Below are 55,190 nucleotides of genomic sequence, written 5' to 3' on the forward strand. Positions count from 1 at the left end.
GACGCGATACGTAACGGAGAACTACCTTACGGCTGCCTTGGTATTTCGGTTCCCATTGGAAGTTACGTGGAGCCATGTCAGCTAACGATACGCCACTCCGATTTACGCCACTGGATGGAGATTTATTATTCAGATCAGAAGCCTGGCTTTTTGTTTGAATCAGGCGGAGAAGCTTATGAAAAAGTCAGCCTAGGGAACTTCCTTGCTCTACAAGCGGATCGGGATACTCTCTTACGGGAATTGAACACGTTACAGTATCACCTCAAAGATATTATGGCAGATCTCCAGGCCATCGGACTTGAACGAGATAAACTCAAAGCAATGGTCAAAACGCATGGACAACTCAGCGAACGTAGCGAACTCACCTATCAGAACATCATCGGTGCTTTGCTCAGCCTTTTTCTGGACCAATCGCCTGCTGGCAAACCTCTATCCGTGTTCAAGAGCCAGTCTGCGATCGTCGATGCTGTTATCGCACGCTATTGCGATATTCCGGGTCTGAGCAAACGAACACTGGATGAAAAATTCGCTGCTGCAAATCGCAGCATCAAGAAAAGCAAACAAGGTTAAGAATTGCAATGCAATCCCAACGATTGCAATGCAATGACTCCATGGCTTTTCTGCTGTTCAATTCAAGTCACTTCCCACCACGCGCCAAGCGGCGCCAGGAGTGACCAGCATGTCCAGCTCATCCGTCTCGCGCGCTGACAGCCCTCAACCACCGGCCGAACGTCACATCATGCGTCGTGAAGAGGTAGAGCGGAAAACCGGCTTCAAGCGTGCGCACATCTACAACCTGATGAAGGAAGGGAAATTCCCGCAAGCCAAACGCATTGGACTGCGCGCGGTCGGCTGGGACTCGCTGGAAATCGAGCAGTGGGTTGTTGAGCGCTTAGGCCAGCAGGACTGATGTCATGCGTGTGGTCTCGGTGGTTTCCACCAAAGGTGGGGTAGGCAAAACCACAGTAGCGGCCAATCTCGGCGGTCTGTTGGCGGATGCGGGCCTACGCGTCCTGCTGCTCGATCTGGATAGCCAACCCACCCTCTCCAGCTATTACGCGTTGAGCCAGAAAGCTGTTGCTGGTGCGTACGAGCTTATTGCGCTCAACCAGACAGATCCTGCGCAGATAATTTCCACGACGGAGGTCGTCGGTCTCGACCTGATCCTTTCCAACGATGACCAAGGCAGACTGAGCACTTTGCTACTGCACGCCCCTGATGGGCGATTACGGCTGCGCAATTTGCTCGACGATTTCCGCCCCCGTTATGACCTGCTGTTGATCGACACCCAAGGGGCACGTAGCGTGCTGCTGGAGATGGCCATCCTCGCCTGCGATATCGCCCTCTCCCCCATTACACCGGAAATGCTCGCCGCCCGCGAACTGCGCCGCGGCACTTTGAAGCTGCTGAGTGAACTCGAACCATTCCGCCACCTGAGCATTCCACCGCCCCCCTTGCGTCTGCTACTGAACCAAGTGAACGCAATTCGGGTGGACGCACGGATGATCATCCGTGGCCTGCGCGAGGCTTTCGCCGAGTCCACCAACATTTCGGTTCTAGATACCGTAGTTCCAGACCGAGTGGCTTATCTCAATGCTGCCTCACTTGGACTCCCCGTCCACCGAATCGAAACGCGCCGATCCCGTCAACAACGCTCGCCCTCAGCGCTGGAAACCATGCAGGCGTTGGCCATTGAATTGTTTCCGGAATGGCGCGAAGCGATCTCTAGGGTGAGCAGGTGCTCGGAGGCTCAATGAGACAAATCGCCGAGCCGGCATTTCTCACCCAGTCATTGGGTTTGTTCGACCTTGAGGCCAACCGTGTTTGGCAAGGAGTCTTCTGATGTTGGATCAACTGCCCATCATCGTTCCACCGTCCATTCGACCCCACCACTCACCTTGCGAGGAGTACTGCACCGTGGTCTTTCGCCTGCAGGGCGGGCGCTCGGCCATGGGGTGGTTCCTCGCAGAACTGTCTCAACATTTCGAAGGTTCGGGCACTGCCGAGATCGTCAAGTTCGAGGTCGGTGACCATTTGCGCAACCGGCGTTAACTGAGGTTGTTCCAATGAAGAAGCTCAGTCAGGAGCAGATCACCGACAAGCTGCACCAGGACCATTTCCCTCGGGGGCCGGAACTAGAGCGGCTGTCCGATCCACTCACTGATACGCCTATGTTGGTCACGCTGGAGCAGTTGCGACCCTACGAACACAACCCGCGCTTCATCCGTAATCCGCTTTATGAGGATATCAAGGCCTCGATCCGTGAACGCGGGCTGGACCAACCGCCGCCGATTACCCGCCGTCCGGGTGAAACCTATTTCATCATCCGCAACGGCGGTAATACGCGCTTGGCGATTCTCGGCGAACTGTGGCAGGAAACCCGCGACGAGCGCTTCTTTCGCATTCATTGCCTGTTCCGACCTTGGAGCAATGAAGTCACCGCCCTACTCGGCCATCTGGCCGAAAGCGATCTGCACGGCCAACTCACTTTCATCGAACGGGCTCTGGCGGTAGCCAAACTCAAAACCATGCTCGAAGCAGAGGGAGCTGTGCTCTCACAACGTGAGCTCGTTCGACGTCTTGTCGCTGGAGGCTATCCGATTTCGCAGTCGCACATCAGCCGGATGCTCGACACCCTTGAACACCTACTGCCCGCCATTCCACAAACCCTGTATGCCGGATTGGGTAAGCCCCAGATCGAACGCCTAATCGGCCTACGCAGCCAGGCAGAACGAACCTGGAACCGCTATCCAACCGCTCCCATCGCGTTCGCCGATTTTTGGCTCAATACACTGGGTTACTTCGATGCCGAACCCGAGTCCTTCGATCTTGAGCAGCTCCAGGATGAACTGCTCGAACGCATGAGCCACTTGCTCGGACAGTCCTACCGTATGTTGGCCTTGGAATTGAGCGACACTCAGCGAGTCATCTCGACGCCGGGCATCGTCGTGACCACACCCTCAGAGAACAGCCATCTGCCGAACGTTAACGAAGCCGCGGCAGAACCTCTCTCCTCCGATCCTCATCCCAAATCGACTGAGACCAAGTTCCAGACCGAAACTGCGCGAGAGGAGCTGCTCACACCGCCCCAAACGAATGCCGTATCAGCAGTCAGCCCTCCGTCTCGCGTTCAACAGATTCGTGAACAGATCGACCGCGAGACCGCCCCTGACGCAGCATCTTCGGTCGACATCTATGCGTTCGACGACATCTGGTCCATTGCACCATCACTGGATAGCCCCGAACAACTGCGATCCGCCATTGCCACACTGGCGCGGGAAATGGCTGCCTATGCTGGACATCCCAAGAGCATCATCGCTCAGCCGCTTGGCTTGGGCTTCGCTCTAGACATCGAACGGGTTGATCTTGCCACGCCTCGCGCGGCCGGCGTTCACCTGCTGCTCCTGGCCCTGTTGCGCGCCCAAGACGAAGTCAACTGGGAAGATCGTAAGCAACTGCCGTCAGCGCTGTTCGGCCAATTGTTGCTAGGGATCTATCAACTCCCGCTAACAAATCTTCCCGCCGTGGACGTGGGACTGGAGCGATTGCCCGACAGTCTGCTGATCAAACTGTATCGCCTGATCCGCCTGGCCCGCCGCCTGATCGACTTAACGCTTAACCAGGAAGGCAACTCACCGAAGGAGCTGCTATGAATCTGTCCTTCAATGTGCTCAACCAAGCCATGCTGACCCAAGTGCTACACGAGTTGCGCCAGGGAAACCTGCAGCGCTGCAAAGCACTCGGACTGGGTGAGGACGACATCTACCTGTTGCAATCCTTACCACCCACTACGCTGTCACGCCTGGCCCATGCCACTGTACCCTGGGTTGAGGTCAAGATTGACTCGCCGGTGCTGCACCGGTTGATCGAGCGAGCCGAACGTGACGAGCAGAACGAACGGTTGATCAACCGAGCGCTCAAGCTCGGTGCCAGCAGCACCATCATGTACCAGTGCTTTGGCTTGGCACATTCTGAAACCGCCCTGCGTCGACGTCTGCTCAAGATAGAAACCCGTAAGGGCCGCCCTCAGCATTTGAGTGAAGCGCAGGAACACGCGCTCTGGCAGCGTTGGTGCCAGCTACGCGCCCAAGACGGTACCGAGGATCAGCTCGACGCCATGATGATGCTGGCCGAAGAGCAACAGATCAGCTTGACCATCGTGTGGCAGCAGATTGACCAGTACAGCAACGACACATGAACACTGCCCCGTCCAGTCGCTGGCAGCGTGTCCTGCAGCAATGCACCCAGCAGCTGAGTGAACGCTGGCCCGCACGCCCCACCACTGAACATCCCTCCAACCCGGCCCTGCAAGGTGGCTTTCTGTTCAGTGGCCAATCTCACGAAGTCGTGCCACGTCGGCTGCTGTTGGATAGTCGGTTGACGCCGTTGGAGCGTAATGCCTGGCAGGTGTTTCGACTCATGCTGCACGGTCAAGGCTTGGTCACACCGCGCTATGAGGATTTGCAGCCTTACCTGTCAAGCGTGCCCTACGGTGCGTCAGCCTCCCGTGAAACCATTGCTAGGGTGTTGACGATGCTCAGGTTGACGCGCTGGCTCAGCTTGGTGAGTCGCGGCCGCGATCAACTCAGCGGACGTCATCAAGGTTCGCTGTACGTTCTGCACGATGAGCCGTTAACCCCCGCCGAAGCCATGGAACTCGATCAGGATTACTTGGCGCTAGTCGGACATGCGCTCGGCCATGCTACCAAGGCTGTGCGCATTGTCGCGCAGCACATTGTGGAAGAAATCCGCCAAGACACGAATATCGATCGGGATCGGTTACCAACGCGGCTCGACAGTTGGGGCGAACTTTGGGCGCAGCAAGGATTGGATCCGGCAACAGATGCCACTCTGCACGATTCCGAACGGGGGGAAGCTACCCTCGTTCGGAATCGTGCAGCCCCTCGTTCGGATTCCGAACCGAGTCTGAACGCCAGTGTTTCCGGCACCGTTCGGAATCCGAACGCCACTTGTACCGTATTAAAAGAAAGTATTTGTACAGTACCGCGCGCGAACCCAGCGGTGGATAACCTGCACTGGCCCGTTGCGCTGCATCTGAGCCCAAGCGAGCGTCAGGCCGTCGCCGTGGCGCTGAACAAGCTCAAACCCGCGGATCGGCAGGCGGTGCTCAACGAAGCGGGGGCACGCTGTGCGGCTGGTGGAATCCGCAAGCCAGTGGCGTATCTGATGGGTCTGATCCAGCGTGCGCTGAAAGGTGACTTTCGTCCTTGGGCAGGTCAGGCCGAACCGTCACCCATTGCAAAACCGTCTGCACCAACCCCCTCGCACCCCATTCGAAAACAGGGTGAACCCGCATCCGCCCTCGCCCAAGCGTGCCTGAATGATCTACGCCAACTGCGTGGCAAAAGCGGTGGACGTCAGTAGATTTGATGCCAGTGGCATCAAATCCATGGAGTTCCACTCTACGAACACATCGGACCAAACTATGAAACTTTTAGGGAAAAGCAGGGGCACCCGTCTACGTAGTTTGCCCTCTTAAACCAAACCGAACAGGCCGCATTCAGCTTTTTGGCTGCCCTTACCCCTCATCTGTCGCAACGTTCCCGTCCAAGCCGATGCGAGGACACCACCGTGGCCGATCACTATCAACTCAATCTGGGTTCATTGCGCAGCAGCATCACCCTGACCCTGCACACCCACCATGCCGCCCGTATCTGGCAAGGTCGAACCGCACGCGAAGGCGTCCACTCGATCATGGGCATGGCCGGCTACATCAGTGTCACCAACCTGATCAAACAAACCGCGGCCCAGGACGATCCCTATGCCGACTGGGCCATCGTGCAACTCGAAGAAAAACTGACGCAAGCCAAGACCGGAATGCTGGAACTGACCCAACAACTGGATCGGATCAGACAGGACCTGCCGACCCAGATCGACATGGGCGACAACCTCAACATCCACCCCGTCACCTTGCCGTTGTACATCGGCAGCCAGCTGGGTTTTCTTGCGGTCTACTTGCTGACCGACTACGACACCCTGGTACGTCGGACCCTATTGGCCCATCACACCGCCCTGATCGGCCGTATCGACATGGAAGCCTGGATCGACGACGGTGCCCATCTGCTGCGCAGCCTGTTCGGCCAGGCGCAGCGCTATCGGCATGCCGGCGTCACGCGTGATGACATGGCGGCGAACAACGCCCGTGCCATTGCGGCCATTGAGAAAATGGGTGTTCCCCCGATGGACATTCTTGAGGGTCATCGCCGCTCCCAGTTTGCACCGCCAATCATTCGTCGTGGTGCTGTGGCAGAGGATGACGCTGACGCGTTGGCAGAGGAAGCGGGAGAGCCATCTGCGACAGTGGATGAGCCGGAGGACGAAGCATGAATCCCCTGACCTCAGCTCAACCAATGCCCTTCGAAGCGTTGAAACAGGATGCCTATCGGCAGCTCGAACACGCAGCCTCCCTAAAAGGCCTTTTAAAACCTTTTAAGGGTAAGGGGGAGTTGGTGCAACTGGCGCAGATGGCGAGGGAAATCGAGGCGCAGTTATGTGACTTGATGGAGGCTGTTGTACAGCAAGCCGGACAGCCCCCTTACTCACTGCTGGATATCCGATTGGTGCTGCAGAACACCAGCGCTGGCAGCACCTTTTTGCGTTGGCGCACCCGTGACTTTGCCCGTATGGGAGTCTCGGTCTGGGAACGCCAGGTCTGCAACAAAGCCTTGCCGCAGGTCGTGCGCGAGGGATTGCGCCGTTTCGAATGCAATCGCATCGCACTGAACCTACAGATGAGTGTGGTGCATTCGCTCTACCGCCAGGCCACGACCTGCGCGATCAAAATGGACAGTGCCGAACGGCTGCTGCGCCAGTTCACAACCGCAGTGGAGGTATCACGATGAGTACTTTTTTCGTCGGCGAAGGCAACATCGGCAGTGCGCCAGAGTTCCAGGAATTCGCCTCAGGCAATGACGAGCCACGGCGTTTGCTACGGCTGAATGTGTACTTCGACAACCCCGTGCCACGCGAGGGCGGCTATGAAGATCGAGGCGGCTATTGGGCGCCGGTTGAGCTCTGGCACCGCGAGGCTGAACACTGGAGCACGCTGTACCAGAAAGGCATGCGTGTGCTGGTCGAAGGCCGCACCGTACGCGATGAGTGGGAGGACAGCGAAGACAATGCGCGGGTCACCTTCAAGATCGAGGCCCGTCGAGTCGGCATCCTGCCTCACCGGGTGCACAGCGTGGTCATGCGGGAACGATCCAGTGAACCCGCGGCATCTGCGACACACGTCGAGAAAAGTACAGAACAGGCCAGTTCACCTGCGTCGAAACCCAGAAAGCGCAGAGGGCAGCCACCTACGGACTGACAGACTTTCAGGCATAAAAATTGCGCCTTTGCGCGAAGTTGCTGGCGTGTTACTTCGCGCTGCTCGTGAAGATCCACACTGCCGTCGCAACGGGTTAGCAGCCTCGGCCCATTCAAGCCTGCCCTCACCGACTAATATGAGGGACCTGCCATTCAGGTTTCTCATATCTCGCCACTGCTGTTTCCAACAACGCTGCTCCGAACTCAATCAGGAGCAGTTCTATGCGCCTCTTCCTCTGCGAAAAACCTTCCCAGGGTCGGGACATCGCCACGGTACTCGGGGCCACTCGGCGTGGTGATGGTTGCCTGATCGGCACAGAGACAACCGTCACCTGGTGTATCGGCCACCTACTGGAGACAGCACCGCCTGAAGCCTATGGCATTCAGTACAAGAACTGGTCGTTGGATCATCTACCGATCATTCCCGCGCAGTGGAAGGTCGAGGTCAAACACAAAACTGCGGCACAGTTCAAAGTCATCAAGCGCCTGCTCAGTGAAGCCTCTGCTGTCGTCATCGCGACCGACGCCGATCGCGAAGGTGAGATGATTGCCCGCGAGTTACTGGAACTTTGCAACTATCGAGGTCCCGTTGAGCGCCTCTGGTTGTCCGCACTCAACGAGGTGTCGATTCTCAAAGCGCTGTCCTCGCTGAAGTCTGGTCAGGAGACCTTCCCGCTCTACCACTCAGCCCTCGCCCGCAGCCGGGCCGACTGGCTGATCGGCATGAACCTCAGTCGTTTGTTTACCCTGCTCGGTCGACGAGCGGGCTACGACGGTGTGCTGTCAGTGGGACGCGTCCAGACACCCACCTTACGTCTGGTGGTCGATCGGGATCGTGCGATTGCCAGCTTCGTCTCGGTGCCCTACTGGGACGTGGAGGTGCACCTGTCCTTCATGGGGCAATCATTCATCGCGTCGTGGTTACCACCCAGTTCAGGACGAGATGAGGCCTGTCGTTGCCTGCAGCAGGCGCTTGCCCGTCATGCTGGCCAAACAATCACTGACGGTAAGACCGCCACAGTACTCTCGTTGCAGACTGAGCATTTCCGAGAACCGCCGCCTCTGCCCTTCGACCTGAGCACACTGCAAGAAGTCTGCTCGCGCAAATTGGGGCTAGGGGTCCAGGAAACCCTGAACATCGCCCAAGCCCTGTATGAAACCCACAAAGCCACCACCTACCCGCGCAGCGATTGCCGCTATTTGCCAGCGAGTATGTTCGACGAGGTACCCACGGTATTCGATGCCCTGCTCAAAACGGATTCCGCACTACAGCCCGCATTTGAAAAACTTGATCGGTCATTACGTTCCCGCGCCTGGAACGATGCCAAAGCCACCGCGCACCACGGCATCATCCCCACCACCGAGCCGGCAAACCTGGCGCGGATGTCCGAGCAAGAACGCCAAGTCTACGAACAGATTCGTAACCACTACCTCGCGCAATTTCTGCCGCACCATGAATTTGATCGAACCCAGGTCGAACTGGAGTGTGGCAAAGAACGATTGACCGCGGTTGGCAAACAGATCCTGGTCCAAAGCTGGAAAGGCTTGCTCTACGACAACACCGAGGACGATGAGCCCAGTCAAAAATTCCAAGTCTTACCCGTCTTGCAACAGGGTACGCAGTGCGCAGTAAACGACGTCGAACTCAAGTCTATGCGCACCACAGCTCCCAAACCGCTGACCGAGGGCGATCTGATCAAGGCGATGAAAAACGTGGCCAAGCTGGTCAACGACCCGCGTCTGAAACAGAAGCTTCGGGACACCACCGGCATCGGCACCGAAGCCACGCGTGCCGGCATCATCAAGGGCTTGATCGATCGCGGTTATTTGCTGAAGAAAAAACGCGCCTTAATGGCCTCCGCCGCGGCCCATACCCTGATTGAGGCGGTACCCGCGGCCATCGCAGATCCGGGCATGACCGCGATTTGGGAGCAGGCTCTGGACGAAATCGAAGCGGGACGTCTGAGCCTGGATGCATTCGTCGCCAAGCAGGCGAGTTGGATTGCGCAATTGGTCGAACACTGCCGAGCGCTCACCTTGGCGTTACCGGTCGAAACCGGACCGGCTTGCCCCATTTGCAACGCCTCTATGCTCAGACGTACGGGAAAATCAGGGGCGTTCTGGTCGTGCTCCCACTACCCCGACTGCAAGGGCACTGTGCCGATCAGCAAAGATATACGGCGCCCATGACTCACCATTGAAGATCAACTTGAATATTGGGGCGACCTTTAAGGCAACGCACTCTGCCTTGACGTCATCCCACCCTCTCTGCTGTAGTGCCTCAGGATCATCGCCAACGGCGACCCAAGACCGATTCGCTCCGGGTAGCTCGGTCGAACTCTTAGAGTTCGGAGCCTTCTCTTCTGCGGAATTACATTCCCGTTTTGTGCTCGACCTGATCGTGGTGGCGGATGACCACTGTTGCCTCTGCCAGGCAATAGCGGTCATCCGCCTCGGCGATAGTATTCAGCCCCGGAGCCCACCGGGGAAACACTGGGCACCCTTTGTGCGCGGATGCGTGCCAGCATGTTCCGACCCAGGCCACGACAAGGGTCGGTTGGCGAATCATGATGCAGTTAAACCAAGCTTTGCGAGGAGCTTGTCGACTGCACAAGACCGTCAAAGGTGGCTTTTCTCTTCCTCGCCTGGCGACCCGTCAGGCTCACTCTTCATTTTCTTCATTCCAGTGACTGCCACTGAGTTCCGGCGATAAAAAACTGGGTTGCAGCGTCTTGACGCTCCCCTGTAACGGGCTTATACAAAGGGCGTGGTTCGCTGTCGTTGACAGCCCAGCCCAGGTAGCCAGAACCTTCAAGGCTACGCCACGTTCGTGGTGGTTTACCCAAGTGTGATCAGCGTTCGGAAGCTCGCACGGTTACCGCTTCAGCGGTGATGAATGCCCACTACCCCAGGATTGCGGACCACTACCGCAGACGTTCCTCTGCTGCATCGCTATTCCCCCAGACGCAAAGTTCTGCTCGTCATCGGCTTGCCGGTGCCAAGTCCTTCATCGCTCGCCTTCACCTTACCCACCCTGACGGGGGCTCACTTCCCCGTCAGGGCCTGTGCGTCGCCGTTCCCCTTGAAACAGGAGAACCACCATGGCCCACGCCAACCAATCCCAAGAAGCGACCACTTACTTCAACCTGCACACCGTCGGTATCGGTTACCTCAACCGTGTTCGAGAAGTCCAAGTCCGCCGCGGCCAGCCATTCATGGCCTGCGATATCGCAGCCCTGCACGGCGCCACCGATGCGGTCGAGTACACCCGCTTCGACTGCAAAGTCGCGGGGGGTGAAGCTGAACGCTTGATTCGTCTTTATATGGACGCCGTCAAGGCCGAGAAAAAAGTCTTGCTGTCGTTCCGTATTGGCGACCTGTGGATCGATCCGTTTCTCTACGAGAAAGGCGATAAACAAGGTCAACCAGGCGCCAGCCTGAAAGGTCGCTTGCTGTTCATTGACTGGATCAAGGTCAACGGCACGTTCGAGTACAAAGCGCCCGCCAGGCAGGAAGCAACAGCACCTGCTGAGCAAGCACCCACCAGTGAACCATCCCCACCATCGGCTGACGCCGAAGCTGAGGAGATCGACAACCCAACAGAGACTCAGGTCGAGCCTGACTCTCCTCCCACTCCCCGCACGGCGGCCCGCCGTGATGCCACCCGTACCGTTCAGTCCGCCTGAACAGTCCACGATGTTCCTCATCAAGGCGCTCCCCCGAGCGCCTTTTCTTCAATCCGCACAGGAGAACCGACATGGAATCCTTCTGGCTTTGCGACGACTGCCTGTTCGCTGTGGCGTACGAGGACTACAGCACGTTATCGCTCTACTACACGACGGATGAAATCGAGAAACGCATCGCCGGTATCCATCGTGGACTGGTTCGCTTAATACCCATCAGTGCCGACTTCGATCCCGAAACCGGCTGGGGAACAAAAGCCTTTTCCCCATTGCCCTGCGACGGTTGTGGCTCACCCCTACACGGTCAACGTCACCGATTCACCCGGCTGTAAACAGCGCGTCATCGGCTAATGCCCGCGACTCTATTTCCATCTAGGGGACGCCACTCCCCTCGGGCGTGTACCCCTGATTGTTCCCTTCGGAGGTACCACCATGAACACCCAATTCACACTAATTGAAACCTCGGATTTCGAGACTGATCGAATCAGCCAAGAAAACCAGGTGATCGACAAGGCACTGCATATTCTAGATCGTCGGCTGTTCGCCCGCGGCCCTAACCTGACGTCACCTGGTGCCGTGGCCTCATACCTAAAACTGCATCTTGTGCAACAAGAGCATGAAGTCTTCGGTGTGATTTTTCTCGATGCCCAGCACCGCGTGCTGGCGTTCGAAGTCCTCTTTCACGGCAGCATTGATGGTGCCAGCGTTTACCCCCGCCAAGTCGTTAAGCGCTCCCTCGCACATAACGCAGCGGCCGCCATCTTTGTGCACAACCACCCCTCTGGTTGTACGGAACCCAGCCAGGCGGATCGCGTCTTGACCGCACGGCTGAAGGAGGCCTTGGCCTTGATCGAAGTGCGCGTAATGGATCACTTCATCGTGGGTGAAGGTCGTCCTCTCTCCCTTGCCGAATATGGCTGGCTTTAACCCTCACAGGCGCCTTCGGGCGCCTTGTTCATTTTCATCCAGGAGAACTCTCATGCCCCCCACACCCCAAGCCCCAACCCTGCTGGCAGCTTCAAACCCATTTGCTCGCGGCTACGACAACCTTCATATCGAACGGCTGCTGCAGATCACCTACGAAGACGACTGCCCTCCCTGCTTTCGACCCGTACACGACTAACAAGCCCATCTGCCCGACGATGAGCTGCAGCTGTTCCCCTGTCTGTTCAATGACGATTTCGCCTTGATCAGCGAAGGCCAATCCATTCCGGTTGAGTTGGATGAACGCTGTCAGTCCTCCGGGCTGGTGCGCCAAGTGATCTACGCCGTGATGGGAGAAGTGCTCAACGAGCGGCATCACGTCGGCGACCTGTACTCCCTGGAAGAAGCCCAAGCCGTGTTCCATCGCTTGAGCTTCGAAACGGGGCACTACAGTCGAGCCTGGGAGATCAGTACCGCACACCTTCCCGAAGAAGCGATGCTTTATCTGGAAGAATGGGTCAGTCACTTCGTTCCGAGGCAAACTGGCCTCTTGTTCGAACTGTTCGCGTTGCCGGATTGCTGCGGTATCGGATGCAAACTGATCGGCACGCCATGGACGGACGACAACCTGCTGAACATTGAGAGCCAACCTTATTCAACCCTGAGACAAGAGCAGCTCGACGCCGGCACGCCGGAAACTTTGGTCAACGTACTGTATCTGGCGGCATTGGCGGATGTGCGATTGTTGATCTTCGACCCCGACGCTGCCGTCTTGGATGGGCTCGCCGTTTTTGATGAGTAACAATGCGTTCAGTTTTAACACGACCCGCCTTGAATCGACTTTCTCACTGAATCGCTCCTTCACCTCATGTCAGGTTCTGCACTGAATCTGACATGAGGTTTTTTCCATGGAGCGTTTTTTCACGCCTGTCTGCCTGCTGGGTTTGCTGAGCGCCTGCACCGCGCAAATCCCCAATACATTGCCGACCCATCCAGAAATCGACGGTGGCTCCAATCGGGCCCAGCACTCGAGGGGCACAGCCGAAGAAAGCCATCCGGCAGAACTTCGTTATGGCCGCTACACACTGGTCAGCACCGAGCCCACCGCGGAACAACGCGATCTTCTGGCCCAAATCATTGACGTGAACATCCCGTCCAGCCTGAGCCCTTTAGTGCAGGATGCATTGCAGTACGTATTGCAGCGCTCGGGCTATTCGCTCTGTCCAGTTTCCGCGTCGGTGAAGGTGCTGTTTACCCGGCCTCTGCCCGCAGCTCATTACCGGCTTGGCCCAATCCCGTTGCGCAACGCGCTACAAGTGCTGGCTGGCCCCGCCTGGCAACTCACGACCGATGAAGTCAGCCGTTCCGTCTGCTTCGAACAGCAGAAAACGGATGCCGGTGTCGCGCTGATCAGCCCGGCCTCGCCCCGTCAGCCGGAGGCACGCCCATGAAAGCCTCGACGTTTCAAACCCTCATCATTGGGCTGCTTTGCCTCGCGGTCGCCGGTCTGAGCGGTGGTTTGTATAACCAATATCAACACCTGGCCGAGCTACAGAGCACGAACACCCAATCCCAACAAACCCTGGACACCCTGCAACGTGATTCAAACGCCCTCAAGGATACACAGGAAAAACTGCAGTACGCGCTGAAAGACCTGAAGCAGATGGTCGATACCGGTGAGCAACAGGCCAATACCCTCGATCCCATGCTGGATCAATGGGCGCAAGAAATACAGGAACTGCGCGACGGTCTGACAGCCCGCGCCACCGCAGCGGACATGACCGCGCTACGCGCACGCCTTGAGCAAGTCGAGCAACAGCTCCTGGAGCTCAAGACCCAGCCATCAACTCCACCATCGACGTCTTCCACGGCCAAGCCGAAACAGACCGCTCACCCCAAACCCATCTCGCTCTCGCCGCCGTTTTCAGTGTTGAGTGTCGAGTCCCGCGGGGGTGAGCGTTTTCTGGCGGTCGCACCTCATGACAGCCGCTCGCTCAGGGATGTTCGGCTGCTGCATAGCGGCGAGCAGCAAGGGGCTTGGCGCCTGAAAATACTGGAGCCGAACTCAGCCATCTTCGCAGTGGTCGCTCAGCCAGACCAGACCGTGCACCTCCCTTGAGAAGCGATCATGAACAGAGCGCTACTCCCCGCCGTCGTCTGTCTCGTTTCGCTACTGGCCACGGGCGCTGCGATGGGCAACCCCGTCACGACACAGTCACGGACCCAGGACACGCAGTCTGCTCCGCTGGGGCGCTCTGACTCTGAACAGGCGGCGAGCTGGGGTCTGACGGAGCAGGAGTGGACGCGCTTCGAACAGATCCAAGCCGGCCCACGCGGTTTCTGGAGCCCGAACCTCGATCCGTTGACCGCACTCGGAGTCGAGGCCGAGACCGACCAAGAACGCCAGCGCTATGCCGAATTACAGGTAGCGCTGGAAGCCAAACGCGCCGAGCGCGAGTTAGCCTATCAAAACGCTTACACCACGGCCTGGGCCAAGCTGTTTCCCGGGCTGCTGCCGATCCAGGGCATGGCATCCCCGCCCCCTGCCAGCTCATCGGCCGCGCCGCGCCAGGCCCTGTTTGTCGAGGACCACTGCCCAGCATGCACCGCCGAAGCGCAACGCCTGCAAAGCAGTGATACGGCGTTCGATATCTACCTGGTCGGCAGCCAAGGCGAGGATGAACGCGTCCGTAGCTGGGCTCGGCAAGCCGACATCGATCCGGCCAAGGTTCAACGCCGGCAGATCACCCTAAACCATGACCGTGGTCGCTGGCTCAGCCTGGGTGCCTTGGGGTCATTGCCTGCCACATTTCAACAGGTGAATGGACAATGGCAACGCCTCGATTGAGTGGTATTGCGCTCCTGCTGACGATGCTTGCCGTCCAGGCGGATGAACTCCCGCCGCCTGCCTACCAATTGGCGGCGCATGACGCCGACATCCCTTCTACGGTGCTGTTTGCGATTGCCCTGCAGGAGAGTGGCATTCGCGTCCGAGGTCGGCTGCTGCCCTGGCCGTGGACGCTGAATATTGCCGGTACCCCTTACCGCTTCGCCACTCGCCAAGCCGCCTGTCACGCCTTGCTTCAGGCGCTAGCCCGACAAAACGCCAAGCGGGTCGATGCCGGACTCGGGCAAACCAACCTGGGTTATCACGGGCAACGTTTTTCCAGCCCTTGTGAAGCCCTCGACCCCTACCGAAATCTCGCGGTGACCGCCGCGCTGTTGCAGGAGCATCACGCCGCCACCGGTGATTGGGTATTGGCTGCCGGGCGCTATCACCGCCCAGCGGGAGGTATACCTGCCGCGCGTTACCGCGCCGAATTTACCCGGCAATTCGAACGGTTGCTGGTTTCCTTCAAACAGGGCACACCACCATGAAGCGAATCCCAATCGCCTGTTATTTCACCTTGCTCTTGGCACCCTTCGCCCAACCGGAATTGACCATAGCCGGGGATCAGCCTAGCGACTACACCCGACCAGCTGCCAGGCCGTCAATAAGCAACGGGGCCCAGCCTGATCGGGCTATGCATGCGGACCTGTCCGCGTTTGCCGATGAAGCCTGGATACTGCCGATCCGCAGCTCTCACTTGAGCCCCGGCCATATCACGTCTCGCACGCTGGACATGCCGGGTTTGCGGCCATTTTTCCTGGTCGGTGACGATCCCCAATCACTGGCTTGGTTGCATCAACGTGCGACGGAACTGCAGGAAATGGGCGCGGCTGGCCTCGCCGTCGAAGTGGCCGACACTGAAGCCCTGGCCCGAATTCGCGCAGCCGCTCCGGGCATCACCATCCTGCCGGTCAACGGCAACGACATTGCCATTCGCCTGCAGATTGAGCACTACCCCGTCTTGATCACTGCCACCTCACTGGAACAGTGAGTCCAGGTCATGGCCGAGCATGCGATGGAGTCCAAGCTCCGGCCGGCAGTGGAGCTGTACACGGTAGCGATCTGCGTCGCTGCCGGAGTGTTGTGCGTGTACTCGCCCTGGGCTGTGGCCCTGTCACCCGAGATCGGTGTGGTTGCAGCGCTGGCCTATGCCCTGTTCGGCCTGATCCGGCTGCAACAAGCCTGGGAGGTGCTGCGCTATCGGCGCAATATCCGCCGGCTGCCTCGCTACGAACTGACCAGCCGACAGATTCCGGTCAGTCGTAAGCGTTTGTTCATGGGCCGCGGCTTTCGCTGGACACGCCTGCACACCCAGCGCTTGGCGGAGGCCCAGGATCCGGCGGTTGCTCATTATGTCGACCAACCGACCTGCTATCGTCTGGCCCGTGAACTCGAACGGCGCCTGGAACATGCGCCATTTCCGCTCTCGACCCTGGCGCGTGTCACGGCCTGGGACAACGCCTTCAATCGGGTGCGCCCTTTGCCCCCGGTAGGCGGCTCGTCGCTGCTACATGGGGTCGAGCCCGACGAAACGGAAGTCAGTCTGCCGCTGGGTGAACGGGTCGGACACACCCTGGTGCTGGGCACTACCCGCGTCGGCAAGACGCGGCTGGCTGAGGTGTACATCACCCAGGACATACACCGAGTCGAACACGAGGTAGTGATTGTCTTCGACCCGAAAGGCGATGCCGACCTGCTCAAGCGCATGTACGTCGAAGCCAAACGCGCCGGTCGGGAGAAGGAGTTTTATGTGTTTCATCTAGGCTGGCCGGAGATCTCCGCGCGCTACAACGCCGTGGGACGTTTCGGGCGCATCTCGGAAGTGGCGTCGCGCATTGCTGGGCAGCTCAGTGGTGAAGGCAACTCCGCAGCCTTTCGTGAGTTCGCCTGGCGTTTCGTCAACATCATCGCCCGCGCACTGATCGAGCTGGGCCGACGCCCGGACTACCTGCAGATCCAGCGACATGTGGTCAACATCGACGCACTGTTCATCGAATACGCCCAGCAGTTTTTCGCCAAGACCGATCCGAAGGCCTGGGAAGTGATCGTCCAGCTTGAAGGTAAGCTCACCGAGAAGAACATTCCCCGGCATATGGTCGGCCGCGAAAAGCGCGTGGTGGCCATCGAACAATACCTGGCAGTGAAACGAGTCTTTGATCCGGTGCTGGACGGGCTGCGATCGGCAGTGCGCTATGACCGCACCTACTTCGACAAAATCGTCGCCTCGCTGCTGCCGCTGCTGGAAAAACTCACCACCGGCAAGACCGCGCAGTTGCTGGCCCCCAATTACACTGATCTGGAGGATCCACGGCCAATCTTCGACTGGATGCAGATCATCCGCAAACGCGGCATCGTCTATGTCGGTCTGGATGCGCTGACCGACGCGGAAGTGGCTGCCGCCGTAGGCAACTCCATGTTCGCCGATCTGGTCTCGGTGGCTGGGCACATCTACAAGCATGGCATCGACCATGGCTTGCCTTCCGCAGGCAGCAGCGCCGACAAGCTACCGATTAACCTGCATGCCGATGAGTTCAACGAGTTGATGGGTGATGAATTCATTCCGCTGATCAACAAGGGCGGCGGAGCGGGCATCCAGGTGACGGCGTACACCCAGACCCTCAGCGATATCGAGGCGCGCATCGGCAACCGCGCGAAAGCCGGCCAGGTCATCGGTAATTTCAACACCCTGCAGATGCTCCGAGTGCGCGAAACCGCCACTGCGGAGCTGCTCACCCAACAGTTGCCTAAGATCAACGTGCTGACCAAAACCTTGGTCTCGGGTGCCACAGACACCTCCGACCCCGAGGCCAACACGGACTTCACCTCGTCCTCCCAAGACCGGGTCAGCAGCACCAGCGTGCCCCTGATCGAGCCGGCTCACATCGTCAGTTTGCCCAAAGGGCAGATGTTCTCCTTCCAGGTGGGAGGGCAGCTCTGGAAAGTCCGCATGCCACTGCCCAAGCCTTCGCCGGACGATGCCATGCCCAAGAATCTGCAGGAGCTGACTCAGCGGATGCGCGCCAGCTACAACGAGCAGGCGGGACACTGGTGGAGTGCCAGCGGGGGCGGTCCCACGCTCGACTTCGATCCGGACCGAGTCACGCCAGCCCGCCCCTCTGTAGCGGTGGACACGAGTGGGCCTACTCAGGAGGTCCCATGACGATGTCGGCCCAGCGCGCCTCGCGGAGTCAAGGAGGATGACTTCAGCTCAGCGCCCTCCACCGCAACCCATCCAGCGCCCTGGGCTGATCGTCTCGGCGATTAGCCTGGTCTTGCGCATTATCGGTTTGCTGATCGCCTCGTTGCTGTTCTCAATCCTGGTCGAGTTCGTCGGTCTGCTGCTGTTCTGGGGCGATCAAGGCTGGCGACACAGTCAGGCGATGCTGAGCAGTGAACTGGGCTGGCTCAGTGAGCACTTCAAATCCTCACTGATCCTCCAGAGACCTGGACAGACGGTTGTCCAGTGGCTGGACTTCCTCCATCAATGGTTGTTGGTCAACACCGGTTTTGCGGATTTCGCCCAGCAGGCGCGGATGTCGAGCCAGGACAACGGTTCGTGGGGAGGGATTAATCAGCTGTATGTGAGCATTGAGGATTTTGTCCTGGCGGCGGTGTATGTCAGCTTCACCTTCGTGGTGCGTCTGAGCATTCTGGCCCTGGCGACCCCCTTGTTTCTGCTGGCCATGTTCACCGGTTTCATTGACGGTCTGATGCGCCGCGACCTGCGCAAATTCGGTGCGGGACGAGAAAGCAGCTTTGTTTATCACCGGGCCAAGCGAGCGGTCATGCCACTGCTGAGCGTACCCTGGATCCTTTATCTGTCGCTGCCCTTTTCGCTCAATCCCATGGCGGTATTTCTGCCGTGCGCCGTGATGCTCGGGGTGGCCATGGCCATCACGACGGCGACGTTCAAAAAATATCTCTGAGTGCGACACGAATACTCTCTGTTGGAATGTTCAGCACCGGAGCTAATGAGATGCCCATGCTCGCGGGCGTAAGTAGCCGTCAGTTCCGCGTTAGTGGACATCCCTTACAGCTGGCAGGGCCTTGCTCCTGATAACAGCACTTTTTTTCCGATCCACAGTTCTATTCTCGGCCCCCTGGCCCAATGCTTCCAGTTAGGGGTATGAGTAGTTACATAGTCTTGCCCACCCGTTTGCATTCGACCCGACTAGCCATTTGCATCAGATTTGACCACCTCGCTTCGTGGCGATAACCGGCAGAGAACGGCCCAGAGTGTGTAGAAACGCTATGGGTGCAGAGAGTTGGGTAATCGGTGTTTTTTTTCGCTGCGCAGGATGTCTCTAGAGGCCTCGACCAAGCCAAATCAGTGTTGCTGGTATTGATTGGCACTTGCCGAGCGGGGCCCGTTAGATGCGGTTATTGCAATGTTAAAAAGGCCGCAGGCCTTCATCGCCGCCATCAAGGCTTCACTGCCCAACAGCCGTAGCACGCATTTGAGGTTATAGGCGAGTACATGCAGGCTCATCTCGGTGCTCACCCGGGCAAGGGTTGTTGGTGAGGAAGTGCGTGGCCCCCATCCAGGACTTCAGTGTGCCGAAGGGATGTTGAACCGTTTGGCGGCGGATCCGCATCATTTCTGGTGCTTGATCAAGGCGACTCTGCATCATCTCAAGTATCGACTCAAGCTCCCAGCGACTAACTTGCCGCTCAGAGCTGGCGTGCAGCGCTACTTTTGTGCTCAACTCTGACAGTGCGAACTCCAGTAACAATGCAGCTTCAGCCCTTTCTCAATCAAGCTTTGCCCAGCAGGGCATCGATACTCGTTCGTTGATGCGTCATAGATGAAATCATCTTTGCCGAAGCGGCCAGCCGCTGTCGTTCCCGAGGTCAGCGTCTCGGGCACGAAAACAGTAATTCCAGCTTCATGGCACGCCAGGATTTCTTCGCCTTTGAAATACCCTCTGTCTGCGACTGCCGACAGTTCTTCGACACCCATGGCCGCTCGTGCATGCTTGGCCATCGAACTCAGCTGGTTTTGATCCACGCCATCATTCGTTACCTCGTGCGCCACCATCAGGTGGTGCTTCGCATCAGCTGCAGTCTGGACGTTTGTAGCCGACCATTCCTGTTCCGCGCGTCTTCATCGAGCGAGCATCAGGATCGGTTAGCGAGATCTGTTTATCCGGCGCTTCGTTTAGCTGTACCTCGATTTGCTTGAGCTCCTGCATCTTGGCTTTCAAGGCCGCGATCTTGTCATGGAGGCATTCGGCTTTGGCCTAGGCAACGGAAGGCTCCTGACGGTCTGCGATATCAAGTGCGGTCAGATAGCGATTGATACTGGACTCAACTTCCTCCATTCGCCGTCGAAGTTTGGCACTGGTGAAGTTCCGATCCCGATCATTGACCGCCTTGAACTTGCTGCCGTCGATGGCAACGAGCGCTTCCGAGAACAATCCCAGTTGCTGGCACAACACCACAAATTGACGACAGATCCCGCGGATTGCCTTGCCATTGTTTTTGTGGAAATTGGCGATGGTTTTGAAGTCCGGCATCAAGCGACCAGTCAACCACATCAACTCGATGTTGCGCTGGGCTTTTCGCTCCAGGCGCCGGCTTGATTGAATACGGTTGAGGTAGCCGTATATGTAGATCTTCAGCAGGATCGCGGGGTGGTACGGGGGCCTCCCTGTATCTGCGGGAATGATGCCTTCAAAACCCAGCTTGCCCTGGTCGAGTTCGTCGACAAAGACGTCGACTATACGCACCGGGTTGGTATCGCTGACATAGTAGTCGAGGCTTTCGGGAAGCAAGCTGCTTTGACCTCGGTGTTCGCCTTGAATAAAGCGTTTCATGGGCGATCCCTGCGATGAAATCATCAGAAATCATAGCAAGGGTTCTGGGAGGCGTTTTTACACACTCTGGGCCCTAAGCAGCCGTCGCGTCAGCGTGTATTTGCAACCTACAGACTGGCGGACGCTGAGAGTTCGAATCGCTCCTTCATCGCATAATTCTGGCAACACTTGCATGACTGTGTGGTTGAGGCGGCCTGGGAGACTTCCACCTGGAGAAGAAAGAACCGCACGGAGGGCGGTTTTGTACGAAGCGGGTAAGAGTTGGAAGCGGTAGCTGCCGCTGCTTTCCTGACTCAGCTTTGTAGGGAGTCGTGGGCCATTCAACACAATTCAGGCTGCTACCGGAGGCGTATCTCTTCCTCCTCGTGCGCTTGGCCAAACTGCTCTTTACTCCGGCTTAAGTGCATGCGCATGGCCATTCTCGCTCCTTCACTGTCACGACGGGCGACAGCGTCATAAATTGCTTCATGCTCGTGCTTCAAACGAAGCATGTAACTGGCTTGATCGTGGTGTCCCAAGCGCGCGGAATCGAGCCAGGTACGCGGAATGATGCCTGTGCCAAGGTGGTTGATGATATCAGTGAAATACCGATTGCCACTGGCCTGAGCGATGCACTGGTGGAAACGATAGTCCGCAGACGCCTTATCGGTGGAGTGAGCAGCTCCCTCGTTGAGCTCATCCAACGCGGCCCGCATGTCAGCCAGCTGCGCATCACTACGCCGCTGCGCAGCCAGCCCAGCCGACTCTATCTCCAAGGCGATACGCAGTTCCAGAATCGCTAGCACTTCGCGGATGGTGACCATAGTGGAAGGGTCTAGTCGAAATGAATCGGTACATGGCGGACTCAGGACAAAGGAACCGATGCCATGGCGGGTCTCAACCTGTCCGGCCGCCTGCAGCCGCGACATCACTTCACGTACCACAGTGCGGCTGACGCCCTGCTCGGCCATGAGCTGCGATTCGGTCGGCAACTGGTCGCCGCGCTTGAGCTGGCCACTGCGAATGCGCTCGGTCAGCACCATAACCACTTGCTGAGTCAAGCTTCGCGGTTTGCATTTTGGCTGTGCCAGTATCCGCTGCTCGGTAATGCCCACTATACCTCCTTCAGAACCAACCACCATGATACCCCAAGCGGCCAGACCTGCAGGAAGCCTAGCCACTGGGCCGGAGTGCATGAGACAGCAGCTATCAACCGAGCAAAAAACCACCATCAACGTTGAAGACCTGGCCGGTAATGTAACCGGACTTCTCCGAAGTCAGGAAGGCCAGCAGCCCGCAGAGGTCCTCTGGCACGCCCGTGCGCGTTATCAACTGCGCCTCGCGCATGAACAGGTCACCCGGCAAAGCGGCTTCAGTGCCACGATGACGGATCAGGCCAGGGGAGATGGCATTCACGGTGATGCCGCAATCACCCAGCTCCGCAGCCAGTGCCCGGGTCAGGCCGATGACTCCGCACTTGCTGGCGATGTAGGCGAAGAAGCCTTTCTGCGGTCGCCCGGTATTGCTCGACGCCATATTGACGATCCGCCCCCAGCGGCGTTCGGCCATGCCGGGGGTGAACGCCTGACCAAGGTACGTTACCAGGTGTCCACGTCGGTTTCCGCCAGGCTGCGCAAAAATGGGGTGAAGGCGGCGTTGTTGACCAGCATCGCAGCGCCCGAATCGCGCCAGTACCGCCTACGCGAAACCCGAGACAGCGGCAGATCGACCAGGTCACAGCATTGCGCCCAAGCCGTGCCGCCGTGTTCGATGATCTCGGCGACGGTGCCGTCGGCTGGCTCGGGGTCCGTCAGCGCCAGGTTGAAGCCGGCGGCAGCCAGCAGCAGCGCGAACACCTTGCCCAGGCCACTGGCAACACCGTTGACGACGGCTATTCGAGAGTTGGATGGGAACATCAAAGGGTTATTCCTGTTTATCTCAGGCCGCTCAGGCCCAGCAATTGATCAAGCTGTACATGCAACAGCACACCGAATGCGTAGCCGTCTCGCGGGTTTTCGCCGGTGCGAGGATTGAGCCAGCTGCTGGCGCCAAACGTACGGGTCACGAAGGGGCTGAGGACGATGCTGTCGTTCAGTACGAAGTTGGCGTCAAGGCTGATGGCGTATTCGTCCCGCCCTGGCCGATAGTCGCCACCGCCACTGCTCACCGCATGGGTTTCCTCGAGGAAGCCCTGCTGGCGATCGGTGAGCTGCGCCCAACTGGCCTTGACGGAGTAGCTGTCGAAAGGCCGACTACGGAAGGGTCCCGACAAGATCAGGCCAAGGTCGCCCTGGTTGCGCACGCCGGTCTCGGTGGTGTCCTCGAAGACGTGGGACAGGCTGCCGTGAACGCTCAGGGCCGTGGGGTTGCGTTCCCCTGCTCGCCCACCGTCAAGGCGCCAGAAAGTCTGCTTCGCACCCAGGTAGAAGCCCCTGACGCCATCATGGGTCGCGGCTTCTGCCTGGCTGGTGGCGCGCGACGTGCCGTCGACGGTGTAGTAAGGATCTTTCTGCCGACGGTTGTTGTAGAAGCCCATCAGCTCGAAGGATGTCGGGTAGGTCGATATCGAGAAGTCGGTGCGGTAGGCAAGATTGGCGAGGTAAGCCGTACTGAGCGTGCCGCCGCTGTCGCCTTCACGCCGCTCCCAGCCGTTGGTGAAGGGGTAGGCGTTGTTACTGCGCCAGGCGCCGAGCTGAGCGCGCCACCGCGGGCTGAAGTCATAGGCGCCACGGAGACCCCAGTTGGCATACGGCGGTGGATTGATCCCCGCAGTGTCCTGCAGGATGGCAGGGCTGACGCAGCCGAAGGGCAAGTTGCACATGGGCAATGCGAAATAGTTGCCAGCATTGCTCTTGCCTGCTTCGAGTGTCAGACGATCCTCGAGCAGGCGCTGTTCGTAGGTGAACAATGTCAGGTGACTTACTTTGGGAATGTAGGGAGCGGGTTTGCCCACAGTGACACCCCCTACTTGACCGCCATAGGCGATATTCGAGGTCCAGGGAACATACAGTTGCTGGAAATGGACCACGCCGCCGTCGATGCCGGCCAGCTTCTGCATGTCGAAATCCGCGCCAATGCCAAACAACGTCAGCGATTCATGATTGCCGGTGTCCAGGCCAGTGCTCGGGTTGCGCAGATAGATCTGGGTCATGTCCAGCTTCGGACTGATGCCGTGATCAGCCAGCCCACGGCCCTGCTCTTCAAAAGGTCGCCCGGGGGTGGCAGGCTTGCGAGGCTCGGGGCTCAGTACCCGAGGGCCCTGCCGCTCGTTGGGAAGGCTGTTGTCGATACTGGACGGCAGTTGCAGCCGCTCTCCCTGCTCTCGCGCCAACTCGATCGCCTGCCCCCCGCTTGCGGCGGTGAGCAGCAGGGATGCAGCAAGGACCTTTGCATGTACGTAGTTCATGTGGACTGACCTTATTGTTGTTTTTTTAAGACAGATGTTGCCCGTCCGCGCCGCCTGAGTACGGCGCGGGGGGAGACTGAACGACGATTCAGCCGGCTGTTGCGCCGGCGTCTATGGCAAGATCCGCCCCGGTGACCCAGGCGGCTTCATCCGAAGCCAGGTAAACCGCGGCCCAGGCGACGTCGTCTGGTTGACCGAGACGCTGGCGCAAAAATTGTCGCCCCAGCGCCGTCTGACGCAGCCCTGGATCCCGTGCCATGTGTGCCCGGGTAGCGGCGGTTTCGATGAGTCCTGGTGACAGGCTATTGACCCTGATGCGGTGTGGCCCGCCCTCCATCGCCAGTTGCCGGGTCATGGCAAGTACCCCGCCCTTACCGGCGCAGTGAGCCAGGGCCGGCGAGCCTTCAAGCGCCATGCGAGCGTTGGCCGAGGCGAAATTGATCACCGAGCCGCCGCCCCTGGTCTTGAGCACTGGCCAGGCCGCCTTGCAGGCGAGGAAGACGATGTCCAGCTCTCCGGTCAATGTGCGCCGCCACTGGCTCTCGTAGTCCATCTCCTCGATCCAGGCGAAGGCGCCGAACGCCGCCGCATTGACCAGGCAATCGAAACCGCCATCACCCTGTGCACAGGCCCATTTCACCCACTCTTCAACCGCTTGTGGCTGAGTCAGGTCGCAGCAGTGCACGGCAAAGGATTCGTGCCCCTCTGCCTGGGCAAGGGCCAAGGTTTCGGCCGCCGCCTCAGGGTCCCAATCACAGCCAAGAACCCTGGCACCCTGGCGGGCAAACAACAAAGCGCAGGCCTGGCCGATGCCATTTCCGATGCCGGTGATCAATGCAGTCTTGCCAGCCAGGCGCTGTCCATTCATGGTGCTCATGTTCAAGCTTCCTCAATGTTGCAAGCGTTCGATAGAAAGGCAGAGCGGGGACGGCTAAGCATGGCGCAGAGCAGCGCGACCACGGCCATCGACAACAGGATCCAGGCAGCCAGTCCCACGGTCGCGGCCACCCCGCCGGTGTATGGCGTGGCCGCAACGATCAGCAGCGGGCTCAGGAAAGCGCCCAGGCAGTAGCTGCCATACCAGATGCCGGTTCCTAACCCGCGCCGATGTGACGGCAATTCGCGCATGTTCCAAATCGCGAGGCTGGGTAGCATCAGGCCGCAACCCAGGCCATTAATTAACGCAATCAGCAGCATCAGTTGCACATCTTTCGCCCAGGGCACCATCAGGAAGCTGAGACCGATCAAGGCAAACGCGACGGCCAGGCAGTGCGGGATCCGCAGTTTCAGGCGCAGCAGCAGGTGCACGCTCAGGGTACCGAGCACGATCATGACGCTTCCCGCCGATGCGATCATGCCCGCGGTGCTTGGCGAACCGTGGCCGATATCACCCAGCAGGTAAGCCAGCTGGATCTGCATCACCATGAACGCGGCGCCGCCTGCAAGGGTGAGTGCGCAAATCACAGCCAGCAGAGAAGGACGCAAGCGTACAGAGCCTTCCTGGGACTGGCCGGCACCGCCCTCGGCCATGGGCTCCCTCAGCAGGAAGTAGGCGAACACGGCCATGACTATCGCTACCAGGTAAACAACGTAGGGCACCTGCCAGCCGAATTCGCCCAACGCCCCGCCGATCATGAAGAACAGAATGGCCGAACTGGCAGCGAATGTAGTCTGCAGCGCCAGGTAACGTTGGCGCAGCGCCCCGTTGTAGTAGTCACCGATCAGTGTCGTACTGATCGTCACGACACCTGCCTCCATACAGCCGAGCAGGATCCGGCTGACAATGATGGCGTGCAGCGAAGGCAGTACGAGCGGTAGCACGCCCATGACGCCATAGCCGACCATGGCGATGATCAGCAGCCGTTTGCGACCAACCCGATCAGCGAAAAAACCCACCAGCGGGCTAAGCAAGGCCACCATCAGACCAGGGATGGCCAATGACACAGGGACCAGGAACTCGACATTGGGAACGTGGGCAAAATGGGCCTGCATCTGTGGCAGGCTCGGCGCGACGATAATGGCTGCCAGAGGCGCAAGACAGTTAATGAGCAATAGCAGGTAGGTCGCAATGCGCGCTACCGGACGACCAGCAGTGACAGAGGTGTTCATGGTGTTCTCCAGTGTTCTTGTTATTGTTCTTTTTTGTCGAGCACGCGGATTACGGGTTATCCGTCGAGGGTTCGGGCGATCAGCCCGGCAAGGTCCCCGTCATGTGCAAAGCCAAGGCGCTCGGCCACAGGGGTCGCCAGCGCCGGATACTTTGCAAAAGCCTGCGCCAGGGCGGGATCGGGGCGATAGCTGACCAGTTGCTGGCGGTCCTCGCCATATCTCTGGCACAGGCCCTCCACCACCGCCTCAACGCTCAGGTGCAGCACGGGCAAGGTGATCGTGCGGTGTCCGGCCAGCGACACGGCAGGCTGACGCGCAGCATGCAGGAGGTTGTCCACGCAGCAGGCCACCGACATCCACCAGGCGGTGCCCTGCGGGCTTACCGGGCAAACGAACGGCTGGCCGTCGCGCAGGCTCCAGAACAGGTCGCTCATGAATGCCGACAGGAGTCCGGACGGCTGGGGTGGCCTGGCCACGATGCCAGGCAGGCGCAACGCGATGCCATCCAGCTCGCCTCGACGGGAAAAGTCCTCCAGCAACAATTCACCAATGAGCTTCTGGGTGCCGTAGCTCAGTTGGGGGAGCAGCGGCGCCGACTCATCCATGGGGCCCTCCGGCAGCGCGCCATAAACGGCGATGGTGCTGGCAAAAACCACGCGTGCGGGGTGTTCCTGTGAACGCAAGGCCTCGAACAGCGCCAGGGTGGCATCAAGGTTGACCCGTCGGCCCAGCTCATATTCACGCTCGGCGAGCCCTCCGGGCACGCTGCCCAGATGGAAAAGTACTGCCACCGGCTCATCCAGCGTATCGGCGATCAGCGCTGGATCGTTCAGGTCGCCCTCCAGGCAGCGAACCCGAGGGTCGCGCAGCGGCTGCTCGAAGGCAAGATCCAGCAGCGTGAGGCGGCTCCAGCCTGGCAAGGCACGGGGGTCTGCAAGCAGGCGGCTGACCAGGTTCTGGCCGACAAAACCGTTGGCCCCGGTAATCACGACATGCATTGGCGTCACTCCGCAGCCACGAAACGGTGGTCGATGGCGCCGAACACGCTGTGCCCATCACGCCCCAGGATCTCGAAACGCAGCCGATCACCAAAGCGCAAGAACTGCGTGCGCGCCTCGCCGAACTCAATCATTTCCACTGCCCTGCGTTCCGCCAGGCACGCCGAACCTACCTCGCGCCAGCCACGGTTGGAGAAGGTACCCGAACCCAATACCGTGCCAGCGCCCAGCTTGCGGGTGCGGGCCAAGTGCATGACCAGTTCCGGGAAGCTGAAGTCCATCTCAGCCCCATTAGGGTGGCCGAACAGTTCGCCATTGCAATGCACATGCAAGTCCAGGTGCACGCGGCCGTCGCACCAGTCCCGGCCCAGTTCATCCGGGGTGACCGCCACCGGGGCAAACACCGTGCTCGGTTTGGACCGCAACGGGCCGAAGCCAATGCTCACCTCCTTGAACAGGTGGGCTCGCAGGCTGACGTCGTTGAGCAACATCAGCAGCTTGATGTGCCCGGCGGCTGCCGCTGGCTGCACGCCCATGGGGACATCGTCGAGAATCACTGCAACCTCCCCTTCGAAGTCGATCTGGTGCTCCTCGCCCTGCACCGGATAGTCGTCGCAAGGGCCCATGAAGTCATCACCTGCGCCCTGGTAGAGAATCGGGACGCCAGGGTCTTTCTTGATGTCCAACTTGTAGGCCTGCTCCATCAGGTTGCCGTGGTTGAGAAACGCCGACGCATCGGCCCACTGGTAGGCCCGAGGCAACGGCGCCATGGCCAGGCGCGAATCGAAGTCGAAGGCGTCTGCCTCCAGGCCATCATTCAATCGCTGGTAAATTGCCTGAAGCAAGGGCTCGCAGCGATCCCATTGCTCGATGGCCGCTTGTAGCGTGCCGGCGATGCCGCCGGCCAGGGTCGCACGACGCAGATCGCGGGAAACGATGACCAGTTGGCCGTCGCGGTTACCGTTCCTGAGGGTTGCCAGTTTCATGGTTGTGCTCCTTGTCCGGCCCAGAGGACCGGTAATTCGATGAGTTCGAGCAGGTTGCCGGCGTTGTCGCGCAGAAAGCCGCGCGCTCCTAATTCAACGACCGGCCGCCATCGACGGGGATCACCGCGCCGGTGGTGAAGGTCAACTGGCTGGCCACCGCCAACACCGCGTTGGCCACCTCCTCCGGCAACGCCAGGCGCCCCAGCGGCGTGGCCGCCGCCTGGCGGTCACGCCATGCGGCATCCAGGCCCTGGACAAACTCGGTGTCAGCCAGGCCCGGTGCTACCGAGACCACACGGATAGCCGGAGCCAGGGCACGGGCCAGCGAGCAGGTCAGGTTGTCCAGCGCGGCCTTGGAGGCGCAATAGGCGATGTTGCTGCCCATGGCCGTGCGCGCGGCAATTGAACTGATATTGACCACCAGGCCGCCCTCGCCTGCCGCCAGTAGCGGCTGCAGTGCCCGTACGCAAGCGATGGGCCCGCGCACGTTGGTCGCCAGGATCTGGTCGATCAGCGTGTCATCCAGCGCGGCCAGGTCGGCGTGGGCAACATAGCGCGTGGTGCCCGCGCAGTTGACCAGGATGTCGCACCGCCCATAGGCCGCCTTCACCTCCCGGGCCAGGCTGGCCAAACTCTCGCTGTCGGTGACCGTGGCCTGCATCGGCCTGTGGCCTTCGGCACAGGCCGGCAAGGCCAGGGCCAAACGCTCGGCAGCTTCGCGTCCGCGGTTGTAGCCCAGCACTAGTGCGGCGCCGGCGCCGGCCAGGGCGCGGGCAATCGCCTCGCCCAGACCTCCGGTAGCGCCGGTGACCACCGCCACCTTGCCTTCGAGTGCTTGCATGGCCCGGCCCCTCACACGGTTTTCTTCAGGCGACGCACGCGGATGTCAGCCTGCTCCTTGTGCCCGGAGAAATGCTCCAGGGCGCACAACCGCGAGCACACCTCACCCATGGCCACGCTCGCCTCATCAGTGAGAATGCGCTGGTAGGTGTGGGTCTTGATGAACTTGCCCACCCACAGGCCGCCGGTATAGCGGCCAGCGCCCTGAGTCGGCAGGGTGTGGTTGGTGCCGATCACCTTGTCACCGTAGGACACATTGGTACGGTGGCCCAGGAACAACCCGCCATAGCAAGTCATGCGCTCGAGGAACCAGTCCGGATCGCGGGTCATGACCTGGACATGCTCGGAGCATAGGCGCTCGGACTCGGCGAGCATCTCCTCATCGCTGTCACACAAGATGATCTCGCCATAGTCACGCCAGGCGACGCTGGCCACCGGTGCGGTGTCCAGGCGGCTGAGCACCTGTTCGATGGCCGCCGGCAACTCTTCGGCGATACGTGTGCTGGTGGTCAAGCAGTAGGCCGGCGAGGTCGGGCCATGCTCGGCCTGGCCGAGCAGGTCCACAGCCACCAGTTCGGCGTCGACACTGTCATCGCAGATCACCATGGTCTCGGTGGGACCGGCGAACAGGTCGATACCCACCCGGCCGAACAGCTGGCGCTTGGCCTCGGCCACATAGGCATTACCCGGACCAACGATCATGTCCACCGGCGCAATCTTCTCGGTACCCAAGGCCATGGCAGCTACGCCCTGTACCCCGCCCATCACGTAGATTTCGTCGGCGCCAGCCAGGGCCATGGCAGCAACGATTTCGTTGGACGGCTTGCCCCCGAAAGGCGGTGCGCAGGCGATCACCCGCTTGACGCCAGCGACCTTGGCGGTCAGCACGCTCATGTGCGCCGATGCCAACAGGGGATACTTGCCGCCCGGGATATAGCAACCCACCGAGTTAACCGGGATGTTGCGGTGCCCCAGCACCACGCCGGGCATGGTCTCGACCTCGACGTCGCGCAGCGAATGCAGCTGGATCTGGGCAAAACGACGGATCTGCGCCTGGGCGAAACGGATGTCGTCCAGTGCCTCCGGGCTGAGGCTGTCGATGCATGCCTGGATCTGTTCGGATGTCAGCCGGAAATCATCCGGGGCCCAGTTGTCGAACTGGCTGGAATACTCGCGCAACGCTGCCTCGCCGCGGTGCTCAATGGCAGCGAGGATCTCTTCGACGGTGGTACGCACCTGGGCATTGAGCTCGGCTTTCGCTTCTGCGGGCCGGCCTTGTTTGAGTTGACGGATCATGCGGGACTCCTGTTGCAACGAGGTATGGAAAACTAGCGCCAGTGGATCAGCGGCTGGCCGGCCACCGGTGCTCTGAAGAAGGGAATGCGGGTGCCTTGCAGGCTGCCCAAGTAGACGGTGCGAAGGTCGGGGCCGCCGAAGGTGAGGCTGGCCATCCACGGCGCCAAGGTGCCGCGGGCGGCCTGCATGATCTCGGGCGTCAGGGTCTTGTCCGCGAAATGCCGGTCGAGGCGCGCGGTGGCTTGCGGATCCCCGTCGTCGAGCAGCGTCAGCACCTCGCCTTCGGGGGTGATGGCGATCAGCTTGTCGCTCATCACCAGTGTCACCCAGAGGTTGCCGAAACTGTCGAAGGCAAAGCCGTCGGGGAAGCCTTCGAGCTGCGCAGGGCCATACACGTCGCGCTCGCCCAACGTGGCGTCGGGGCCTACGCGCAAACGCGAGATTCGCCGGACATTGCTCTCGACCACGTACAGAAACTGCTCGTTGTCATCGAAGCGGATCTCGTTGGTGCCGCCGAAGCCTTCGGCCACCACGCGGATGCCCTTTTCATCGATTACCCCGATGTAGCCGTCGAGCACCGCCGAATTGATCGAGTCGGTCCAGGGTTGCATCGTGGTCGTCACGGTGAACCAGATGCGGCCCTTGGAATCGATCAGCGGGAAGTTGGTCTTGCCCAGTGCCTTGCCTTCCAGGTGGTCGTGCAGCACATGGACGTGACCTTGGCGATCAAGTCGCTCGATACGGTCCAGACCCCAGTTGCAGATGATGAAGTCGCCTTCGGCGGTCAGTGCCAGGCCATTGGGCAGCGAGGCCCCCTGGGACTGCACGTAGCGCTGCTGGAAATCTGCCGGTTCGCTGACTGGGGCGATCGGAGCCAGGAGTTGCTGGCTGCCGTCCGGAGCGATGCGCATCACCCCGCCGCGGGCATCCGCGCTCCACAGCGTGCCGTCAGGCTGGGCGACGATGCACTCGGGGCGCTGCAGGTCGTGGCCGATGAACTGGATGCTGGCGCGGTCTACCTGCCAGCCTTTGAGAGGGTTGCTTGCCATAGTGGTGCCTCGTGCAATGCCGGGCTCGGCAGCGCATGGGCGCCCGGGCCGTGGTATGAATGGCGTTACGATGCGCGTCTAGCGCCCGCTTGATGCCAGGCGGGCGAACGAATCCAAGCAGTAGATGGGCGGCGAAACGCTGGCACGAAGAGGGCGGGACGGCTGCATGATGTGCTCCGGTTTTTTTGTTGTTATAGGCCAGACATCGGTGCCAGGCTGACACCAGGTTCTTCGACCTGGATGGCGGGTGTGACTTGATGGTATGCACCCGTCAGGCATCTGTGAAATCGTTTATTGACATACGAGGCATAAACACGTTGGATGGCTCGCACGCACCCTCCGCCAACAAAAACAATCCCGGACCGCACCGGGCAAGGAGACGTCCAATGCGCTTTCATGGCCTTGATCTCAACCTTCTGGTGGTGCTCGACGCTCTGCTGGTCGAGCAGAACATCACCCGTGCCGGGGAACGGCTGTTTCTCAGCCAGCCGGCCACCAGCGCCGCACTCGCCCGCCTGCGGGAGTACTTCCAGGACCAATTGCTGGTACCCAACGGACGCAAGATGGTCCGCACGCCCAAAGGCGAAGCACTCATCCAGCCCGTTCGCGACTTGCTGATCCAGATGCGCTCCACGCTGGAAAACCGAGCCGAGTTCGAGCCGGCTCAGTCGCAGCGCAAATTTGTGCTGATGGCCTCGGACTACGTCTGCACCGTGCTGTTGCCTCAGGTCAGCAGGCGCCTGAACGAACTGGCACCGATGGCCAGCCTGGAAATGATCCCGCCCAACGACACCCCGCGGGAAACGCTCGAACGAGGGAACGTCGACCTTCTGGTGTTGCCGGCCACCCACCTGGGCGACGACCATCCGAGCCTGACGATTTTCGAGGACCGTTTCGTCTGCATGACCTGCCAGGACAACCCCCTGGTTGGCGACAGCCTGTCGTTCGAGCAGTACAAGCAGATGGGGCACGTCCTGGTGCGATGGGGTATGCAGCGGGTGCCGTCGATGGACGAGTGGTTTCTCAATCGCTACAACTTCGAGCGCCGTGTCGAGGTCATCACCAACGCCTTTAGCAACGTGCCCACGTTCCTGCCGGGCACCCTGCGCATCGCCACCATGCATCTGCGCCTGGCCCAGCAGTGTGCGCGCGAGCTTCCGCTGAAGATTCTGCCGGTACCCTGGGATGCACCCACGCTGGTCATGGCCATCCAGTGGAATCGTCACCAGCAGCATGATCCTGGGCTGAGCTGGCTACGCAGCCTGATCGTGGAAAGCGCGGCAGCCATGCCAGACGTCTGAACAGCAACCCACGGCAGCGGCATACCAGTCCACAGGTATCCATCGATCGAATGCTTCGTATGCCAAATTAAGATTTCTCGTATGACTGGACGCTGCGTAGCTTATCGAGGCGAGCCATGCAGCCAAGGGAGCATGGCTCACACTCCGCCACACGTGGGGTGTCCAGAACAAGAACCGACCAGAGAAATCGCCATGCCTCAGCTCCTGTCTTACCTCATCACCGCCGAACATTCCGCAGCCCGCTACGCCTGCGTGGCAGTATTCGTCACCCGCCTGCATCGCTCAGCCCGACGCTAGCGTTCGCTGCCCCACCATCCTTCTAATTCCGCTGCGGTACGACAATCGCCCGCCGTGCGGCTATCCCATGCCCGTCCACCTGGCCGCCACGCCAGGTCGCTAGCTATATGGAGTCATCAGCCATGAATATCATCGGTCTGCAATACCTGACCTTCGGCGTCGAAGACCTGGCCGCCGCCCACCGGTATCTGCTGGATTACGGCCTGGACGTCAGCGAGTACGACCCCGAGGTCGGCGGTACCTACATTGCCCTGGATAGCACCGGCGTGATCGTGCGCCGCAGTGACCACTCCGGCCTGCCGCCACTGCCGCCCGGCGCATGCTCTCCCTGCCTGCGCGAAACCCATTATGGGGTCGCCGACGACGCCACCCTGGTGCAGTTGTACCGCCTGCTGGGCGCCGATCGCGAGGTGAGCGTAGATGCCGACGGCACACTGCACTGCCTCGACGATTCCGGCTTCGGCATTGCCTTTCAGCGCGCTCGGCGCCAGCCGATCCACGCGCCGCGCCTGGGCTTCAACGTGCCGGGCCAGACGCCGGGGCGCGCGCCCAACGACTGCGGCGCTGACCCCTCGGCAGTGATCAAGCCACGCTCACTGTCCCATGTGGTGTACTTCGTCGAAGACGCTGCCAAGGCCGAGGCGTTCTACCGGCGCCTGGGCTTCGTGGTGACTGATCGTCTCAACCAACTGGGGCCGTTCATGCGCCCTGCCGGGACCCATGATCACCACACGCTGTTCATGCTGCACAGCCATAACGAGCACATGGTCGGCTGCAACCACTTCACCTTCCACTTCGGCTCGGCGGGCGAGGTACTGCAGCAAGGCTGGCGCTTCCAGCAAAAGGGCTACCAAAGCTTCTGGGGGCCGGGACGGCATCTGATGGGCAGCAACTTCTTCTGGTACTTCAACAGTCCCTTTGGCGCCGTCATGGAATTTGACGCCGACATGGATCACCACGACGACAGCTGGGTGCCGCGGGCGCTGGAGCCCGGTGCAGACAATTCGCAGATATTCCTTTTCGAGGGTGTCGATAAATGGGCCCCCGGTGAGTGAGGCAGCCACCATGGAGCGCCGTCTTTGCCACCGCGACGAGCTGCCAGACCACCTCGCCCGAGGCCTGCTGCGCGAGGGCCGGCATGACCGGGTGTTCGCCATCCGGCGCGGCGCCGAAGTGATCGTCTGGCTCAACGACTGCCCGCACAACCACCGCCCTCTGGAATACCAGCGCGACCAGTTTCTCTCGGCCGACGGTCAGCACATCGTCTGCTACGCCCACTCGGCGCACTTCGACCTGCGCACCGGCCATTGCTTTGCCGGGCCGTGCGTGGGGCGGTATCTGGTCCCGGTGCCAGCACGAATAGATGGTGCGGGAAATATCTGGATTCCCGACCAACTGCCCGCTCCATCAGCCCTGAACCAAGCCTGAACGAGGTCATCACCATGTTTCAGTACTTCCCAACCAACTATGTGTGGAGCCTGTCAGCGATCATCGCCCTTACCCACGGCGGCAACATCGGCGAGGTGAACACCATGTGCGCGCCGCTGCGCGATGCCGCCCTGGCCGGCGACGATCCTGGCACCGAAGCTTTCTACGCTGCCTGGAAAAGCGGTGGCGACCGCCTGGTGGCCCTTGCCGACGACGACCTGGCGCGCAATCGGCGCCTTTCCGCAGGCGAGAAGCTGGGGCGTGCTGCCCTCTATTACAGCCTCGCAGAACGTATGCAGGCGCACGGCTTCAAGCACCGGCTGGCGCTCTACCAACATTCCCTAGTGCTGTTCGACCAGGCCCGACGCCTGAGCCGGGAAAACTGCGCACGGGTGCAAATCCCCTACGGCGAAGGTCACCTGAGCGCCCTATACGTGCGCGCCGGCGGCCTTGCTCCAGGGGCACGGGCGCCGATCGTGGTGATCATGAACGGCCTCGACAGCACCAAGGAGATGCTGCAGAAAAGCGTAATGGGCCGGCTTTTCGCCCAGCGCGGCCTGTCTGCGCTGTTCGTCGACCAGCCGGGTACCGGCGAAGCCTTGCGCTTGCATGGCCTACCGGCTCGTCACGACAGCGAGGCATGGGCCACTCCGGTAGTCGATTGGCTGCAGCAACATCCTGAGGTGGACCCGACGCGCATCGCTGCCCTCGGCGTCTCCCTGGGTGGCTATTACTGCCCACGGGCGGTGGCCTTCGAGCCACGATTCGCTTGTGCCGCGGTGTGGGGAGCGAACCACGACTGGCGCGCAGTGCAGGAGGCACGGCGGCGCCGCGAAGGCGAGAATCCGGTACCGCACTACTGGCAGCACGTGCAGTGGGTCTTTGGCGCCAGTAGTTTCGACGACTTCATGGCCAAGGCGCAGCACATGCATCTTGACGGGATCTTGGAACGCATCCGTGTGCCCTTCCTGGTCACCCACGGCGAGCAGGACCGGCAAATCCCCCTGCAGTACGCCCAGCGCACCTTTGACCAGCTGGTGAACAGCCCGGACCGCGAACTGGTGGTGTTCACCGAGCGCGAGGGCGGCGTCGAACACAACTCGCTGGACAACCCCAGCAACGCTGGCAACCTCATCGCCGACTGGCTGGCCGAACGGCTGGGCGGCGGCGTCGCCTGATTCATTTGGAGAAGCACCATGGCTCTTATTCAGAAAGCGCTGATCATCGGCGGCGGCGTGGGCGGCATGTGCGCCGCGATCCAACTGCGCAAGCTAGGCATTGCCGTCGAATTGGTCGAACTCAATCCCGCCTGGGCGCCGGATGGCGCTGGCATCACCATCAGTGGCCCCAGCCTACGAGCCTTGCGCGAGGTCGGCGTAGTGGACGAAGTCCTGCGCTTGGGCGGCTGGTGGCGCGCCATTGACCTGCGTGACGCCCAGGGCAACCTGCTGCGTACCGTGCCCATTGCGCCAGCGCTCGGCGCCGAGGACTTGCCCAGCGCGGCGGGTATCCAGCGGCCTGTGCTGGCGAAGATTCTCAGCGCCGCCACCCGCGCTGCCGGTGCCACTGTGCGCTTGGGGCTCAACTTTGAAAGCATCACCCAGGACTCCGATGGCGTCGACGTTCTATTCAGCGACGGCAGCGGTGGTCGCTACGACCTTGTAGTTGGCGCCGACGGCATCAACTCTGCCTTACGCCGCCTAGTATTCCCGGACTTCGCCGGCCCGGTGTTCACCGGCCAGGGTTGCTGGCGGGCAATCGTGCCCCGCCTGCACGAAAACTCCACCATGTACCTGAGCGATACGATCAAGGCGGGCATCAACCCCATCAGCGACGATCAGTGCTATCTCTACCTGCTGTACAAGCGCGACGGCCTGGATTTCATTCCGCCAACAGCCTGGCCGGAGATTTTCGCCGACCTGATGGTGCCTTTCACCGGTGAGCTGGCGGACATCCGCCGGGGGCTGCTCGACGGCAGCCTGCCAGACCCGCACCTGTTGTACCGCCCGCTGGCCGGGCACATGATTCCGGCGCCCTGGCACCGCGGTCGGTTGGTGCTGCTCGGCGACACGGTGCACGCGACCACTCCGCAGCTGGCCTCGGGCGCCGGCATCGCCATTGAGGGCGCTCTAATCCTGGCGGAGGAACTGGGTCGCCGCCATTCGCTGGAAGGCGCACTGACCGCTTACGCCGGCCGCCATTTCGACCGTGCAAACCTGGTGGTGCAGGCATCGGCCACCCTTGGCCACATCGAACTGAGTGGCGGCGGGCCACAGGCCCATGCCCAGGTCATGCATCAGACCCTCGAGCTGTTGCGCCGGCCGATCTAGCGTGGCGCGAACATCCGGGCACGTACCGACTGCAGATGGCTGCGCATTCGCTGCTCAGCCAGCAGCGGATCGTGCCCGGCGATGGCTTCGAGTATTGCCAGGTGCTCGCTATGGGTCTCTGACTTGGGTGCATCGGCCTGGCCAAACACGCTCTCGATCTTTGCATCCAGGCCAAGCTGCGCTTGCAGCCGCAGGCTGTCGTAGAGCATCAGCAACAAGGTGTTGTGAGTGGCTACGGCGATCGCCCGGTGCAGGGTCTCGTCCTGGCGCTTCCATTCCAGATAGCTGCCAGCGGCCGCCATGTCCACCAGGCTTTGGCGCATCGCCGCAAGGTCAGCAGGAGTGGCATGGATGGCCGCCTGCCCGGCCAACTGCGGCTCCAGCAGGATGCGGGCACCGATGATGTCGCTGATGCTGATGGCCGAAGCCCAGGCGTGGTCGTCCATCACCGCCTGACGGGAGCCGATGAAGGTGCCCTTGCCAACGTGTCGCCAGATCCGCCCCTGCTCCTCCAGGCGCCGTAAAAGAGTGCGCAACCGCCCCCGGGAAATACCCAGTTCCTCGCAAAGCTTGGGCTCCGGGGGCAGCCGTGTGTCGCCGCGGGCAGCCGCCTGTTCAATGTATTCGCTCAGCCGCAAGGCATCGTCGTCGCTCATTACGCCAGTTCTTTCCTGCATATCAAAGCCGCCATGGTAGGCCGTGCCAATAGCGCTTGCAAGGTGACAGACGCACTCTCCAGCACCTCAATAAATAATTAAGATCATTCAATTTATTAATTGACACATGTCAATTAGTCGATTTAGTTTGATTGGGCGGTGTAGTCCGCCGCTCCAGCAGTCCCCCCCAGCTTCGGAGGCTTCCCAATGCATCACAGCTTCAGCAGCACCCTCATACACTCGTGCCTGACTGGCACGCGGCCTACGGAGCGTCGGTCATGAGCGCGCCGCAGACCTCGCCGGTATTCGTTTCCAGCGCGGCCGTGCGTGAAGTGTTCAATTGGCCGGACGCCATCTCTGCCCTGCAGGCCGCCTATGCCCGGCCTCCAGTGCCAAGTGCCGTGCCGCCGCGCACCATCGCCAGCGCTGACCGGACCTGGTTGCGCACCCTTCCAGCCATCCCCCCAGGCGGGCGTTACTACGGTGCCAAGCTGATGGGCATGGCATTGGGCGCCGACCTGCCGGGCGTGGAGTACGTGATCGTGCTCTTCGATCGACAGACCAGCCGCATCGCCGCCTTCGTCGACGGCAACCTGGTCACTGGTCTGCGCACCGCCGCCGCCACCGCAGCAGCGCTGGACCGCCTGGCCCCAGCGGGGCCGGCCCGGCTGGCGGTGCTTGGCAGTGGCCTGGAAGCCGCCATGCATGTGCGTGCATTCGCCAGTGTCCGCCCGCTCAGCGAGGTTGTCGTCTTCAGCCCGACACCTGAACGCCGCGCAGCGTTTGCTGAAGCCGTCAGCCGAGATCTTGGGGTCAGTGCACGCCAGGTCGATTCCGCCCAGGCCGCCGTGGAGGGCTCCGAACTGGTTCTGGCGGCGGCCCGTTCGCGCGGCGAACAGCCGATCCTGAACGGCGAATGGCTAGCCGCTGGCGCACAGGTGTACTCCATCGGCTCGACCGTACCCGAGCAGCGCGAAGTGGATGTCTCGGTGATTGCCAGAAGCGATCTGATCATCGCCGACATGCTCGAGGAAGTGCTGGAACAAACCGGCGACATGATTGCCGCAAGCGCTGCCGGGATCGACGTGCGCGCCAAGGCGATCTCCCTCGGCGACCTGCTCAACGGCAATCACGCGCAGCGCATCCGCTCGGCTCAGTCGCTTCTTTACAAGTCTGTCGGCAGCGGCCTGCAGGATATTGTGGTGGCCGAACTGATCCTGGAAAAGGCGCTTCAGGCCGGTTTGGCCACCCCCCTGCCCATCAACTTCGAAACCAAACGCTAAAGGAGCCAATCATGGCCAGCTACAGCCGCAATGAAGCCCGTGAATGGGCCCGCGAACACCTCGTTGGCGTTGCCAACGTGACGATCCCCACCGTCACATCGGACTTCAAACACCTCAATGAAAAAGCCATTCGGCACGACATCCAGACCAGCATCGCCCACGGCTTCGTCGGCACCTTGAGCTGTTCCGAGGTCGCCATCACCATGGACGAGTACGAGCAGTTCGTGCGCATTGCCGTGGACGAGGCCGCGGGTCGCCTGTTCGTTGTCCACCACGCGGTGTTCAACACCCTGGAAGACAACATCGAAGCCGTGCGCCGGGCCGAGGCGGCCGGGGCCGAACTGGTGCTGCTGGGCTACCCGCCGTACTTCCACCCGCGTTCGCTGGAAGAGATCTACACCTACACCAAGGCGATGTGTGACGCCACCAAACTGGCCGTAATGCTCTTCCCTATCCCGACCTGGGGCTTCTCGCGACTGGACCCGAGTGACCTGCCAGTGTCGTTACTGCGGAGGTTGATCGACGACTGCCCCAATGTGGCTGCGATCAAGGCCGAGGGCGGTGCGCCAAACATTATGGCCGCCATCGAAGTTCACCGCGCCTTCCACAAGGAAGTGGTTATCTCCTCGCCCATGGAACACGAATATATCCCACTGGCACAGCTGATCCCGATTCCGTTCTGTGGCACCAACTTCTCGGCCTACTACGGCCCCGTGCTGCCGCAAGTCCACCGCCTGATCCAAGAGGGCCGCTTCGACGAAGCGACAGCGATCTTCCACCGCATCGACCCGGCGCGTAAAGCGTTCGCCAGTGTTCCCCAGGCTGGCGGCGGGCTGATCAACCGCGCGCTGTGGAAATACGAGTCCTGGCTGCAGGGCTACAACGGCGGCCCTCTGCGTCACCCCACCGGCCGGGTCTACGCCCGCGACATGGCGGCCCTGCGACGCGGGCAGGAAGCCGCTGGCCTCAACCCTACCGCCGACCCGGACGCTGACTTCTTCGTCGGCCGCAATCCGGCATGACCCTCCCTTTTTCAACCAAGGAGATATCTGGCGTGACAACCTTACAAAACCTACCCCTGCGTGACCCCAGCCTGTTGCGCGAATCAATGCTGATAGACGGCGCCTGGGTCCAGGCCGACAGTGGCAAAACCCTGGAGGTGCGTAACCCGGCCAACGGCCAACTGCTGGCCCTCGTCCCCGACGCCGGGGCGGCCGAGACCGAGCGCGCCATTGCCGCCGCCGAACGTGCCCAGCGCCGCTGGCGCGAGGAGTTGCCCGCCGAGCGGGCAAGGATCCTGCTGCGGCTTCATCATCTGCTGCTGGACAACATTGACGACCTGGCGCTGATCCTGACCTCCGAGCAGGGCAAGCCGCTGACCGAAGCCTACGGCGAGTTGAAGTATGCCGCCGGCTTCATCGAATGGTTCGCTGAAGAGGCGAAGCGTGCATACGGTGACCTGATTCCGCCGAACGTCCCGGGGCGGCTCATCCTGGTGCAGAAGGTGCCCATCGGTGTGTTCGCTGCCATCACGCCGTGGAATTTCCCAGCGGCGATGATCACCCGCAAGGCGGCACCAGGCTGGGCCGCCGGCTGCGCCGGCGTGATCAAGCCGGCCCGTCAAACGCCGCTGTCGGCGCTTGCGCTGGGGGTGCTGGCCGAGCGCGCAGGATTGCCGGCGGGGCTCTGCAACATCGTCACCGGCGCTGCCCAGCCAATTGGCCAGGCCTTGACTGACAGCCCGGTGGTACGCAAGCTGTCCTTCACCGGCTCAACCGAGATCGGCGCTCGCCTGTTGGCCCAGTGCGCTCCCACCATCAAGAAGACCAGCATGGAACTGGGCGGCAATGCGCCTTTCATCGTCTTCGACGATGCCGACCTTGAAGCTGCGGTGAGCGGCGCCATGGCAGCCAAGTACCGCAATACCGGGCAAGCCTGCATTGCCGCCAACCGCTTCCTCGTTCAAGCTGGAATCTACGAAACCTTCGCCGCCCGCCTGGCCGAGCGCTCGGCTGCCTTGGTGGTGGGCCACGGCGTCGAGCCCGGAGTCGCCCAGGGGCCGTTGATCGACGACCAGGCGGTTGCCAAGGTCGAAGAGCACATCGCCGATGCCTGTGCGAGAGGCGCCCGTATACTCACGGGCGGGCAACGCCATGCACTGGGCGGCAACTTCTTCGAGCCGACGGTGCTGGCTGACGTCCCTCTGGAGGCCAAGATCTTCGCCGAGGAAACATTCGGCCCGGTAGCGCCGCTGTTCCGCTTCGAAGACGAAGCCGAGGCCATTGCCCTGGCCAATCACACGCCGTTCGGCCTCGCGGCCTATGTCTATACCCGCGACCTCGGGCGGGCGTTCCGGGTAGTGGAAGCGCTGGAAACGGGCATGGTCGGCGTCAACGAAGGGCTGATCTCCACCGAAGTCGCGCCTTTTGGCGGCGTCAAGACATCGGGGCTTGGCCGCGAGGGCTCGCGCTACGGGCTGGATGAGTACCTGGAGCTCAAGTACGTGGCGCTAGGGGGCCTGAGTGCCCCGGAAGTTTCGCAAAAGTCATAGCATGGACTCACCGCCATTACGACCGGTGCTTGGATAAACAGCCTAAAAGGCTGCTTTGCCAAGCGCTCGGCCGTCGTCCCCTCAAGCGAAAACGGCCAGAAAACCCATCAGTCGCGCGTGCGACCATCCAGCCCCAACGGCGTTTCAAACTGAATCCCGAGCAGTACACCCGCCGAAATACCATCATGGCTGTCACAACCAAAATGCGGCGCATTCAACTGTTCGAACTCCATACATTATTAATACACGGGCTTACCACAGTACCATTCGAGACCAGGAAGATTGCATCAAGGTCCAGAGAAATTTAATTACGCGGCGTGCCATGTGAACTGCCAACCTACGCATAGGCGCCCTCTAGAAACTTTTATTCATGATTGGTCAGCCTTACCTAATGCGCCGACAACGCATAGCAGTCAAAGGGGCGGCTCCGCCAAGGGGCTGAAAGTATCAACCCTGTACTGACCTGAGATTGGAGCGTGGTTTCATCATCAAGTATTCGGTAGCCAGCAGCGTAACCTGCCAATGCTGTCGGGTGCTGTTCGCCGTGACGCGAGCCACCGTCTTCACGCTACAATCTTTTTTTAGTCCACGCATAGACCCCATTCAGTCCTTTATTCGTACGCGACTCACGGAAATACAATCGGACGTCGTCGACGCCCCCTATGTCGGGCACGAGCAAACTAGTTCTGTTCAATGGCCAAATCGCAAACGTAGAACATTCCCTTAAATTTGAATCCGCCTTTCTGAACTGAACCATTGTCTCGGGGCACTAGGTGCAGATAAATCAGCTCCTCCGTTTGAGTATTGGCCTCAATTCGGCCATTTTTCAGTGCCCAGCCCTATATACCCATCTGCGTTGGCTCGACCTGATCAGCAATCATCTCTTTAGTGAGTTGAGCTGGCTGGCGGTTGTGGTTATTTTGATGAAGAATCCCATGTACAACGATCTTCGTAAATTCGTATATGGACTCCTCCTCGTTACAAACCTCCTTTGCTTTGGCGCCCGTGCCGACTGCACATATTCGGCCTCTTACTACGGCATCGTTTTGATGCAGGGCCATGATGGGCTATTCGCGCGTCGGCTCCCAATCGCTTTTACGTGCTTTACGCACCTGGACATTAAGGGTTTTGCCGACGCCGGTTCGACCGGTTTGCCATTGCTCGAGTTGCTTCGCAATCGAGGTGTGTGGGGCTTCTCCCGGATGAATGGGTCAGGCCGCTGCCCGATCCAGTTGGTAATCAGTGCCGTTGTGCAGCATCGCCCAAGCCATGCGTGCAGTTTTGTTGGCCAATGGTTGTCACCCATGCTTTGACTATTCAAGCGTATTGCCTGGTGGATAGATGGTCTGAGTTGTGCAACCGGGTCGGAAACAAGAAGTCCTCGCTGCGTAGCCTGTCCGACTAAATCCAAGTGCTGCCCGAACACTGCGTTTCGCAGGCTCGCTCGCAGCGGCCATGAAGCCGCTCGTGATGTGGCTCGGCGCATCGCAGCGACGGCGCAATACGTGCGCTCTCGCCACGAACGTAAAAAGGTCGAAATGTTGTTTGCCCACCTCAAGCGCATCCTGAAACTTAATCGCTTGCAACTACGTGGCATGAGTGGCGCGACTGATGAATTCTCCCTGGCCGCTGCGGCACAGAACCTGCGACGGCTGGCCAAATTTACATCTCAATGGCCACCGGTCACGGGATAGGTGCGTCTGCACCAAGCAAAAAACCTCAAACCAACCCAATAACAGAGCAGCAAAGGTCAACGAAGAGCCGAGAAACCACTCAACGTGGTGAGTAGTTTCTCCAGTGGTTGGCGTGCCTGAGCTCAGGCGAGCTGAAAATCCGAGTTTTTCAACAGAATCGGCCGATTTCTGCCTATCGCGACCGGCGGAAAACGATCGAGGTAGTGTGAAAACGTTCTAAGGGCAAGGTTGACAGTCAGGACTGGAACGAAAGTCGCGTTCCCACGAAAATTTTAGGTCTGCGGATTAACCAGACGCTGGCAGATTTCACGTAGCAACGCAGACTACAAACCGGTGTATGCGTTTTCACACAGCCTGAGCCACGCGATCATCATCTTTCGTTACCCGTTCGACGAAGCTCATTGAGAAGAGTGGAGTCGCCCAAAATCCCCAACCATTTTTCACCAAAGGCTGAAGGGCCACATAGCTGCAAGTAAACATCTCCAGCGCTCCCCCAGAAAAAGCGATCCACCGTCACTCGCTTTTCTTACTGAACAACCCCTCTATTAGCTCAATTCTGACCCCATATTCACATGGGGCAGAATCATGCCGACTACCGCCTTTCGCTGCTGGTTACTGCTCTCACTGGCCATCGTCCATAGCAGCGTCTACGCCGCCTCCGCTCAAGAACAGGATCAGCTCAGTCTGATCCTGCAGCAACTCGACACGATCGAACACCTTGCCACGCGTGCCGAGGAAGCCAGCACATCTGCCCCCAACGAACGTTATCGCTTCGACTACCCCCGCCTGGCTCAGGATCTCCAGCGCATCCGCCAAGGGATACAGGGGTACCTGTCCCCCTCCCGCGCTCAACCCCGCGATACCGATGAACTAGCGGGCGATTACCGCGTTGACGCTCCGCACGCGGAGCCCTCGCCATGAGCATGACTGACGCCCAAACCTCAGCGTTCCAAAACGCATCCGGTTTCTCACCGCAGAGCAGTTCGACGCTCTGGCTATCCCTGGTGCTCGTTCTGGCGTTGCTTTGGTGCGCCTGGGTGATGTGGACGGCTTACCGGGGATGGGCGACAGGCAGTGTGCGCTTCGGCGCGTTTGGCGGCAGCGCCGCGCGCGTGCTGCTCGCATTGTTGGTCCTGATGTTCTTCACCCTGTCCTAACCCAGGAGATCGCCGTCATGCTCAAGTGCCTTGTCCCCCTGAAAAACAACCTGCGTGATCGTGCCAGTCAGCGCCTGATCGGTCTGCTGTTGGTACTCGGTCCAAGCCTGGCTTTTGCCGAACTCCCGACCATGGAAGCTCCTTCACGTGGTGAAGGTTCCGGATTGATCGAGACGATCAAAAACTACGCCTACGACGGCGGTATCCTGCTCGGCTTACTGATCGCCCTGCTCGCTTTTTTGGGCGTGGCGTGGCATTCCCTGACCGTGTATGCCGACGTGCAGAACCAGCGCAAGACCTGGAAAGACCTCGGCGCGGTGGTTGGCATCGGCGCCCTGCTGGTGGTGATCATCATCTGGTTCCTGACCAAGGCCGCCGCGATTTTGTGAGGTTGGCATGAACGACACTATCGAACGTCTTGCCGACGGCACCTTGGTCTTTCTGCCGGAGCGACTCAACCGTGATCCCGCCGTGTTGCGCGGCTTGACCAATGATGAGATGTGGGTAGCGCTCGGCACCGGCGCCGTCATTGGTCTGCTGTCAGGCGTTCCTCTGGCGATCACCACTGCCTCCATTGCAGTGGCGCCGACCGGCATGATCGCGGGCATGACGGTGGTGCTATCGGCCGGTGGCACGCTACTGCGGCGGGCCAAACGAGCCCGCCCCGAGACCTGGCTGTACCGCAAGCTCGAATGGGTACTGGCCAGCCGTTGGCGCCTGGGGCGCGGCAGTCTGATCGTCCACTCCGGCGCCTGGACGGTTCGCCGTTCGCGTCGACTGCGTCCTGCCCTGTCCCGGTGGCAGCCATGAGCCGATTTCGGAACAAGGTGGATGCCCAACAGGCCCATATCTTCAGTCTGCGCCTGGCGGTAATGATCCTGACCCTGCTCTGTGCCGGACTCTGGTACGGCTGGCGCTCGGCACCGACCGATCTGACCGTGCATGTCCCCCCGGATCTGCGCTCGGGCAGCACGCGCAAGTGGTGGGATATCCCCTCAGAGAATGTCTATGCCTTTGCCCTGTACATCTTCGGTCAGCTCAACCGTTGGCCCTCGGATGGCGAGCAGGATTATCGCCGCGCTATCTATAGTTTGCAGTCCTACCTGACACCCGCCTGCAAGGCCTTCCTCGACGGCGACTACGAGTACCGCAAGGCCGCCGGCGAACTGCGCCAGCGGGTGCGTGGCGTCTACGAAATTCTGGGTCGAGGTTACAGTGAGGATCCGGAACTCAGGGTCAAGCAACTCGACCGCGACAGCTGGCTGGTCAAGCTCGACCTCAATGCCGATGAATATTACGCCGCCGAACCGGTGAAACGGGTGGTGGTGCGTTATCCATTACGCGTGGTGCGTTTTGATCTGGACCCCGAACGCAACAAGTGGGGCCTGGCACTGGACTGTTATCAGGGCACGCCGCAAAAAATCTCCCTGCCTGGAGGTGAGTCATGACGCGGATGTCTACTCTGGGGCTCACCATCGCACTGATGCTATGGGGAGCTGCAGCGCAGGCCGTCGAGTTGATGCGTTGGGAACGCCTCCCCCTCGCGGTCCCGCTGGTGATCAATCAGGAGCGGGTGGTCTTTGTCGATGAGGATGTTCGAGTCGGCGTGCCCTCAACCCTGACGGACAAGCTGCGCGTGCAGTCCACCGGCGGCACGCTGTACCTGCGCGCGTCGGAAGCCATTGCCCCGACTCGCCTGCAACTGCAATCGGTCGCGACGGGCGAGATTATCCTGCTGGATATCGCGGCCACTCCTGGTGATCAACCACTGGAGCCCGTGCGTATTCTCAAGAATGTTCCGGTGCAAGCTACCGAGACTGAATCGAGTACCGTACCTGTTCCAGAACGTACACCGATCCCGGTCGCTTTGACGCGCTATGCCGCACAGAGCCTGTACGCGCCGCTGCGCACCGTAGAATCCCTACCCGGCGTACGCCGCGTACCGCTCAAGCTGCGCACCGAACTGCCGACCCTGTTGCCGACCGAAAACGTTTCCAGCACACCTATCGCCGCCTGGCGACTCGGTGATTATTGGGTGACGGCAGTGAAGTTGCGCAATCGTGGTTCAGGGACTGTGCAACTCGATCCGCGTCAGATTCAGGCCACCCTGTTCGCCGCGGCCTTCCAGCATGCGTTCCTCGGGCCTGTCGGCAGCGCTGAAGACACCACGCTCGCCTACCTCGTCACTCGCGGTGCCGGCCTCGAGAAAGCCGTGCTGCTGCCGCCCGTTGCGCGAGGGGCTGACGATGAAAGCTAACGCCCTGCTCAAATGGCTGGTACCGGCTGCGCTGCTGGCCGTGGTGCTGATCATCCTGAAAACCTGGGTCCCGGGTGGCAGCACGCCTTCTCCAGAGCACCCAGTTGATCAGGGCAATCTTCAATTATCCGCCGAGCAAGCCAAGTCGCTCGGCATTGCTGGCGATACCCCACGCGATACGGTCGCCACCTTGGTCGGCCAAGTGAAGGCCATGCGCAGCGACATGCTCGGTTTGAAGAAGCACAACGATTCGTTGTTGACGGAAAACAACCGCCTGCGCGAGCGGGAAAACAGTGTCGATTCGCGTATCCAGACGGCGCTTGGCAGCGTGACCCAGCAGGTCGACGAAGGTCGCCGACAAGCCAACGAGGCCCGGCTCAAAGCGGAACAAGACAGTCGTCAGGCTCGCGGTCTGCTGACGCAATTGCAGGGCCAGTTGTCGGGGCTGACCGGCAAAGGCAAGGATATGCCAATAGGATTGGGGCTTGAGCCGGGCGACGGGGCTCAGTTCGACGGGCAGCATTCTGCCAATGATGCGCTGCAGTGGATTGAGCCCTCGGATGCTCCGCCCACCAACGCCCGAGGCAAAACCAAGATCTCTTCCGCACTGAGTCTGCCTACCGCCTTCAACTCACTGGAAGGCTTGAACGATAACGCGAATGATCGCAGCCAGAAGCCGCTAGGTGCGGTCACCAACAATAAGCGCGACCTGGCGCAATCCGTCGATCGTGCCGAAGGCGCGAGACCGGTCTACACCATTCCCGAAAACGCGACATTGATGGGCTCGGTCGCCATGACTGCGCTGATCGGCCGAGTCCCGGTGGACGGCACCGTGAATGATCCCTATCCCTTCAAGGTACTGGTTGGTCCGGAGAACCTGACTGCCAACGGCATCGACCTGCCAGACGTCGCGGGTGCCGTGATGAGCGGCACAGCGTCCGGTGACTGGACGCTGTCCTGCGTACGCGGACAGGTCGAGTCAATTACCTTTGTGTTTACCGATGGCACCATCCGCACGGTGCCTCAGCCGAAGGCGGTAGCCAGCCGCACTGCCTCCACCACCCAGAGCTCGAACACCGACAAGATCCGTGGCGGGCTCGGTTACCTGTCCGATCCGTATGGCATTCCTTGCATCGCTGGCGGGCGCCGCTCGAACGCCCAGCAATACCTCGGCAGCCAGAGCCTGATCACTGCCGCCGGTGCCGGTGTCGCCGCCCTGCTCGGGAATGAGCGGAACAACAGCAGCGTGATCAACGCAGGCGGCACTACGCTCGGGGTCACCAGCAGCACGGGCAACAATGCACTGAGTTCGATCCTCAGTGGCGGGGTCAGTGATGTCCGCGAGTGGGTGAACAAACTGTATGGCGAAGCCTTTGCTGCCGTGTACGTACCACCTGCAGCGCAGGTCGCACTGCACCTCGACCATGAGATCACCATCGACTACGAGCCCAAGGGCCGGAGCGTTCGCCATGAAAAAGACCATGCTTCTCTGCCTGACCTGGATTAGCTTGTTGTGCTGGGTCCTGACGGGGTGTTCCACCGACAAAGACACGCTGCTGCCCCATGGCGAGCAAACCATGCTGGATATCTGGAACGGCGCCGGTTCGCAAGGCACTCAGCAGCAACTGCTGGAGGCTCGGCAGCAGTTGCGCCGCCCTTTGGCTCAAGCAGATTTCTCCGTTGCTCTCCAGGAACCGTACACTCGCACAGCAGTGAACGAGATCCGCAACCTGTTCCCTCGCTTGCCCAATCCCGATCTAGTGCTGTACGTGTATCCGCATTTGAGTGGTACCGAGCAGGCACCAGTTCCGGGTTACTCGACAGTCTTTCCGTTTTACCAACGGGTGCAGTACGCATTGCCGGGTGAACGTCAGGAAGACTTGTAGTGCGTGCCGGCGATTCGGGTAACCACGCTCCCGCGTGGAAAGACTGGCGCAACCCATTGCGCCCGCGCGCGACCTTGGCCGATGAAGCTGCACTCTACGCGCACAACCCCAGCTTCACCGATCACCTGCCTTGGGTCGAGTACCTCGACACCGAGCAGTGTTTTCTGCTCGATGACAATCGCTCGGTGGGTGCGGTGTTCGAGTTGCTGCCCATCGGCACCGAAGGGCGCGAACCCGATTGGTTGATGGCGGCCCGCGATGCACTCGAGGATGCCCTGCAGGATAGCTTTGACGAGCGGGATCAAGCGCCTTGGGTGGCGCAGTTTTTCTGCCAGGATGACAACGACTTCTCCCCCTACCTCAATCGGCTCACTGGCTATATTCAGGACAGCGCGCGAGGCACCGTCTTCACCGAGGCGTATTTGCAACTCAGCCGCCGTCATCTGAAGGCCATCGCCAAGCCGGGTGGGCTGTTTGAGGACAAGGTGGTGACGCGCCTGCCCTGGCGTGGCAACAACCGCCGGGTGCGCCTGGTGGTTTATCGCTGGCTCGGGTCTGGCGATGAGGAGACGGGACTCAGCCCGGTGCAATCCCTGCAACAGGCTTGCGAACGTATCGGTGCTTCGTTGCAGGCGTGCGGGGTTCAATCGACACGAGTCGATGGCCGAGGCCTATATGCCTGGTTAGTGCCCTGGTTCAATCCGGCCCCCACGCTCACCGATGAAGCACCCGAGGATTTCTACCGCCGCGTAGTCTATCCGGAGCCAGGCGATGGCGAGTCGCTGGAACTGCCCTTCGATCACGACTTTGCCGAGCGGCTGTTCTTCAACGAACCGCGCTCGGATGTGCAATGCGGACTCTGGTTTTTCGACGATCAGCCCCACCGGGTGATGGTGGTGGACAAACTGCGGCGGGCACCCTTGATTGGCCAACTCACCGGCGAAACCCATAAGGGCGATGCGGTGAACGCACTGTTCGACCAGTTACCCGAAGGTACGGTGATGAGTCTGACCTTGGTGGTCAAACCGCAGGATATACTTGAGGAGCAGTTGAACCGCCTGGCCCGCAAGGCCATCGGTGAAAACCTGGCCTCGACCCAGACCCGTCAGGATGTCGAAGAGGCTCGCGCGATCATCGGCCGCCAGCACAAGCTGTACCGGGGCACCCTGGCATTTTACGTGCGCGGTCACGATGAGCAGCAATTGCACCAGCGCTCGGTCAGCCTGGCCAACGCGCTGCTGGGTACGGGGCTGCAACCGGTACGCGAAGGCGATGAAGTCGCCGCCTGCAACAGTTACCTGCGTTGGCTACCGATGGCTTACAACCCGGCCCGCGACACGCGCAACTGGTACACGCGGCTGATGTTCGCCCAGCACCTGGCGAACCTGGTTCCGGTGTGGGGCCGCAGCACCGGCACCGGCCACCCGGGCATCACCCTGTTCAACCGCGGCGGTTCGCCGTTGAGCTTTGATCCGTTGTCACGCCTGGACCGAGCCATGAACGGCCATCTGCTGTTATTCGGTCCCACCGGCGCCGGCAAGTCGGCCACCTTGGTCACCCTGCTGATGCAGGTCATGGCGGTGTATCGCCCTCGCCTGTTTATCGTCGAGGCCGGCAACTCCTTCGGTTTGCAGGGCGACTACTTCGCGACACAGGGCCTGTCGGTCAACAAGGTCCAATTAAAACCGGGTGCCTCGGTCAGCCTCGCGCTCTTTGCCGATGCCTGGCGCCTGGTCGAGCAGCCGGATCAGGTAGCGAGTCTGTCGATCGATGAGCTGGACGATGAGGCGGTAGCCAGTCGCGAAGACCAGCGCGATGTGCTTGGCGAATTGGAAATCACCGCCCGGTTGATGATCACCGGCGGCGAGGCCAAGGAAGAGGCGCGCCTGAGTCGAGCGGATCGCAGCCTGATCCGCGAGTGCATTCTCGATGCGGCGCAGACCTGCGTCACCGCGGGCCGTCAGGTGCTGACCCGCGACGTGCGCGACGCCTTGCTGCGCGTCGCCGCCGACCAATATCTGCCCGAGAAGCGTCGTGAGCGCGCCCAGGAAATGGGTGAGTCCATCGACCTGTTTTGCCAGGGATTCGAGGGTGAACTGTTCGATCGCGAGGGCACGCCTTGGCCCGAGAGCGATGTGACCATTGTCGATCTGGCCACTTACGCTCGCGAAGGCTATGAGGCACAGATGTCCATTAGCTACATCAGCCTGATGAACACCGTGAACAACCTCGCCGAGCGCGACCAATACCTGGGCCGACCGATCCTCATGGTCACCGACGAGGGCCATATCATCACCAAAAACCCACTGCTGGCGCCCTTCGTGGTCAAGGGGACGAAGATGTGGCGCAAGCTCGGCGCTTGGTTCTGGCTAGCGACGCAAAACCTTGCCGACTTTCCCACTGCTGCGCAGACCATGCTCAACATGATCGAATGGTGGATTTGTTTGAACATGCCGCCCGCGGAAATCGAAGAAATCGCACGCTTCAAGAAACTCACGCCGGCACAGAAAGCCTTGTTGCTCTCCGCCAGTAAAGAGCCGGGTAAATACACTGAGGGGGTCGTGCTGGCGAAAAAACTCGAAACGCTGTTTCGAGCCGTACCACCCAGTCTCTATCTCGCCCTGGCCATGACGGAGCCCGAGGAAAAAGCCGAGCGCTGGACACTGATGCAGGAGAACGGCTGCTCGGAGTTGGACGCGGCTTTCCAGGTAGCTGAGCGCATTGACCAGGCCCGTGGAATCGGGACGTAAGTATCGATCTGAAGCCAAAATAGCGTTACATCTACAAGGGCTGGAGAGCGGTTTTGTGCTAGATATGCCCGAACTATCTGAGTAGATTACTCGTCAACATTCAGCCAGCAGAAGGAGTCATACATGAATAAAAACGATCTCGTCGAGGCCATAGCGAGCTCCGCCGACCTCCCGAAATCCACTGCCGGACGCGCGCTGGAAGCCCTCACAACCATCATATCCACTGCATTGCAAAGCGGTGAGAACGTCACGTCACCTTGGTTGGTTTTGGTACCTTTGCGGTGAAAGCGCGTGCAGCGCGCGACGGCCGTAACCCTCAAACTGGGGCCACCATCAAGATCGCAGCCGCGAAGACGCCTAGTTTCAAAGCCGGTAAGTCGCTGAAAGAAGCGGTTAACTAGACGCTGGCAGCGACTACCCAATACCAACTCTGCGAGAGCGCTGGTATTGGGGCTTCAGCAGCTGAAACGCTTGCTGAACAACGGGAGCCGTTCAAGCCATGAGTATGAACGCGTCTTAAAGGTCTTTTTTCTCAGCTTTGATTTGGGCTGGGTGGCACACTGCTGAGCCGCTGCTGAATCCTCAACAGGAATCCGGCTTCAAAGGCATCCTGGCAGTCACCGACAGGAAAGGTTTTGCGCGCTTGCGCCAGCTCCCACCACAGTGGAATCTCGCCAGGCGTATCAAGCCAAGCCTGAGCACATTGCACGCCACGTTCGATCATTGGGGCAAATTCGTTGCCCCAAGGTGTCAGAAGACTTGGGCAACCATCCGCCGCAGGAATTGAAATGTAGTTTTCGTCCATACACACCCTAGATTTCTGATTTATTGTTAGACGCTGGGCCCAGCTTCGAAAATCTTAACGAAACCAAATGAACGCTCGATAAGGGGCATGAGCATCAAATGGCCTAGATCAATGCCAATGTAGACTATATCCCGTGGATTGAGAGTCCCTCAAGGCGCAATTTGCGCGCATGACTCAAGACTACGAACAGCTTCGTCTTCAGCTGGCGGAAAACATCCGCTTGATGCGACGCGTGAAAAACCTTACCCAAGAGCAGCTCGCGCTCATGGCCGAGGTGGATCGCACGTACGTCAGTCAAATCGAACGATGCACGGGCAATCCGTCGCTGTTGGTCCTGTGCAAGCTCGCCAATATTTTCGAAATTACCGCAGATCAGTTACTTGTGGAACCCGATATCCTGCGCAGCGCCCTTCACGTCAAATAATAGTCTCACGTTTCAGAAACCCGATAGATCCGCCTTCATAATTTCCACTGACAGTCTTCAGTCCCTAACCGAACCTGCCCAGGCCATACACCAAGAGCCTGGATCATGCCTGTTGCCTGCTCGTCAATCCCGCCCACAAAGCTACGGCCGTTGGCGCTAAGCATCCTGCTAGCGTGCGGCCCAAGCATGGCGCTGGACACCGCCAGCATCACCTCCTCCGTGCTTTCTCCAAACTGTCTCGAATACAGGGTCGTCGGCATCTGTTTCTGGCTCCTCTGCACGCCCTTCGGCTGCAAGGTCAAAACCTCGACCAAGGTTCGTCATTTCATTCCTGAACTGGTGGTCTCGAGCTACGCCACCACCGGCAACAATCCCTGGGCCGAGATGGCCACCCTCTCTCCCCCCATCAGCGGTGCGGAAGGTGGTGGCAACCTGATCACGCCGAACACCCACCGCGCCAACCTGCCCCGCTTCAAGAACGTCGATGGCATTGGCCACCCCGGTGGCTGGATCGCCACGCAACTGGCTTCGCAATCCGGCTACGCCTGCGCCAGCGGCGCGACTGCATTCATGCCCTACTACCTGAGCACCCTGGACTCGCTGGCCTGGCGTCATGGCATTCCGGAAAATTTCTATCCCGAGTCGCTCATGCCGGGGATCCGTGAAATTGGTCGTCAGGCTTCGGGAAACATGTGGGGTAACATCTATCCCCGCCAAGGCTTTCTGGTACAACCCGACGACTTCAAGGCGGCCGCAGTCATGGCGCAACGGGCTGGCGATGTCATCACCCGCAACGGGCAACCGCATGTGTACTTACCACTCATGCCCGCCAAGCACGACGGTTACTGGCCGCCTGGCCCGATCGTTGAGAACGACGCTTCGACCCACAAATGGCAATTGCTCTACCCCCAGGTTCAGCCGACGTGCGCCATCTTCCCCAGCGATCCGGTACAGAGCACGGATGGCGGCTACGCCTGGTCGCTGTGGCGGCGCTATAGCTGTTGCAAACGTGAGGGGCAGACCTTTCTGTTCAGCATCGACTTCGAAGGAGATGCGTCATGAGTCGGCTTCTCGCGCGACCATGGCTTGCCGTGGAGGGCCTGCTGCTCTGTGGATTGTTCGCCATGGCCACTCATGCCCACGCTGCTGAAGGTGATTACCGCCTGGGCACCCAGGGCGAAGTACTCGACGACCGGGTGATGTACACCATTGGTGGCGGCTCGGCAGTCGGCTCACCGAGTTCGCTCTACCGACCCAGTGCTCTTGGTGTCGGTGGGTCATGGCGAGCGAACATGATGTGCGGAAACATGAGCCTCACCAACACCCTGCAAAACCAGTTGAACGGCGTCACCGAAGGTTTCCAGCAGATCATGGGCAGCATCGTGCAGAACGCGACCCAAGCCGTGATGTCGCTACCGGCGTTGATCATCCAGCGCGCCAACCCCGGCCTCTATGAGTTGCTCAGTAACGGGGTGATGCAAGGCCGTATCGACTTCGACCGCTCCAAGCTGACCTGCCAGGCCATGGCCGAGAAGATGGCGGACAAGGTCGGTCAAGCCGGCTGGGGCGCGCTGGCCAAGAACCAAGAAATGCAGGGCAATCTGGAGCAAACCGGCGGTGATGCGGTGGCTGCGGTAAAACATACCGAGACCCATAACGGCAACAATGGGGTGTCTTGGGTCGGCGGCTCAAAGGCTGGAGGTAGTGGGCAGACACCCATTCGAGTGACCTCCGACGTAGTGCGAGCAGGCTACAACCTGCTGCATAACCGGTCGGCGGATGACAGTGCCTCGATCAGTAGCAACGACTGCCTGGGTGGGGCCATTTGCCAGACTTGGACCTCGCCCCAGGAAGAGTCCGAATGGGCAGTTCGCGTGTTGGGCGAGACCGAAGTCGCAACCTGCGACAGCTGCGAAACCCTGCGTGCGACCGCTGGCAGCGGACTGACGCCGCTGATTCAGGAGGCCTACAGCGAACGCCTCAAGGCCCTGCAAGGGCTGCTGTCGGGCTCACTGCCGCCTACCCCTGACAACCTGGCTAAAGCCTCGAGCCCGATGCTGCCGGTGACCCGTGGCGTGATTGAAGCCCTGCGCGATGACCCCGACCAGGATCTGCTGACACGACGCCTGGCCAGCGAGACGGCCCTATCCAGCGTACTCGACAAGGCACTGCTGCTACTGCGTACGCTACTGGCGGGCAGTTACGAACCGAACATCGCCTCCGCCGAGCCGGCCCAGACCGCCTTGACGAAAAACATCGACACACTGGAGCGCGAAATACGCCTGCTGCAGACCGAACTGCAGGTCCGGCAGATGTTGGCCACCAACACCGCCAGCCTGGTGCTCGATCGGCATGCCGGTGGTGCCGATGCTTCGCGTGCCGTCGAGCAAGGCGACCCCGAGCCCGGTCGACTCAATGACGCTGACGCCCGGCGTAAGTGAGCCATGAAACGCTCACCACTACTCACTTTGCTTTCGAGTCTGGGAATTGCTGCGGCGATGGTCCTGACCGCCGCACTGGTCGCCTGGATCGGCCGCACTGAGCTGGGTAGCCTCGAGTCCTGGCAGCCGGCATTCGAATCCGTACGGCCCTATCTGCGGTGGTGGCGTACCCTGCTCTACGGCGCCCTCTTTGCGCTGTGGGTGGATCTGCTTCGGCGCTACCGACATCGACCACAGGATCGACTGCGCGTGAGGCGCATCGGGGCATTAGGGCTCGTGCTTTTTACCTGCGTCGAACTCACCCGACTGTGAGGTCACCGTCATGCTCATGAGCACCAACAGCTACCTGGAGTTTTACCTCTCCCTGCTGGCCTGGATCATCAACAACGGCCTCTGGAGCGTCCTGTCCGACACTGGACTGTTCGCCGCCCCCTTTGGCGCAATCATTTTGCAAGAATGGTTGTCGGCCCGTCAGCAAGGCGCGGATGAAGGCAACAAGGGACTGCTCTCGGTGCCGCGGATCGAGAACCGGTTGTGGCTGGCCTACATCGTCGTGTTGTTCGGCTGCGCGCCGGTCTTTCCGTTGAGCCTCGTCTCAATGACGTTCGATGATGCGGCGAGTCAG

Annotated in this window: 58 protein-coding genes and 5 pseudogenes (2 of these 63 cut by a window edge); 47 read left to right on the forward strand and 16 right to left on the reverse strand. The window is 60.4% G+C overall.

The features are described 5' to 3' along the window. From K7431_RS11435 to K7431_RS11540, 22 genes and pseudogenes are all read left to right on the forward strand, one after another. Nucleotides 1-570, forward strand: the 3' portion of a protein-coding gene (locus K7431_RS11435; protein WP_012723234.1) for a hypothetical protein. It extends 186 nt beyond the left edge of the window; the window shows 570 of its 756 coding nt (coding positions 187-756); its start codon lies beyond the left edge, outside the window; it ends in the stop codon at nt 568-570. A 109-nt stretch (nt 571-679) separates the two neighbouring features. Then, the gene (locus K7431_RS11440) at nt 680-910 is read left to right on the forward strand and encodes an AlpA family transcriptional regulator (protein ID WP_012723233.1); all 231 of its coding nucleotides are present in this window, start codon (nt 680-682) and stop codon (nt 908-910) included. A 4-nt stretch (nt 911-914) separates the two neighbouring features. Next, complete coding sequence (locus K7431_RS11445; protein ID WP_012723232.1) at nt 915-1,757, forward strand: ParA family protein; 843 nt, start codon at nt 915-917, stop codon at nt 1,755-1,757. Between the two features lie 85 nt (nt 1,758-1,842). Next, nucleotides 1,843-2,052 (forward strand): hypothetical protein, encoded by a 210-nt coding sequence (locus K7431_RS11450; protein WP_043205085.1) that lies wholly within the window; start codon nt 1,843-1,845, stop codon nt 2,050-2,052. Nucleotides 2,053-2,066: 14 nt separating this feature from the next. Continuing rightward, nucleotides 2,067-3,653 carry a ParB family protein gene (locus tag K7431_RS11455; RefSeq protein ID WP_012723230.1) on the forward strand — a complete coding sequence of 529 codons (1,587 nt, stop codon included), beginning with the start codon at nt 2,067-2,069 and terminating at the stop codon, nt 3,651-3,653. Next, on the forward strand, nt 3,650-4,198 hold the full coding sequence (locus tag K7431_RS11460; protein ID WP_012723229.1) for a DUF2857 domain-containing protein: 549 nt from the start codon (nt 3,650-3,652) through the stop codon (nt 4,196-4,198). Before K7431_RS11455 ends, K7431_RS11460 begins: the two co-directional genes overlap by 4 nt. Next, nucleotides 4,195-5,385, forward strand: a complete 1,191-nt coding sequence (locus tag K7431_RS11465) for an STY4528 family pathogenicity island replication protein (protein WP_012723228.1) — start codon at nt 4,195-4,197, stop codon at nt 5,383-5,385. The genes K7431_RS11460 and K7431_RS11465 overlap by 4 nt, the downstream gene beginning before the upstream one ends. 207 nt (nt 5,386-5,592) lie before the next feature. Next, on the forward strand, nt 5,593-6,348 hold the full coding sequence (locus K7431_RS11470) for a PFL_4669 family integrating conjugative element protein (RefSeq protein ID WP_012723227.1): 756 nt from the start codon (nt 5,593-5,595) through the stop codon (nt 6,346-6,348). Further along, complete coding sequence (locus tag K7431_RS11475; protein ID WP_012723226.1) at nt 6,345-6,863, forward strand: DUF3158 family protein; 519 nt, start codon at nt 6,345-6,347, stop codon at nt 6,861-6,863. Before K7431_RS11470 ends, K7431_RS11475 begins: the two co-directional genes overlap by 4 nt. Further along, nucleotides 6,860-7,330, forward strand: coding sequence for a single-stranded DNA-binding protein (locus K7431_RS11480; protein ID WP_012723225.1), 471 nt, complete (start codon nt 6,860-6,862; stop codon nt 7,328-7,330). The genes K7431_RS11475 and K7431_RS11480 overlap by 4 nt, the downstream gene beginning before the upstream one ends. A 221-nt stretch (nt 7,331-7,551) precedes the next feature. After that, on the forward strand, nt 7,552-9,519 hold the full coding sequence (locus K7431_RS11485) for a DNA topoisomerase III (protein WP_012723224.1): 1,968 nt from the start codon (nt 7,552-7,554) through the stop codon (nt 9,517-9,519). A 911-nt stretch (nt 9,520-10,430) separates the two neighbouring features. Continuing rightward, nucleotides 10,431-11,015: an STY4534 family ICE replication protein gene (locus tag K7431_RS11490; protein ID WP_012723223.1), complete on the forward strand. Its 585-nt coding sequence runs from the start codon at nt 10,431-10,433 to the stop codon at nt 11,013-11,015. Nucleotides 11,016-11,086: 71 nt separating this feature from the next. Beyond that, nucleotides 11,087-11,344, forward strand: a complete 258-nt coding sequence (locus tag K7431_RS11495; RefSeq protein WP_043205083.1) for a hypothetical protein — start codon at nt 11,087-11,089, stop codon at nt 11,342-11,344. Between the two features lie 100 nt (nt 11,345-11,444). After that, nucleotides 11,445-11,939: a RadC family protein gene (radC, locus tag K7431_RS11500; protein WP_012723221.1), complete on the forward strand. Its 495-nt coding sequence runs from the start codon at nt 11,445-11,447 to the stop codon at nt 11,937-11,939. 52 nt (nt 11,940-11,991) lie between these two features. Beyond that, a pseudogene (locus K7431_RS11505) lies at nt 11,992-12,738 on the forward strand (DUF5983 family protein). Nucleotides 12,739-12,844: 106 nt separating this feature from the next. Further along, nucleotides 12,845-13,387: a PFGI-1 class ICE element type IV pilus protein PilL2 gene (gene pilL2 / locus K7431_RS11510; protein ID WP_043205080.1), complete on the forward strand. Its 543-nt coding sequence runs from the start codon at nt 12,845-12,847 to the stop codon at nt 13,385-13,387. Beyond that, on the forward strand, nt 13,384-14,055 hold the full coding sequence (locus K7431_RS11515; RefSeq protein WP_012723220.1) for a hypothetical protein: 672 nt from the start codon (nt 13,384-13,386) through the stop codon (nt 14,053-14,055). Before pilL2 ends, K7431_RS11515 begins: the two co-directional genes overlap by 4 nt. A 9-nt stretch (nt 14,056-14,064) precedes the next feature. Then, nucleotides 14,065-14,784, forward strand: coding sequence for a TIGR03759 family integrating conjugative element protein (locus K7431_RS11520; protein WP_012723219.1), 720 nt, complete (start codon nt 14,065-14,067; stop codon nt 14,782-14,784). Beyond that, the gene (locus K7431_RS11525; RefSeq protein ID WP_012723218.1) at nt 14,766-15,314 is read left to right on the forward strand and encodes a hypothetical protein; all 549 of its coding nucleotides are present in this window, start codon (nt 14,766-14,768) and stop codon (nt 15,312-15,314) included. The genes K7431_RS11520 and K7431_RS11525 overlap by 19 nt, the downstream gene beginning before the upstream one ends. Continuing rightward, nucleotides 15,311-15,817, forward strand: a complete 507-nt coding sequence (locus K7431_RS11530; protein WP_012723217.1) for an integrating conjugative element protein — start codon at nt 15,311-15,313, stop codon at nt 15,815-15,817. Before K7431_RS11525 ends, K7431_RS11530 begins: the two co-directional genes overlap by 4 nt. 9 nt (nt 15,818-15,826) lie before the next feature. After that, nucleotides 15,827-17,986: a type IV conjugative transfer system coupling protein TraD gene (gene traD, locus K7431_RS11535; RefSeq protein ID WP_012723216.1), complete on the forward strand. Its 2,160-nt coding sequence runs from the start codon at nt 15,827-15,829 to the stop codon at nt 17,984-17,986. A gap of 37 nt (nt 17,987-18,023) precedes the next feature. Beyond that, on the forward strand, nt 18,024-18,752 hold the full coding sequence (locus K7431_RS11540) for a TIGR03747 family integrating conjugative element membrane protein (protein WP_012723215.1): 729 nt from the start codon (nt 18,024-18,026) through the stop codon (nt 18,750-18,752). A gap of 479 nt (nt 18,753-19,231) precedes the next feature. Here the strand turns inward: K7431_RS11540 and K7431_RS11545 are convergent. The 12 genes and pseudogenes from K7431_RS11545 to K7431_RS11600 all read right to left on the reverse strand — a co-directional run. After that, nucleotides 19,232-20,642 (reverse strand): annotated as a pseudogene (locus K7431_RS11545) (IS1182 family transposase); the annotation flags it as partial. Nucleotides 20,643-20,980: 338 nt separating this feature from the next. Continuing rightward, entirely contained in the window at nt 20,981-21,730 is a 750-nt protein-coding gene (locus K7431_RS11550) for a FadR/GntR family transcriptional regulator (protein WP_043206170.1), read from the reverse strand. A gap of 100 nt (nt 21,731-21,830) precedes the next feature. Continuing rightward, entirely contained in the window at nt 21,831-22,190 is a 360-nt protein-coding gene (locus K7431_RS11555; protein ID WP_052308642.1) for an SDR family NAD(P)-dependent oxidoreductase, read from the reverse strand. 29 nt (nt 22,191-22,219) lie between these two features. Next, complete coding sequence (locus K7431_RS11560; RefSeq protein ID WP_052308640.1) at nt 22,220-22,537, reverse strand: SDR family NAD(P)-dependent oxidoreductase; 318 nt, start codon at nt 22,535-22,537, stop codon at nt 22,220-22,222. A 17-nt stretch (nt 22,538-22,554) separates the two neighbouring features. After that, a complete protein-coding gene (locus K7431_RS11565) occupies nt 22,555-24,027 on the reverse strand; it encodes a carbohydrate porin (RefSeq protein WP_012723213.1) in 1,473 nt (490 codons plus the stop codon). An 88-nt stretch (nt 24,028-24,115) separates the two neighbouring features. Continuing rightward, the gene (locus tag K7431_RS11570) at nt 24,116-24,904 is read right to left on the reverse strand and encodes an SDR family NAD(P)-dependent oxidoreductase (protein WP_043205078.1); all 789 of its coding nucleotides are present in this window, start codon (nt 24,902-24,904) and stop codon (nt 24,116-24,118) included. Between the two features lie 2 nt (nt 24,905-24,906). After that, nucleotides 24,907-26,136 carry an MFS transporter gene (locus tag K7431_RS11575; protein ID WP_012723211.1) on the reverse strand — a complete coding sequence of 410 codons (1,230 nt, stop codon included), beginning with the start codon at nt 26,134-26,136 and terminating at the stop codon, nt 24,907-24,909. A 56-nt stretch (nt 26,137-26,192) separates the two neighbouring features. Further along, entirely contained in the window at nt 26,193-27,134 is a 942-nt protein-coding gene (locus tag K7431_RS11580; RefSeq protein WP_012723210.1) for an NAD-dependent epimerase/dehydratase family protein, read from the reverse strand. A gap of 5 nt (nt 27,135-27,139) precedes the next feature. After that, nucleotides 27,140-28,120 carry a fumarylacetoacetate hydrolase family protein gene (locus K7431_RS11585; RefSeq protein WP_012723209.1) on the reverse strand — a complete coding sequence of 327 codons (981 nt, stop codon included), beginning with the start codon at nt 28,118-28,120 and terminating at the stop codon, nt 27,140-27,142. Between the two features lie 88 nt (nt 28,121-28,208). Further along, nucleotides 28,209-28,961, reverse strand: a complete 753-nt coding sequence (locus tag K7431_RS11590; protein WP_043205075.1) for an SDR family NAD(P)-dependent oxidoreductase — start codon at nt 28,959-28,961, stop codon at nt 28,209-28,211. An 11-nt stretch (nt 28,962-28,972) separates the two neighbouring features. Continuing rightward, nucleotides 28,973-30,256: a histidinol dehydrogenase gene (gene hisD, locus K7431_RS11595; protein ID WP_012723207.1), complete on the reverse strand. Its 1,284-nt coding sequence runs from the start codon at nt 30,254-30,256 to the stop codon at nt 28,973-28,975. A gap of 32 nt (nt 30,257-30,288) precedes the next feature. After that, a complete protein-coding gene (locus K7431_RS11600; RefSeq protein ID WP_012723206.1) occupies nt 30,289-31,305 on the reverse strand; it encodes an SMP-30/gluconolactonase/LRE family protein in 1,017 nt (338 codons plus the stop codon). Nucleotides 31,306-31,691: 386 nt separating this feature from the next. Here K7431_RS11600 and K7431_RS11605 point away from each other — a divergent pair, with 386 nt between their 5' ends. The 5 genes from K7431_RS11605 to K7431_RS11625 all read left to right on the forward strand — a co-directional run bounded on the left by K7431_RS11605 (nt 31,692) and on the right by K7431_RS11625 (nt 36,661). Continuing rightward, a complete protein-coding gene (locus K7431_RS11605; protein ID WP_012723205.1) occupies nt 31,692-32,606 on the forward strand; it encodes a LysR family transcriptional regulator in 915 nt (304 codons plus the stop codon). Nucleotides 32,607-33,025: 419 nt separating this feature from the next. Beyond that, nucleotides 33,026-33,958 (forward strand): VOC family protein, encoded by a 933-nt coding sequence (locus K7431_RS11610; RefSeq protein WP_012723204.1) that lies wholly within the window; start codon nt 33,026-33,028, stop codon nt 33,956-33,958. A 10-nt stretch (nt 33,959-33,968) separates the two neighbouring features. Continuing rightward, nucleotides 33,969-34,331: a Rieske (2Fe-2S) protein gene (locus K7431_RS11615; RefSeq protein ID WP_012723203.1), complete on the forward strand. Its 363-nt coding sequence runs from the start codon at nt 33,969-33,971 to the stop codon at nt 34,329-34,331. A 14-nt stretch (nt 34,332-34,345) separates the two neighbouring features. Next, complete coding sequence (locus tag K7431_RS11620; protein WP_012723202.1) at nt 34,346-35,509, forward strand: alpha/beta hydrolase family protein; 1,164 nt, start codon at nt 34,346-34,348, stop codon at nt 35,507-35,509. A gap of 18 nt (nt 35,510-35,527) precedes the next feature. After that, a complete protein-coding gene (locus K7431_RS11625) occupies nt 35,528-36,661 on the forward strand; it encodes an FAD-dependent oxidoreductase (protein WP_012723201.1) in 1,134 nt (377 codons plus the stop codon). On the opposite strand, the gene K7431_RS11630 is transcribed toward K7431_RS11625, so the two are convergent. Further along, entirely contained in the window at nt 36,658-37,317 is a 660-nt protein-coding gene (locus K7431_RS11630) for a FadR/GntR family transcriptional regulator (protein WP_043205073.1), read from the reverse strand. The genes K7431_RS11625 and K7431_RS11630 overlap by 4 nt on opposite strands. A 278-nt stretch (nt 37,318-37,595) precedes the next feature. On the opposite strand from K7431_RS11630, the gene K7431_RS11635 reads away from it, so the two are divergent. Genes K7431_RS11635 through K7431_RS11645 form a run of 3 tightly spaced genes read left to right on the forward strand, consistent with a single transcriptional unit; the run spans nt 37,596 to nt 41,151 of the window. Next, entirely contained in the window at nt 37,596-38,600 is a 1,005-nt protein-coding gene (locus tag K7431_RS11635) for an ornithine cyclodeaminase family protein (protein ID WP_012723199.1), read from the forward strand. Between the two features lie 11 nt (nt 38,601-38,611). Further along, on the forward strand, nt 38,612-39,622 hold the full coding sequence (locus K7431_RS11640; protein WP_043205071.1) for a dihydrodipicolinate synthase family protein: 1,011 nt from the start codon (nt 38,612-38,614) through the stop codon (nt 39,620-39,622). Then, nucleotides 39,619-41,151, forward strand: a complete 1,533-nt coding sequence (locus tag K7431_RS11645) for an NAD-dependent succinate-semialdehyde dehydrogenase (RefSeq protein WP_052308639.1) — start codon at nt 39,619-39,621, stop codon at nt 41,149-41,151. Before K7431_RS11640 ends, K7431_RS11645 begins: the two co-directional genes overlap by 4 nt. Before the next feature lie 107 nt (nt 41,152-41,258). Here the strand turns inward: K7431_RS11645 and K7431_RS30880 are convergent, their stop codons facing one another. Then, nucleotides 41,259-41,384 carry a hypothetical protein gene (locus K7431_RS30880; RefSeq protein ID WP_255610765.1) on the reverse strand — a complete coding sequence of 42 codons (126 nt, stop codon included), beginning with the start codon at nt 41,382-41,384 and terminating at the stop codon, nt 41,259-41,261. Nucleotides 41,385-41,948: 564 nt separating this feature from the next. Here K7431_RS30880 and K7431_RS11650 point away from each other — a divergent pair. Next, complete coding sequence (locus K7431_RS11650) at nt 41,949-42,464, forward strand: hypothetical protein (protein WP_148270903.1); 516 nt, start codon at nt 41,949-41,951, stop codon at nt 42,462-42,464. Between the two features lie 7 nt (nt 42,465-42,471). On the opposite strand, the pseudogene K7431_RS11655 reads toward K7431_RS11650, so the two are convergent. Continuing rightward, nucleotides 42,472-42,546 (reverse strand): annotated as a pseudogene (locus tag K7431_RS11655) (integrase); the annotation flags it as partial. Between K7431_RS11655 and K7431_RS11660 the strand changes: the two are divergent. The 11 genes and pseudogenes from K7431_RS11660 to K7431_RS11710 all read left to right on the forward strand — a co-directional run. Continuing rightward, nucleotides 42,537-42,845 (forward strand): annotated as a pseudogene (locus K7431_RS11660) (transposase); the annotation flags it as partial. The pseudogenes K7431_RS11655 and K7431_RS11660 overlap by 10 nt on opposite strands. A 585-nt stretch (nt 42,846-43,430) precedes the next feature. Beyond that, on the forward strand, nt 43,431-43,766 hold the full coding sequence (locus K7431_RS11665; RefSeq protein WP_012723195.1) for an integrative conjugative element protein, RAQPRD family: 336 nt from the start codon (nt 43,431-43,433) through the stop codon (nt 43,764-43,766). Then, nucleotides 43,763-44,002, forward strand: a complete 240-nt coding sequence (locus tag K7431_RS11670; RefSeq protein WP_012723194.1) for a TIGR03758 family integrating conjugative element protein — start codon at nt 43,763-43,765, stop codon at nt 44,000-44,002. Before K7431_RS11665 ends, K7431_RS11670 begins: the two co-directional genes overlap by 4 nt. Before the next feature lie 17 nt (nt 44,003-44,019). Continuing rightward, on the forward strand, nt 44,020-44,391 hold the full coding sequence (locus K7431_RS11675; protein ID WP_003174125.1) for a TIGR03745 family integrating conjugative element membrane protein: 372 nt from the start codon (nt 44,020-44,022) through the stop codon (nt 44,389-44,391). 7 nt (nt 44,392-44,398) lie between these two features. Further along, nucleotides 44,399-44,812 (forward strand): TIGR03750 family conjugal transfer protein, encoded by a 414-nt coding sequence (locus tag K7431_RS11680; protein WP_012723193.1) that lies wholly within the window; start codon nt 44,399-44,401, stop codon nt 44,810-44,812. Beyond that, the gene (locus tag K7431_RS11685) at nt 44,809-45,450 is read left to right on the forward strand and encodes a PFL_4703 family integrating conjugative element protein (RefSeq protein WP_043205068.1); all 642 of its coding nucleotides are present in this window, start codon (nt 44,809-44,811) and stop codon (nt 45,448-45,450) included. Before K7431_RS11680 ends, K7431_RS11685 begins: the two co-directional genes overlap by 4 nt. Next, nucleotides 45,447-46,259: a TIGR03749 family integrating conjugative element protein gene (locus tag K7431_RS11690; RefSeq protein WP_012723191.1), complete on the forward strand. Its 813-nt coding sequence runs from the start codon at nt 45,447-45,449 to the stop codon at nt 46,257-46,259. The genes K7431_RS11685 and K7431_RS11690 overlap by 4 nt, the downstream gene beginning before the upstream one ends. Further along, on the forward strand, nt 46,249-47,766 hold the full coding sequence (locus tag K7431_RS11695; protein ID WP_012723190.1) for a TIGR03752 family integrating conjugative element protein: 1,518 nt from the start codon (nt 46,249-46,251) through the stop codon (nt 47,764-47,766). Before K7431_RS11690 ends, K7431_RS11695 begins: the two co-directional genes overlap by 11 nt. Next, nucleotides 47,729-48,145, forward strand: coding sequence for a TIGR03751 family conjugal transfer lipoprotein (locus tag K7431_RS11700; protein ID WP_012723189.1), 417 nt, complete (start codon nt 47,729-47,731; stop codon nt 48,143-48,145). The genes K7431_RS11695 and K7431_RS11700 overlap by 38 nt, the downstream gene beginning before the upstream one ends. After that, nucleotides 48,145-50,895, forward strand: a complete 2,751-nt coding sequence (locus tag K7431_RS11705; RefSeq protein ID WP_012723188.1) for a conjugative transfer ATPase — start codon at nt 48,145-48,147, stop codon at nt 50,893-50,895. The genes K7431_RS11700 and K7431_RS11705 overlap by 1 nt, the downstream gene beginning before the upstream one ends. 123 nt (nt 50,896-51,018) lie before the next feature. After that, nucleotides 51,019-51,296: pseudogene (locus tag K7431_RS11710) on the forward strand (HU family DNA-binding protein). 131 nt (nt 51,297-51,427) lie between these two features. Here the strand turns inward: K7431_RS11710 and K7431_RS11715 are convergent. Continuing rightward, on the reverse strand, nt 51,428-51,700 hold the full coding sequence (locus K7431_RS11715) for a LasR-specific antiactivator QslA (protein WP_043205064.1): 273 nt from the start codon (nt 51,698-51,700) through the stop codon (nt 51,428-51,430). A 169-nt stretch (nt 51,701-51,869) separates the two neighbouring features. On the opposite strand from K7431_RS11715, the gene K7431_RS11720 reads away from it, so the two are divergent. The 5 genes from K7431_RS11720 to K7431_RS11740 all read left to right on the forward strand — a co-directional run. Continuing rightward, nucleotides 51,870-52,124 carry a helix-turn-helix domain-containing protein gene (locus K7431_RS11720; protein ID WP_003174132.1) on the forward strand — a complete coding sequence of 85 codons (255 nt, stop codon included), beginning with the start codon at nt 51,870-51,872 and terminating at the stop codon, nt 52,122-52,124. A gap of 105 nt (nt 52,125-52,229) precedes the next feature. Next, a complete protein-coding gene (locus K7431_RS11725) occupies nt 52,230-53,186 on the forward strand; it encodes a TIGR03756 family integrating conjugative element protein (RefSeq protein ID WP_012723186.1) in 957 nt (318 codons plus the stop codon). Beyond that, nucleotides 53,183-54,565: an integrating conjugative element protein gene (locus K7431_RS11730; RefSeq protein WP_012723185.1), complete on the forward strand. Its 1,383-nt coding sequence runs from the start codon at nt 53,183-53,185 to the stop codon at nt 54,563-54,565. The genes K7431_RS11725 and K7431_RS11730 overlap by 4 nt, the downstream gene beginning before the upstream one ends. A 3-nt stretch (nt 54,566-54,568) precedes the next feature. Further along, a complete protein-coding gene (locus K7431_RS11735; RefSeq protein ID WP_012723184.1) occupies nt 54,569-54,877 on the forward strand; it encodes a hypothetical protein in 309 nt (102 codons plus the stop codon). A 10-nt stretch (nt 54,878-54,887) separates the two neighbouring features. Beyond that, on the forward strand, nt 54,888-55,190 hold the 5' portion of the coding sequence (locus K7431_RS11740) for a conjugal transfer protein TraG N-terminal domain-containing protein (RefSeq protein WP_012723183.1). Its footprint extends 1,254 nt past the window's final position; the window shows 303 of its 1,557 coding nt (coding positions 1-303); the start codon lies at nt 54,888-54,890; the stop codon falls past the right edge of the window.

The organism is Pseudomonas fluorescens group sp. (assembly GCF_020093335.1).
Taxonomy (GTDB): Bacteria; Pseudomonadota; Gammaproteobacteria; order Pseudomonadales; family Pseudomonadaceae; genus Aquipseudomonas; species Aquipseudomonas petroselini.

Excerpts from the sequence above, each read along its gene's own strand:
- K7431_RS11570 (WP_043205078.1), bottom strand. The coding sequence starts at position 24,904 with ATGAGCACCATGAATGGACAGCGCCTGGCTGGCAAGACTGCATTGATC.
- K7431_RS11540 (WP_012723215.1), top strand. The coding sequence starts at position 18,024 with ATGACTTCAGCTCAGCGCCCTCCACCGCAACCCATCCAGCGCCCTGGG.
- K7431_RS11585 (WP_012723209.1), bottom strand. The coding sequence starts at position 28,120 with ATGAAACTGGCAACCCTCAGGAACGGTAACCGCGACGGCCAACTGGTC.
- K7431_RS11555 (WP_052308642.1), bottom strand. The coding sequence starts at position 22,190 with ATGGCCGAACGCCGCTGGGGGCGGATCGTCAATATGGCGTCGAGCAAT.
- K7431_RS11495 (WP_043205083.1), top strand. The coding sequence starts at position 11,087 with ATGGAATCCTTCTGGCTTTGCGACGACTGCCTGTTCGCTGTGGCGTAC.
- K7431_RS11450 (WP_043205085.1), top strand. The coding sequence starts at position 1,843 with ATGTTGGATCAACTGCCCATCATCGTTCCACCGTCCATTCGACCCCAC.
- K7431_RS11680 (WP_012723193.1), top strand. The coding sequence starts at position 44,399 with ATGAACGACACTATCGAACGTCTTGCCGACGGCACCTTGGTCTTTCTG.
- K7431_RS11610 (WP_012723204.1), top strand. The coding sequence starts at position 33,026 with ATGAATATCATCGGTCTGCAATACCTGACCTTCGGCGTCGAAGACCTG.
- K7431_RS11445 (WP_012723232.1), top strand. The coding sequence starts at position 915 with ATGCGTGTGGTCTCGGTGGTTTCCACCAAAGGTGGGGTAGGCAAAACC.
- K7431_RS11625 (WP_012723201.1), top strand. The coding sequence starts at position 35,528 with ATGGCTCTTATTCAGAAAGCGCTGATCATCGGCGGCGGCGTGGGCGGC.
- K7431_RS11695 (WP_012723190.1), top strand. The coding sequence starts at position 46,249 with ATGAAAGCTAACGCCCTGCTCAAATGGCTGGTACCGGCTGCGCTGCTG.
- K7431_RS11475 (WP_012723226.1), top strand. The coding sequence starts at position 6,345 with ATGAATCCCCTGACCTCAGCTCAACCAATGCCCTTCGAAGCGTTGAAA.
- radC (WP_012723221.1), top strand. The coding sequence starts at position 11,445 with ATGAACACCCAATTCACACTAATTGAAACCTCGGATTTCGAGACTGAT.
- hisD (WP_012723207.1), bottom strand. The coding sequence starts at position 30,256 with ATGATCCGTCAACTCAAACAAGGCCGGCCCGCAGAAGCGAAAGCCGAG.
- K7431_RS11665 (WP_012723195.1), top strand. The coding sequence starts at position 43,431 with ATGCCGACTACCGCCTTTCGCTGCTGGTTACTGCTCTCACTGGCCATC.
- K7431_RS11530 (WP_012723217.1), top strand. The coding sequence starts at position 15,311 with ATGAAGCGAATCCCAATCGCCTGTTATTTCACCTTGCTCTTGGCACCC.
- K7431_RS11730 (WP_012723185.1), top strand. The coding sequence starts at position 53,183 with ATGAGTCGGCTTCTCGCGCGACCATGGCTTGCCGTGGAGGGCCTGCTG.
- K7431_RS11605 (WP_012723205.1), top strand. The coding sequence starts at position 31,692 with ATGCGCTTTCATGGCCTTGATCTCAACCTTCTGGTGGTGCTCGACGCT.
- K7431_RS11620 (WP_012723202.1), top strand. The coding sequence starts at position 34,346 with ATGTTTCAGTACTTCCCAACCAACTATGTGTGGAGCCTGTCAGCGATC.
- K7431_RS11485 (WP_012723224.1), top strand. The coding sequence starts at position 7,552 with ATGCGCCTCTTCCTCTGCGAAAAACCTTCCCAGGGTCGGGACATCGCC.
- K7431_RS11490 (WP_012723223.1), top strand. The coding sequence starts at position 10,431 with ATGGCCCACGCCAACCAATCCCAAGAAGCGACCACTTACTTCAACCTG.
- K7431_RS11580 (WP_012723210.1), bottom strand. The coding sequence starts at position 27,134 with ATGCATGTCGTGATTACCGGGGCCAACGGTTTTGTCGGCCAGAACCTG.
- K7431_RS11520 (WP_012723219.1), top strand. The coding sequence starts at position 14,065 with ATGAACAGAGCGCTACTCCCCGCCGTCGTCTGTCTCGTTTCGCTACTG.
- K7431_RS11675 (WP_003174125.1), top strand. The coding sequence starts at position 44,020 with ATGCTCAAGTGCCTTGTCCCCCTGAAAAACAACCTGCGTGATCGTGCC.
- K7431_RS11560 (WP_052308640.1), bottom strand. The coding sequence starts at position 22,537 with ATGTTCCCATCCAACTCTCGAATAGCCGTCGTCAACGGTGTTGCCAGT.
- K7431_RS11590 (WP_043205075.1), bottom strand. The coding sequence starts at position 28,961 with ATGCAAGCACTCGAAGGCAAGGTGGCGGTGGTCACCGGCGCTACCGGA.
- K7431_RS11670 (WP_012723194.1), top strand. The coding sequence starts at position 43,763 with ATGAGCATGACTGACGCCCAAACCTCAGCGTTCCAAAACGCATCCGGT.
- K7431_RS11615 (WP_012723203.1), top strand. The coding sequence starts at position 33,969 with ATGGAGCGCCGTCTTTGCCACCGCGACGAGCTGCCAGACCACCTCGCC.
- pilL2 (WP_043205080.1), top strand. The coding sequence starts at position 12,845 with ATGGAGCGTTTTTTCACGCCTGTCTGCCTGCTGGGTTTGCTGAGCGCC.
- K7431_RS11735 (WP_012723184.1), top strand. The coding sequence starts at position 54,569 with ATGAAACGCTCACCACTACTCACTTTGCTTTCGAGTCTGGGAATTGCT.
- K7431_RS11645 (WP_052308639.1), top strand. The coding sequence starts at position 39,619 with ATGACCCTCCCTTTTTCAACCAAGGAGATATCTGGCGTGACAACCTTA.
- K7431_RS11600 (WP_012723206.1), bottom strand. The coding sequence starts at position 31,305 with ATGGCAAGCAACCCTCTCAAAGGCTGGCAGGTAGACCGCGCCAGCATC.
- K7431_RS11515 (WP_012723220.1), top strand. The coding sequence starts at position 13,384 with ATGAAAGCCTCGACGTTTCAAACCCTCATCATTGGGCTGCTTTGCCTC.
- K7431_RS11720 (WP_003174132.1), top strand. The coding sequence starts at position 51,870 with ATGACTCAAGACTACGAACAGCTTCGTCTTCAGCTGGCGGAAAACATC.
- K7431_RS11565 (WP_012723213.1), bottom strand. The coding sequence starts at position 24,027 with ATGAACTACGTACATGCAAAGGTCCTTGCTGCATCCCTGCTGCTCACC.
- K7431_RS11685 (WP_043205068.1), top strand. The coding sequence starts at position 44,809 with ATGAGCCGATTTCGGAACAAGGTGGATGCCCAACAGGCCCATATCTTC.
- K7431_RS11715 (WP_043205064.1), bottom strand. The coding sequence starts at position 51,700 with ATGGACGAAAACTACATTTCAATTCCTGCGGCGGATGGTTGCCCAAGT.
- K7431_RS11575 (WP_012723211.1), bottom strand. The coding sequence starts at position 26,136 with ATGAACACCTCTGTCACTGCTGGTCGTCCGGTAGCGCGCATTGCGACC.
- K7431_RS11640 (WP_043205071.1), top strand. The coding sequence starts at position 38,612 with ATGGCCAGCTACAGCCGCAATGAAGCCCGTGAATGGGCCCGCGAACAC.
- K7431_RS11725 (WP_012723186.1), top strand. The coding sequence starts at position 52,230 with ATGCCTGTTGCCTGCTCGTCAATCCCGCCCACAAAGCTACGGCCGTTG.
- traD (WP_012723216.1), top strand. The coding sequence starts at position 15,827 with ATGGCCGAGCATGCGATGGAGTCCAAGCTCCGGCCGGCAGTGGAGCTG.
- K7431_RS11630 (WP_043205073.1), bottom strand. The coding sequence starts at position 37,317 with ATGAGCGACGACGATGCCTTGCGGCTGAGCGAATACATTGAACAGGCG.
- K7431_RS11525 (WP_012723218.1), top strand. The coding sequence starts at position 14,766 with ATGGCAACGCCTCGATTGAGTGGTATTGCGCTCCTGCTGACGATGCTT.
- K7431_RS11690 (WP_012723191.1), top strand. The coding sequence starts at position 45,447 with ATGACGCGGATGTCTACTCTGGGGCTCACCATCGCACTGATGCTATGG.
- K7431_RS11455 (WP_012723230.1), top strand. The coding sequence starts at position 2,067 with ATGAAGAAGCTCAGTCAGGAGCAGATCACCGACAAGCTGCACCAGGAC.
- K7431_RS11440 (WP_012723233.1), top strand. The coding sequence starts at position 680 with ATGTCCAGCTCATCCGTCTCGCGCGCTGACAGCCCTCAACCACCGGCC.
- K7431_RS11700 (WP_012723189.1), top strand. The coding sequence starts at position 47,729 with ATGAAAAAGACCATGCTTCTCTGCCTGACCTGGATTAGCTTGTTGTGC.
- K7431_RS11465 (WP_012723228.1), top strand. The coding sequence starts at position 4,195 with ATGAACACTGCCCCGTCCAGTCGCTGGCAGCGTGTCCTGCAGCAATGC.
- K7431_RS11635 (WP_012723199.1), top strand. The coding sequence starts at position 37,596 with ATGAGCGCGCCGCAGACCTCGCCGGTATTCGTTTCCAGCGCGGCCGTG.
- K7431_RS30880 (WP_255610765.1), bottom strand. The coding sequence starts at position 41,384 with ATGGAGTTCGAACAGTTGAATGCGCCGCATTTTGGTTGTGACAGCCAT.
- K7431_RS11480 (WP_012723225.1), top strand. The coding sequence starts at position 6,860 with ATGAGTACTTTTTTCGTCGGCGAAGGCAACATCGGCAGTGCGCCAGAG.
- K7431_RS11460 (WP_012723229.1), top strand. The coding sequence starts at position 3,650 with ATGAATCTGTCCTTCAATGTGCTCAACCAAGCCATGCTGACCCAAGTG.